The organism is Brevibacillus sp. B_LB10_24, from assembly GCF_046036945.1.
Classification (GTDB): domain Bacteria; phylum Bacillota; class Bacilli; order Brevibacillales; family Brevibacillaceae; genus Brevibacillus_C.
This window is the reverse complement of record NZ_JBJQOQ010000024.1, coordinates 1-57,671: the sequence shown is the minus strand read 5'-3', so window position 1 is coordinate 57,671 and position 57,671 is coordinate 1. Positions and strand designations below refer to the sequence as shown.

Below are 57,671 nucleotides of genomic sequence, written 5' to 3'. Positions count from 1 at the left end.
GAATTGGCCGAAAAGTGGTGACGGGGAAAGTCGTCATCGCCCGTTCAGCCAAAGAGGCGCTGGAGCGTGTCGAAGACGGTGCGATCCTGGTCACGATCGGCACGGATTCCGACATGATCGAGGCGTTTAAACGCGCAGGCGCGGTCATCACCGAGGAAGGCGGTTTGACGTCTCACGCCGCGATCGTCGGCCTCAACCTCAGCGTCCCGGTCATCGTCGGCGTTGAGAATGCTACCGGGCTCTTGCGCGACGGGGCGGTCGTCACGGTTGATTCGGAGCGCGGCCACATCTATACGGGCATGACGCGCGTGCTGTAGGCTCACAGAAAAAAACGGACAGGCAGAGGGTTCCGCTGCCTGTCCGTTTTTATATCCCCCCGTACAAAACAGGAATTTTCATGTAACCTTTTTGACCGTTCGCACGTGGTACAGATGAGAGAGGAGCGGGGCAGAGGTGTGGCTAGATGATGTGTACAGATCGCATATGAAAGATATCCATGCGTATCTGTATCGGTTGACGCGAAATGAAAAGCAGGCAGAAGACTTGACGCAAGAAACCTTTTTCCGCGCCTTCCAGCATCTCGACACCTTTCAGGGAGAGAAGGTGAGGCCGTGGCTGTTCAAGGTGGCCTACCACAGCTTTATCGACTGGTACCGCAAGAGCAATCGAAATGTGCCGATCGACCCCGTGTCGCTGCAGACCATGGCCGAACAGACGGATCCATTCGCAGACCCGGAGCAAAGGGCCCTCGATCAGGAAGCGTGGCAGTCATTTGCCGAAGCGCTCCACATCCTGCCGGACAAACAGAGGCAGGTATTGCTGCTGCGCTTCCGGCACCAGCTCTCCTACGACGAAATTGCGGAAGTGCTGGACATTCCGCTGTCAGATGTCAAAATAGCGCTTTACCGCGGAAGAAAGAGGCTGCAGAGCATTTGGAGGGGGAAATTCTATGGCAAATGACCAGGAACGCAGCTTGGACCAACTGCTGCTGGCGTACCTACAGGGACAATTGTCCGAAGAAGATTCACAGGCGTTGCGGGTCAAGTTAGAAAACGATCAGACATATGCGAAGCGGTTGGAAGACCTCATGTTTGAAAACTGGCTGCACGCCAGCCAAGAGGAGGAGAAGGAATTATCGGAGGCGCAGCAAGCCCGCATTTTGAAGCGAAGCAAATGGCGGAGCCGGCTGGCACAGTCGGTTTTTACGACGGGGGGCATCGTCGCGATCGGGTTCTGCCTGTTCATCGTCAGTCAAGTGTTTAACTATCTGTGGTTTTGGCCTGCATCAGAAGACCTTCACCGGGTGATGAAGGATGTCGTTTCGTTTACCAATCCCGGGATGCGTGCCGGAAGCGGTGGAACAAGCGGCGGGCTGTTTTTTTCCATGGAGATGAAATACACCCTGGAAGAGCAGGTGGGACACGAGTCGAAGGCCGTTGGACTGGCTGAGAACGATGTGCTTTTCACCAGGCCAGATTTGAAGTACAACTGGAATAACGGCTTCTATAAAGAGTCGCTTTACTTCCGCTACCCTTCGCAAGAACATACGGGGCAAGCAGATACGCTTGTCAGCACCGCGGGCTGGCGCACCCTGGAAAAGCTGCCAGAGGGTACAGTTTCCCAGCTGGCTGTCTCCTTCACCCGTCCGCTTACCCATGATGAATACTTCGAGGTAATCGGCAACTACGACGTAGAGACGACTTGGCTCGCGGTGGATACCGGCCAGGAGGCGCACTACGCCGGCTCTACAATCGGAAGAGGCACGGTATGGGGCTACTCGCCGAATGAGCTGGACTACGGCGGATCGATTCAAGTGAACGGCGAAGGGGAGCGCAGGGCAAAAACATTGATCGCCGAACTAGAGTTTTTGCAAAGCCGGCAAAAGTGGGCGGAACCGATGCTGAAGCGGTCTTTGTACGACAGGGAAGCAAAGCTGGACGAGCGGATTGGTTACCTGCAGAAAAACGGTGTTCATCTGTATGGAGCCGTCATCACCGGACCGACAAAGGAACTGCTGAAGCTGCAGAAAGAACCGTTGATCACGGAGCCGTTCGTCGGGCAAACCGACTGGTGGAACTGGGATCAACCAGGCGCAAGCGGGAGAGCGTACAGCTGGTAGGAAGGCTGCCTTTCATCGCTTTTATTGCCGCCGGGGATACGGTACAATAAAGTACAGGAGCAGCCAGCATGGCAAGCATGACATCCGGGAATCCCCGGATTTTTTCGTAATCGCCTATCATTTTGCCAAAAATAAAGGAGTGAAGCTTTTGTGAGCGCAGAGTTTTATCGTTCGACCAGACTGCGGGTACGCTATAAAGAGACGGATCAGATGGGCGTCGTCCACCATGCCAACTACTTGAGCTGGTTCGAAATAGGACGGACGGAGCTGATCAGGGAAGCGGGCTTAAGCTATCGGCAATTGGAAGAAAGAGGAATCCTTTTGCCCCTGACCGATACTTCCCTCTCGTTTAAGTATCCGGCCCGATACGATGATGAGATCGAGGTTCGCACCTGGGTGGAGGAGATTTCTCCGGTGCGGATCGTATTTGCCTATGAAATTCGCCGGGCCGCCGATGAACTGCTGCTGGTAACCGGGAAGACGCATCACGCTTTTACTACCCCGGATTTTCGCCCGGTACGGGTAAACCGCCTGCAGCCGGAAGTATTCGAATGGCTTCAAGAGGAACATCTGAGGGCGTTTCCGCCTGTGATGTAAAACGCCAGATGGTCGCCGGCCGCTGTTCTTGCAATCTCCGCTTTAGGTGGTGTGACAGATGTTCCGCATCCTGATCGTCCTGTTTATTCTCGTGCCGATAATTGAACTGTGGGGCTTGATCGCCGTAGGCAAGGTGATCGGCGGCTGGCAGACCGTAGGCCTGGCCATCCTTATCAGCATTTTTGGGGCCTGGCTGACGAAACAGCAGGGGCTGCAGGTGCTTCGCCTCGTTCAAATGCAGCTTTCCCGCGGCCAGATGCCGACGGACGCCCTGTTGGACGGCTTGTTGGTGCTGTTTGGCGGGCTGCTGCTGTTGGTGCCGGGTTTTTTTACCGACCTGCTCGGCCTTCTCCTGCTGATTCCGTACACGCGGATGTTCGTTCACTTTTTCTTTAAAAAGTGGATTCAGTTCCTCATCGTCTCCGGCAAAATCCGCTTTCTGTTTCGCCGGTAGCCGGGGTCTGAGCCGCATATGGCTTCATCGGGCAGGGGAACCCTTAATGTAGCCCCAGATATCCTGAAACACATTGGCTCTGATGAGCGCGTTGATCACGACCAGGCTGACCGGCCCGATGATCAGGCCGAGAAATCCGAACAGCTTCAACCCGACAAACAAGGCGATCAGCGTCAACAAGGGATCCAGCCCGACGCTGTCGGCGAGCACCTTCGGCTCGATGATCTGCCGGAAGATCACGACGACGGCGTAGATAATCGCCAGCCCGATGACCAGCCCGTACTGGCCCTTGAAGAACAGGTAGATGATCCAGGGGATAAACACGGTCCCTGTACCCAGGTAGGGCAGGAGATCGACCAAACCCGTCAACAGGCCGATCGTAATCGCGTACGGTACCCGCATGATCAAGAGTCCGATGATGACAATCGCGGCGGTCAGCGAGATGATCGTAAGCTGCGCCCGGACAAAGCCGAACAGGGCGTTGCGCAGATCGAGCAGTATCGCGTCCAGCCGGCTGTTGATTCCTCCGGGCAAAAGTCGGCGAAAGCGGTCCTTCCAGCGGTAAAAGTCCTTGCTGATGAAGAACGCTCCCAGCAGGGCGATGACGAGGATCGTCGCCAGGTTCGGCAGGGACATCAGCAGGTTGTACAAACCGCCGAGGAATTGCAGCACCAGATTTTGGCCTGCCTGGGACACACTGCTTACTGCGGCGTTTATTCTGTCGGTTACTGCCTCCTGATAGCTTTGATCCAGCTGAGTGAAGAAAAACTGCAGTCTGTTTTGCAGCCCGACGATGAAGTCGTTGGAGATAATATACTGGATCTGGCTTGTCAGCTCGCCGATAAAGGTCGGCATTTTGCTGATGAGCATGCCAAGCTCGCCCACCGTTTTCGTGATAATGAGCGTCAACAGTCCGCCGAGCACAGCGATCCCGAGCAGCAGCACCAGACAGACCGACAGCCAGCGCGGTATCTTGGCATTTTTGGTCAGATAGGTAACCGGACGGTTCATGATCAGGGCAATGAGTAAGGAGATAATAAATGGGAAAAGTAAAGGTGTTGCATACCGGAGGATAAAAATACCGGCGACAATCAACAGGACAACCCAGTTAAATCGAATGATCTGGAATAATCGAGTAACCCAATTTTCCGGAGTCAGGACAGATCTCCCCTTTGCCAACACGCGGTAAATGCTTATTCATACCCATTATGCCGCAATCGGCGGGCAACGGCAAGCGAGCCGCCGGAGGCAAGTCAGACACAATTTGTACATTTTTCATTCACAAAAAGGCAATTATCAACTATAATTGTTGTCGGATTATGGTTTTCAATCTTTCTTTTCCTGCCATAAATGGAGAAGCTTCAAGCGAACTTCTTCCCTTTTTGAGCGTAAAGGCGTCTCTCACCGTTCATTCAGGCCCTACATACCAACTGATGCAACTTTGACAGGCGCCTTTTACTTGCGACAGCAATACCAATGGCAGTAAAAGGAAGATCGGCCAAATTGAATAGAGAGACCATTATGTTGGAAAAGGAGAGAGTTCGATGACAGCAACAAAAGGTCTGGAAGGAATTATCGCAGCTCAATCTTCCATCTGCTCGATCGTGGATGGCGTACTCTGCTATGGAGGCATCAACGTCGACGAACTCGCTGAGAAGGCGAGTTTCGAGGAAGTTGTTTACCTGCTCTGGAACGGCAAGCTGCCGAACCGCAGCCAGCTGGATGAATTGAACAAGAATCTGGGAGAGAACGCTGCTGTGCCCAAAGAAGTGATCGACAGCATCCGCTCTTATCCACAGGGTGTTCACCCGATGGCGATCCTGCGGACAGCCGTCTCCTTGTTGGGATTGTACGACCAAGAAGCGCAAGATATGTCTGCTGAAGCCAACTTGCGCAAATCGATCCGCCTGATGGCCCAGACACCGACGATCGTCGCGGCTTACGCCCGGATTCGCAAAGGTTTGGAGCCGGTCGACCCGGATCCGAAGATGTCTCTCGCGGAAAACTTTTTATACATGCTGACCGGCGAAAAACCGTCGGAAACCGCCATCAAGGCTTTTAATACGGCGTTGATTCTGCATGCCGACCATGAGTTGAACGCCTCTACGTTTGCCGCTCGCGTCACGGTAGCTACCTTGACAGACATATACTCCGGCATCGTATCGGCGATCGGTACGCTCAAAGGGCCGCTTCACGGGGGCGCCAACGAGGCAGTGGCTGCCATGCTGGCCGAGATCGGCTCGCTGGAAAACGTCGAGCCGTATATCCGCCATGCCCTTGACAACAAGCAAAAAATCATGGGCTTTGGCCACCGCGTATACAAGAACGGCGACCCGCGGGCAAAATGGCTGCGCGAAATGTCAAAAGCACTGACCAAACAGGTGGGCAAAGAAGAGCTGTACCAGATGTCCGTAAAGATAGAGGAAATGGTGACAAGCGAAAAGGGCCTGCTGCCGAACGTCGATTTCTATTCCGCTTCCGTCTACACTGCGCTCGGTTTGGAAAGCGATCTGTTTACTCCGATCTTCGCCATCAGCCGCATGTCCGGTTGGACTGCCCATATCATGGAGCAGTATGAAAACAACCGCCTGATCCGCCCGCGTGCCGAATACACGGGGCCGGTGAACCAGCATTACATTCCGATCGACCAACGCTGACAGGTCGACCGTGAAACCGCTAGCATGACGCAGTAGGACTACCACATGGCTGTGGTAGTTCTCCTACTGTGTTTTACCTTTTGATAAATCAGGTTGGAGGGATATTCGTGTTCAAAAACTTGCAAAAGCCAGCTACAGGAGAAAAAATTACAGTCGATAACGGTAAATTGGTCGTTCCAAACAATCCAATTGTTCCGTTCATTGAGGGAGACGGCACCGGCCCGGACATCTGGAATGCTTCGGTCCGCGTTTTGGATGCAGCCGTTGAGAAAGCTTACAAGGGCGAAAAGAAAATCGCCTGGTTTGAAGTGTTCGCCGGCGAAAAGGCGTTCAATCAATTCGGCGAATGGCTGCCGGAAGATACGCTGACGGCCATCCGTGAATACCTGATCGCGATCAAAGGTCCGCTGACTACTCCGGTCGGAGGCGGTATCCGCTCCATCAACGTAGCGCTGCGCCAGGAACTGGATCTGTACGCTTGCGTGCGGCCTGTTCAGTACTTTGAAGGCGTACCGTCTCCGGTAAAACACCCTGAGTTGACCAACATGGTCATTTTCCGTGAAAACACGGAAGACATCTACGCAGGTGTCGAGTGGGCGGAAGGCACTCCGGAAGTGAAGAAAGTGATCGAGTTCCTGCAAAAAGAAATGGGCGTAAAGAAAATCCGCTTCCCGGAAACCTCCGGTATCGGCATCAAGCCCGTATCCAAAGAGGGAACCGAGCGTCTGGTGCGGGCGGCGATTGACTATGCGCTGGAAAACAACCGCAAATCCGTTACGCTGGTTCACAAGGGCAACATCATGAAATTTACGGAAGGTGCCTTCAAAAACTGGGGATATGCCGTAGCAGAAGCCGAGTACGCTGACAAGGTATTCACCTGGGCACAGTACGACCGCATCAAAGCAGAGGGCGGCGACGCGGACAAAGCACAGAAAGAAGCGGAAGCAGCAGGCAAACTGATCGTGAAAGACGTCATCGCCGACGCTTTCCTGCAGCAAATCCTTACTCGTCCGGCAGAGTACGATGTCGTAGCGACGCTCAACCTGAACGGCGACTACATCTCCGATGCCCTGGCTGCGCAAGTAGGCGGAATCGGTATCGCTCCTGGCGCCAACATCAACTATCTGACCGGCCACGCTGTTTTTGAAGCAACGCACGGTACTGCTCCTAAATACGCCGGTTTGGATAAAGTCAACCCGTCGTCTGTCATTCTTTCCGGGGAAATGCTCCTCCGTCACCTCGGCTGGAATGAAGCAGCAGATCTCTTGATCCGTTCGATGGAAAAAACCATCTCGGCAAAAACGGTCACTTACGACTTTGCCCGCCTGATGGAGGGAGCAACGGAACTCAAATGCTCCGAGTTTGGAGACGCCTTGATCAATAACATGTAAGAGCGCGTAGACAAAAGGAGGAATTACAATGGCATTCCAGCGTAAAAAAATTGCAGTAATCGGCAGCGGCTTTACTGGTGCGACCACTGCGTTTATTCTGGCGCAAAAAGAACTGGGAGACGTTGTCCTCGTCGATATTCCGCAACTGGAAAACCCGACGAAGGGGAAAGCCCTCGATATGCTGGAGTCTTCTCCGGTGCTCGGTTTTGATGCAAATATCACAGGTACTGCCAACTACGCTGACATTAAGGATTCCGATCTTGTCATTATCACAGCCGGGATCGCCCGCAAGCCTGGGATGTCCCGCGACGATTTGGTCAACACCAACGCCGGCATCATGCGTTCGGTAGCAGAACAGGTGAAGACGCATGCGCCCAACTCCATCGTCATCATCCTGTCCAACCCGGTAGATGCGATGACTTACACGTTCTTTAAGACTTCGGGCTTCCCGAAAGAACGCGTCATCGGCCAATCCGGCGTACTGGATACTGCTCGCTTCCGTACGTTCGTAGCCCAAGAGCTGAACGTGTCGGTAGAAGATGTGACCGGCTTCGTTCTGGGCGGACACGGCGACGACATGGTTCCGCTTGTCCGTTACTCCTATGCTGGCGGCATTCCGCTGGAAAAGCTGATTCCGAAAGACCGTCTCGACGCAATCGTCGAGCGTACGCGCAAAGGCGGCGGCGAAATCGTCAACCTGCTCGGCAACGGCTCTGCCTACTACGCTCCAGCCGCTTCGCTGGTGCAGATGGCGGAGGCGATCCTGAAAGACAAAAAGCGCATCCTCCCGGCGATCGCTTACCTGGAGGGCGAATACGGCTACAACAACCTGTACCTGGGCGTTCCGACACTGCTCGGCGGTTCCGGTCTCGAGAAAATCTACGAACTGGAACTGACCGCTGAGGAGAAGTCTGCACTCGACAAGTCGGCTGAATCCGTCCGCAATGTCATGAAGGTATTGGAGTAGTTGCTCGATTAGACAGCAGGATGACACATGTTTGATTTTACATGTGTCATCCTTTTCTTTTTCCCGAAGGCTCTGTTAAAAGTGAATTCTTGATATAATCTAGAATAAAAACTCAGGGGGCAAACAATGTGCCGACTCTAGTAGAACATCCTAAAAAAAGCATGTATCTTTTGCTGCTGCTGGTTCCTCTGTTTTGGGGAGGAGTCTTTGGGGCAGCGAAACATGTCATTACGGAAATACCTCCCGTTACGGCTGCCGCTTTGCGCTTTGGGTTAGCCGGCTTGCTTCTGGCGGCACTGACCCTGATTCGGTCTGAATGGAACTGGGAGGCGTTGAAAAAACGCTGGATGGGTCTGTTGGCAATGTCTTTCATGGGGATATTTGCTTACAACGCGTTCTTTTTTTGGGGGCTTGCCCATACGTCAGCCATTAATGGATCGTTGATCATGGCGACTTCGCCCGTCTTTATTACGCTCGGGGCCGTTCTGTTCTTAAAGGAATCGTGGAACAGATGGCTCGCTGTCAGCTTGCTTTTGTCGCTCATAGGGGTTCTTTTGGTCATCACGCAGGGTTCGCTTGCAACCTTTGCTTCTTTCTCTTTCAATGTAGGAGATTTGCTGTTTATTGGGGCTTTGTGCTGCTGGGTCGGTTATGGACTAATCGGCAAGGTCGTTATGCGAGGGGTCTCTCCGTTATTTACAACGGCCATTACGACAGTGGCTGGTTTCTTTTTTCTGGCGATAGGCTCTTTGTTTGAACACGGCTGGGGCCTGGTGTCCGCCATGTCTGTTCAGTCTTGGCTCGAAATGGTCTACATGACTGTCTTTGCGACAGTGCTTGCCTTTTTTCTGTGGAATCAAGGGGTTTCTCAAATCGGGGCAAGCAATACGAGCATGTACATGAATCTGGTTCCGATCAATGCGGCATGGATCGCTGTGGTGTTTTACGGTTCAAGTATTACCATGCGGCAAGTGTTTGGCATGGTGCTGGTCATTGCCGGCGTGTTTTTGATGACGAGGGGAAATCGTCTGATGGCTGCAAAGCAAAAGCAGCGGGATTTGGACACATTTGGCACCTGAGCAAAGGGTATCAAACAAAAGGGTTCATGCAAGCCGGGACATTCACAGTCCCTAGACGCGAACCAGTTTGCGCAGGATGGTTTCCTGTTCAATGGATCTTGCGGCGAGCGTTTCCCAGATACCCTCTTGCCGCTGTTGTCCTTCTTTAAGGGTACTGACATCCTCCTTTAAGATACGGACGTCTTCTTTCAGGACGCTGACATCCTCCTTCAAGGTAANATGGATCTTGCGGCGAGCGTTTCCCAGATACCCTCTTGCCGCTGTTGTCCTTCTTTAAGGGTACTGACATCCTCCTTTAAGATACGGACGTCTTCTTTCAGGACGCTGACATCCTCCTTCAAGGTAAGGACGTCTTCTTTGAGGACGCTGACATCCTCCTTCAAGATACGGACGTCTTCTTTGAGGACGCTGACATCCTCCTTCAAGATACGGACGTCTTCTTTGAGGACACTGACATCCTCCTTCAAGATACGGACATCTTCTTTGAGGACGCTGACCTCCTCTTTCAAGATACGGACGTCTTCTTTGAGGACACTGACCTCCTCCTTCAAGATACGGACGTCTTCTTTCAGAACGCACACATCCTCTTTCAGCGCAGCAATATCCTCTTTCATGACTGTGATCTCTTCCTGGATGTAGGCGACCGTATTGGTGAGACTGCCCATTTCAGCCTTGAGTTCTTCCAAACCGTCGCGAACCGAGTAAACCACCTGCTTCAATTCGTCAAGGATCCCCAGTTTTTGTAAAATAAGCTCCATGTTGTCGGCCAATTTTTCCTCCCCCTTGCCTATGCATCTTGTCCTAAAATCATCATAGCATGAGACAGAGGAAAGTGCAGGCAATTGCCGGGACAAAAAAGGCTTTACATAAACTTAACTTGCCTGCCTTAGGCGTTTCTGTCAGACTAAGATTGAATGGCGACAACCGGAACAAAGCACCTTTGTTTCGATCACAAGGAGGAAACATCGCTTGACCAAAATACTCGTTGTTGACGACGAACCGTCGATCGCCAAACTGCTTCAGTTTAATTTGGAGAAAGCAGGCTACCAGGTTGTGATCGCTCTCGATGGGAAGCAGGGATTGGAGATGGCCCGTCAGGAGAAGCCAGACTTTATCGTGCTTGACCTGATGCTGCCCAAGATGGACGGCATGGACGTCTGCAAAACACTGCGGCAAGAGCGTATCAACACGCCCATCCTGATGTTGACGGCAAAAGACGACGAATTGGATAAAGTCCTCGGCTTGGAGCTTGGGGCTGACGATTATTTGACCAAGCCGTTTAGCCCAAGGGAAGTAGTCGCACGCGTCAAGGCGATTCTTCGGCGAACCCAGGCGAACCCCGAACCGGAAGAAAACAAGGATGACGCCGTGCTTACGTTTGGTTCCGTTCGAATCTATCCTGAGCGGTACGAAGTGTATCGCGGTGAAGATAAAATAGAGCTGACACCGAAGGAATTTGAGCTGCTGCAGTACATGGCCACCCATAGCGGCCGGGTGTTGACCCGGGATCAGCTGCTTAACGCCGTCTGGAACTACGACTTTATCGGCGATTCACGGATTGTCGATGTACACATCAGCCACCTGCGGGAAAAACTAGAGGAAGACACGAAGAATCCGCGGTTTATCAAGACCGTTCGCGGTCTGGGATACAAATTGGAAGGATGAAGGTGAGGCTGTGAATCGCTTTCGGTTGAAACTCACCTTAACCATATTGGCTCTGATCTCAGTCGTGCTCCTGCTCATGGGAGCCTTCTTTGCCAAGGTCCTGGAAAAATCTTATGTGGAAACCTTAACCGACTTATTGGAAAAAGAGACACTGCTCATCTCGGAGACGGTGCACAGCCCCGAGGTGTTCGGCGACTCCGCCGTACTTGCAGACCGGGTCCAGCAGTTTGTCCAGGCGCTTGACGGACGGATCACGGTTGTCGACAAGCAGGGCAGGCTGCTGTTTGATTCCGAGGCGAATTCGGATGCGGGCGGAGTATTTGCCGATCTGCCGGAGTTTCGTGCTGCCTTGGCCGGACAGCAAGGGATTTCACAAGGGTACAGCGAGTCGACAAAAGAAAAGATGTTGTTCGTAGCCGTTCCGGTAGTGGACGGCGGGCATGTGATGGGAGCCGTTCGTTCTGCGATGTCGATGAAGAGCATCACAGACGTCATTCAAAACATGTGGTTCAGTCTCTTGACCGGACTTTTTATCGCGCTGGTCGGAGGTTCCATCTTAAGTGCACGTCTCTCCTATGGAATCGTTCGTCCGATCGAAGAAATGACGAGGGTGGCGCGCAACATCACGCAGCGGGAATTTGAAGGCCGGGTGCGGATCAAGGCTGAAGACGAAATCGGCCAATTGGCTTCGGCCATTAACTTCATGGCGTCCAGCCTGGAACAGCAGATGTACGAAATTTCCGAGAACCAGCAGCGCCTGACAGGTGTGCTGACCAATATGACCAGCGGCGTGATGTTCGTCACCGAGCATCGGCGGATTATGCTGGTCAACCCGGCAGTGGAAAAGCTGCTTGGCCGGCCCAGCAGCGAGCTGGTTGGGAAGCTTCATATCGAAGCGGGAAACAACTATGGCCTGAGCCGCTACATTGACAAATGCATTACCGTGGGGGAAAAAATCAGGGGAGAAATCCATACCTACGATCCTGTTGAGCGAATCCTCGACATTAACGTGGCGCCTTATATTAACGTCAAAGGAGAGGCCAAAGGGGCGGTCGTGGTGCTGCACGACATCACGGAAATCCGCCGTTTGGAAAAGATGCGCAGTGAGTTTGTCGCCAACGTCTCACACGAGCTGCGCACACCGGTTACGTCGATCAAGGGCTTTACGGAAACACTGCTGGATGGCGCCCTGCAGGATGAGGAAACCTGCCGCCAGTTTTTGCAGATCATCGCGGATGAGAGCGAACGGCTTTTCCGCCTGATTACGGAAATCCTCGACTTGTCCAGGATCGAGCAGAAAAAGATTACGCTGCAGCTGGTCGAGGTTAACGTCTTCAAACTGATACACGAAACGGCCAAGATCGTGCAGGAACAGGTTTCGCGAAAGCATCTGAACCTGATTCTCCCGCCCGAGCAAGCCATTACGCTGACCACGGACAAAGATTGCCTGCGGCAAATTCTGCTCAATCTGATGTCCAACGCCATCGCCTACACCCCTGAAGGCGGCACGATTACCTGGTCTGTCGAGCAAGCCGACAATCAGGTTCAGATTCGTGTGACCGATACGGGGATCGGGATACCGGAAAAAGACCTCGGACGCGTGTTTGAGCGCTTCTACCGGGTGGAGAAGGCACGTTCGCGGGACACCGGGGGAACCGGGTTAGGGCTGGCGATCGTGAAGCATCTGGTAGAAAGCCTGCACGGAACCATCACAGTGGAAAGCAAGGAGGGCGTTGGTTCCACGTTTCGTGTGACTCTTCCGCGCGAGGGGTAAACCATATACGGCGAAAAAAACTTCCTGGAACGGGAATTCGAACACTTGGGTTCGGTCCTGCTGCCGGGAAGTTTTTTCTTTGCAAAAAAACTGTAACCTTTTTTCCCATACTGCCGACTATTAGGGCGAACAAAACAATACAGCTGGAGGGATCAAAAGTGAAACGAGCATACAAGATAGCGACGGCACGAATGGCGGTGAGCTTGTTTACCGCACTGGTCTGGGCGGCACAGGCGGCCGGGAACAATTCAGCCGCTCTGCCGCAGGATAAACAGGCGGAATTGAAGAAAACAGAAAGCCAATGCTGGCCTATACACTGAAAGATTGGGGTTATGCGTCCAACGTTGACGCGCTGAGCGGAGAAGTGATTGAGTAAATCCTTTGGCTTGCGTACGCTTGCAGATCCAGCGGCTCGTTCGTGCAAATTCATATCACAACTCTCATCATTGCTGCCATTTTTATTCAAGTGGGATGGGTACCCTAAGAAGCATGATATTTGATGGAACGGTAAAGAAACTGAAGGTTAGCTTTGGTCCACCCGATATGAATCCATGGTATGAAGTTGATGTTGACGAACCAATCGGGATTAAAGAGATTGTATGCAAATATGATGATGAAAATATAGAGAATCCGGAACAATTTTGACGAGAATTGGATTGATGGAGAACATGTTCTACATCTGAAGCCGAAGTGCGTATTGCGGTATAATCGAGGCAAGCCGCGATGGGCGCGACGAGGCGCCATATCCGGGTTCTCGGTGACCGTCTTGCTTCCGGACTTATCGCAAGACAAATAAAGCGTGCAGACCCGCCCCTTTGGGCACTTGGCCTGCACGCTTTTTTACCCCCGCAGCAGAGTGCTGATCCAGTACACGATCCTGCCGACGATGTATCCGAGGACGATCACCCAGAAGATCTTGCCCCAGACGCTTAGTCCCTTGATGTACTCAGGCAAACTTTTGCGTTGATTCGGTGGTTTGCTCATCGATTGCGTCTCCTTTGCTGATATGGTTGTGGCGCAAGAACAGATAGATTCCAAACAGGATAATGGCTCCTCCGATCACCTGGGGCAAGGTAACGACTTCGCCCAGGATGAAGTACGCGAGAATGCAAGTGCCGATCGGCTCGCCCAGAATGCTCATCGAGATGATCGACGTGCTCAACCACTTGATGACCCAGTTCAGGATGGAATGGCCGAGCAGGGTCGGGAACAGGGCCAGACAGAAAAACCAACCCCAATCAGACAGAGGGTAACCGGTAAGCGGGTACTGCAAGGCGAGGTCGTACCCGATCAAAAAGAGGCTGCTGATCAGGTAGACGACGAACGTATACGCCATAAGCGATAGAGCCTTGCGGGCGTATTGGCCGATCAGCCAGTAAGCGGTGACCGTTCCGGCTCCGAGCAGCGCCAGGATATCTCCCCACAAGGCGACGCCGCCGATGCGAAAATCCCCCCAGCCGATGACGAAACTGCCGAGAACCGCAATAAAGCCGCCAGCCAGAGCCATGCGGCCAAGCCGCTCCGCAAATAAAAAATAGCCCCCGACAAAGGCGAATAAAGGCTGCAGGGTGACGAGCACCGTGGAGCTGGCGACAGAAGTGAATCGAAGCGACTCAAACCAGAGCAGAAAGTGAACCGCCAGAAATGCGCCAGACAGGATGCTGAGCAGCCACTGTTTTCGATTCATCGACAGGATTTCTCTCCATACGCCTTTCGTAAACAGCATCATCGGCAGCGTCAAGAGCGCTGAGAACAGCAGCCGATAGGTAGCGGTGATCGGCGGAGGCGCGGACGAGAGCTTGACGAAAATAGCAGAAGTGGAGACGGCGGCAACGCCGATGACAAGCGCCAGGTAGGGCGGGAATGCAGGTCTGTCCATTTGGTATCCTCCAGCATGACCGATTAACTTATTCTTCCGTCTATTGTACATCTTCACGTCGGGCATGCAATAGATTGCCTGTGATTCTTTTCATTCCAGGCATGTCCCTTTTGCCTCCCCGGACAGGCTTATGGTATCATGAAACATAGTGGAATTCGAGGAGAGGGGTCGGATATATGAGTCATTTAGTGCTCATAGATGGAAACAGTATCGCCAATCGGGCGTTTTACGCTCTGCCGCTGCTGTCTACCTCAAGCGGTCTGCATACCAACGCTTTGCTTGGTTTTACCACGATGCTGCTCAAAGTGCTGGACGAGATGAAGCCGACCCATTTGTTGGTTGCATTTGATGCGGGTAAAGTGGTGTTTCGCCACAGTGAATATACAGAGTACAAGGGCGGACGGGCGAAGACTCCGCCGGAATTGTCCGAGCAGTTTCCGCTGATGCGCGAACTCTTGGATGCGTTTTCGATCAATCGCTTCGAACTGGAAGGGTATGAGGCGGATGACATCATCGGCACGATGACCTTGCGGGCTGATCAAAACGGTTGGAAAACAACGGTGATTACAGGCGACAAAGACATGCTGCAGCTCGTCTCCGACTGCGTTTCGGTCGCTTTGACGAGAAAGGGCGTCAGTGAAATCGAGCTGTACACCGCAAAAGAAATCGAAGAAAAATACGGGCTCTCTCCCGCCCAGATCATCGATTTAAAAGGGCTGATGGGCGATTCCTCCGACAACATCCCGGGAGTGCCGGGCGTCGGCGAAAAGACGGCGCTGAAGCTGCTGCACCAGTACGGCAGCGTGGAAGAAGTGCTTGCCAATATCGACAACATCTCCGGCAAGAAGCTGCAGGAAAATCTGCGAAACAATGTGGAGCAGGCCAAGATGAGCAAGTCGCTCGCAACGATATTGCGTGAAGCGCCTGTCGATTTGCAGCTTGCGGACGTGTCGTTTAACGGTTACGATGCGCCGACTTTGATCGAGTTTTTTAAGCGGATGGAATTCAAATCGCTGATCTCGAAGGTAAAAGAAGCCGGAGACGCCGGTTACGGCGATGCCGAATCCGACGAATCCGCTGCCTCGGGCACCCAGGCGTTCTCCTTTGAAGTAGTGCAGCCAGAAGGGTTCGCCCGGTATTCCTCGCTGCTGACATCGCCGATGGCGCTCTGCGTCGAATTTGACGGCGACAATTACCACTACGCTCCGCTGCTCGGGTTCGGGCTGGCGGCAGAAGGCGTGTCGCTGTTCGTTCCGGCAGACACAGCGATGGAATGGACGGAGTTTCGCCAGTGGCTCGCTGATGAGAGCAAGGAAAAATGGGTGTTTGACGGCAAGCGGGACTTGGCCGGGCTGGCCTGGAACGGACAGGAGCTGAAAGGGGTCGGATTCGACTTGTACCTGGCCGCTTATCTTCTCAATGCATCAGAGAGCAATCCGGTGCTCGCTGACACGGTCAATCAGTATGCGGACGTACAGGTTGCCGACGATGACGACATCTACGGCAAAGGGGCCAAGCGTTCCATCCCCGAACAGCCGATCATCAGCGAACACGTCGCCAGGAAAGCGGCGGCGATCTGGCAGAGCGTTCCCCAGGCCAGAGCGCAGATCGCCGAGCACCAGCTAGACGAGCTGCTCGGCAGCATCGAAAGCCCTTTGAGTATGGTTTTGGCAAAAATGGAGATTACTGGCGTTAAAATTGACAGTGAACGCCTGGTGCAAATGGGACAAGACCTTGACAGGCAGCTGGGCGAGCTGACGGAACAGATCTACGAACTGGCCGGTCAGACGTTCAACATCAACTCGCCGAAGCAATTGGGCGAGATCCTGTACGACAAATTGGATCTGCCCGTACTGAAGAAGACCAAGACGGGCCCGTCGACGAGCGCCGACGTATTAGAGAAGCTGGCGCCGTATCATCCGATTATCGAGACGATTCTGCATTTCCGCCAGCTTGGCAAGCTGCGTTCTACGTACATTGAAGGGCTGCTGAAGGAAATCCATCCGAAGTCGAGCAAGATTCACACCCGCTTCAATCAGGCGACGACAGCGACAGGACGGCTCAGCAGCACGGAGCCCAACCTGCAGAACATCCCGATCCGCCTGGAGGAAGGACGCAAGATCCGGGAGGCGTTCGTCCCTTCGGAGGAAGGCTGGTACATGCTGGCGGCAGACTACTCGCAGATCGAGCTGCGGGTGCTGGCCCACATCGCGAAAGACGCCAGCCTGATCGACGCTTTCCGCCAGGGGATGGACATTCACACCCGCACGGCCATGGACGTGTTCGGCGTGCCTGCGGAAGAAGTGACATCCAACATGCGGCGTCAGGCGAAGGCCGTCAATTTTGGCATCGTATACGGCATCAGCGATTACGGACTGTCGCAAAACCTGAATATCACCCGCAAGGAAGCAGCCGATTTTATTGAACGCTACTTCTCTGTTTTCCCCGGCGTCAAGACGTATATGGAGGAGATCGTCCAGCAGTGCAAGCGGGACGGCTACGTGACCACGCTGCTGCATCGCAGGCGCTATCTGCCTGATATCAAGAGCAGCAATTACAACATCCGGTCCTTTGCCGAGCGGATGGCGATGAACACCCCGATACAGGGAACCGCGGCCGACATCATCAAATTGGCGATGATCCGGATGGAAGAACAGCTGAGAGCGGGCGGCCTCAAGAGCCGGATGCTGCTGCAGGTGCACGACGAATTGGTGTTCGAAGTGCCGGAAGCGGAAATCGACGCCATGCAGAAGCTGGTCCCTGAAGTGATGGAAGGCGCCATCGCGCTGGACGTTCCGCTCAAGGTGGACGTCCATTACGGCCGGACCTGGTATGAAGCGAAATAGGGAGGATGTATAATGCCGGAATTGCCCGAGGTAGAGACTGTCGTCCGTACACTGCGCAAACTGGTGCAAGAAAAGGTGATCGCCAGCGTGTCTGTCACGCTCCCGCGCATTGTCAGAAGGCCTGATGACGTCGAAGCGTTCAAGGCACAGCTATCGGGACAGATGATTCGCCAAATCGACCGGCGGGCCAAATTTATCAAGTTTGTCCTGGACCGCGATGTCCTGATCTCCCATCTGCGCATGGAAGGACGATACGGCCTGTACCAGGCCGACGATCCCGTCGAAAAGCACACCCATGTCATTTTTCACTTTACTGACGGGACCGAACTGCGGTATCGGGACGTGCGCCAGTTTGGCACGATGGACTTGATCCCGCTGGGAATGGAATTGGAAATGGAACCCTTGGCAAAATTGGGGCCGGAGCCGTTGGACGAACAGTTCACGCTGCCGGTCTTTCACACGATGTTAAAAGGTCGAACGACCAAAATCAAACCGCTCTTGTTAAACCAGGAATTTCTCGTCGGTCTCGGGAATATCTATGTGGACGAGGCCTTGTTTCGAGCTGGCATACACCCTGAGCGCCCCGCCGGCAAACTCACCCGGGGGCAAGTTGCAAAACTGTATGACAGCATTATCGCGACGCTCGGCGAAGCTATCGAGCAAGGCGGCAGTTCGATTAAATCATATGTAAACGGACAGGGAGAAATGGGGATGTTTCAGCAGTCCCTTAACGTATACGGCCGGGCAGATGAGCCGTGCAACGTCTGTTCCACACCGATCGTTCGCATGGTCGTAGGCGGACGCGGGACACACATCTGCCCCAAGTGCCAAAAATAGAACCCACCAGACGGAGGTGTGGAGCAGATGATCCTTGGACTAACCGGCGGCATTGCCAGCGGGAAAAGCACGGTGGCGGCTTTGCTGCGGCAGCGGGGAATCCCCGTAGTGGATGCGGACCTGATCGCCCGGCAGGTGGTAGAGCCGGGATTGCCGGCCTACCAAGCTATTGTCAACCACTTTGGACAAGGTGTGCTGTTCCCCGACGGGCAATTGAACCGGAAGGCATTGGGAGAGATCGTCTTTTCCAATGAAGAGCAGCGGCAAGTCTTAAACGGAATCGTACATCCCGAAATTCGCAGGGAGATGCGCCGACAGACGGAAGCGGCACTGAACAGAGGGGAAAATATCGTCTTTCAGGACATTCCCCTGCTGTTTGAGAGCCGCTTGCAGCATATGGTGGATAAGATCGTGGTGGTATACGTACCGGCCTCGCTGCAGTTGTCGCGTTTGATGCAGCGGGATGACATTGACGAGGAGCAGGCGTTGAAACGGCTTCAGACGCAGCTTCCGATCGAGCAAAAGAAGGAACAGGCAGATTTTGTAATCGACAACCAAGGGACGCGAGAAGAGACAGAGCGCCAGGTTGAACATCTGCTTGCCACACTGCATACGGAGTCGAGTCCATGAGAAGAAAGAGGAGGGCTGCCGTACTCCTTCTTTTGTTATTGGGGGTCTTTTTGTTAATCAACACGCCATTTATCTGGAAATGGATGTATCCGGTCAAGTATCAGCCGGAAATTAAGCTGGCAGCAGAGCGTTTTAACGTAGATCCAATGCTCATACTCGCCGTGATCAGGACAGAAAGCGCCTTCGAACCGAAGCGAGTCTCCAAAAAAGGAGCAGTCGGACTGATGCAGCTGATGCCGGATACGGCAAATTGGATCATTAAGCAGGCGAAGTTTCAAGGTCTTGCGATGGAGTACCTCGACGATCCAAAAGTAAACATCGATATCGGAACCTGGTACCTGTCGTATCTGTTAAAGCAGTTCGACGGAGACAAAGTGCTGGCGCTGGCCGCGTATAATGCCGGGCCGGGCAGTGTGAACAAATGGCTCACACAAGAGATTTGGGACGGTTCGCGGGAACGCGTTGAGGATATTCCCTACGGCGAGACGCGGCATTACGTGCAGCGGGTGCTGTACTATCAGGAAAAGTATCAAAAAATATACCACAATGATTTCAAATAGGCCGAATGCGGCCTTATTTGTAGACAGTTTGAGTAAAAGGAATATAGCTTAGTCAGCCAAAAGATGGCTTCCGAATTCATCGGAAGTCATCTTTTTTACACCCGCTGATAGCGCTCCGGGTTTCGATTAATGAGGTATTCCTACATTTCGTTTGTACGAGAAAATCTCATCGACAGCTCGTTGATACCCACCGGCAGCTCGGAACGAATCGCCAATTTCCAGGCATACCTTGCGAATGGACGCATCCCCCAGCAAGCGTTCCGCCGCCTCTTTAAGATCTTCAGCGGTTAAGCCTTCATCATTTAGCTGGATGCCTGCACCGATTTCAGCCACACGTCGTGCCACGATAGGTTGGTCGGAGGTTTGGGGAAGTACGATCAGCGGCACACCATAGTAAAGGCCTTCACTGGCGCTGTTCATGCCGCCGTGTGTGATAAACAATTTGGAGCGCTGCAGGACTTCGAGCTGCGGAACGTAGTTGCGAACGATAAAATTCGCAGGAATGTCTCCCAATTCCGCGATTTGGGTTTGTTTCCCGACAGATAGAATCACGGTGTACTTCGTTTCGGCGAATGCCGCAAAACAGAGCTTGTAAAAATCCACCGCTTGATTCAAAACGGTGCCGAGTGATATGTAAATCAGGTGATTCGTGTCCACATGAGAGAAATCAAATTCACCAGGCGAACGCGGTACGACAGACGGCCCAACAAATTTGTACGTTTCGTCGAAGCTTTCTCCATCAGGTTGGAAGCTTCTCGATGTGTAGACGATGTTCAATGGCGCGGGATTGCAGAAAACCTCGTAGGCGGAGCCAACTTGCACACTGTACTTCGCTTGCACGCTGCGGACCAGCTGTTGGAACTCCCGGTGTGCACGTTCATTCTCGTCTGCTGGAAAACGGCGCGAGAGGTGATCTTGCAGACTTTCAAAGCTGTTTGGTTGGAATGCAAAACTCGTGCACGAGCTGATTGCCGGCAGGTCGAGTATTTGTGCTAGCAACCGTCCACAGCCGAACATCGAGTCGTGAATGATGTAATCAAAACGTTCTCCTTTTGTTTGCGCCAGGATGCTGGGAATGACGATGTCGGCGGTGCGCAATAGTCCTCCCACCCGAGCCCAGGGACTTCTTCCGCCAGCAAGGAACGCCTCCAAAAATTTGCCGATATTGAACGTGATCACCTTTGCGCCCGTTGGCTCGACATAATCACGAAATTGATCCGCAACAAAGGCAACCACCTCTTCGCCTCGGCGGACAAGTTCTTGAACCACACCGAGGGTTGGATTGATATGGCCTTCGGAACCTCCGTTGATTAGCAAAACGCGTGCCATCGCATCCCCTTCCTTCTAAAGTCTAGGTAACGGCAGTGTTTTCCCTACCCATTACTTATGTGTACCACAATCGATGAGACTCGTCCATTTCAGGCACTTCCCATCATTCCATCATATTCTTTGTGTAACCAGGTCCGAAACTGAATATACAATCGGCAATCGCTTTGAAGCGGCAACTATGTTGCTGCGGATGTACGTATTTCGTCGGTTTTATTCTCCGTATTGTTGTGATAATTCATCATTTTGTTGCAGATGGTCGGGGGGCGGCGTTGTTTTCATCCAATCTTTTCAAATATAATAATTCTAAAGAGAGAGATTTAAGGGGGAGAACCGAAAGATTATGACCATCAAAATGAAAAGTTTCATTTCGTTCGCAGCTATTTTTATCGCTTTTATCGTTATGCAGTTGTTTCAATACTTCATATCAGAAGCACAGTGGAAAGAATTGAAAAAAATTGAGGATTATACCCTAAATGCCGCCCTTATGGCTGATGATTTAAAATTATCCGTGGTACAGGTGCAGCAATGGCTCACAGATATCAGTGCAACGAGAGGAACGGACGGACTTGACGACGGATTCGACCAAGCCGCAAAATACGCGGCTGTTTTTCATGAAAACCTGAAACAAATGAAAAGGATGTACCCGCAGGAAGCGCAGATGTTTGACGAAACCGAAGTTTCATTTGCTCGTTACTATGAAATGGGCCAAAAGATGGCAAACGAGTACATCGCAGGCGGAAATGAACGAGGCAACCAGATCATGGGCGAATTCGACAAAAGCGCCGAGGACATCAACAAGCGAATCGATGAACTCCGCAATAGCAAATTAACGGAGATCACGAACGCTGTCTCTCAGATCGAGCAAACGAATAAGAGTAACAATAAAATTTCCGTCATCTACCTTGTTCTGGTGCTTGCGATCGGTCTTGTGGTCGTTTATTTACACAGCCGTTCAGTCATCCGGCCGCTGAAGAGACTCATTCACGGCACAAAGCGGATTGCCGAGGGAGATTTAAGTCAGTCTATCCCGTCAGATTCCAAAGATGAAATTGGACAGCTTGCCCTTTCCTTCGAAGCGATGCGGCAGAATTTGGCGGCGTTAATTGAACGGATCAAAACAGCAGGTGAACAGGTGGCTGCTTCGTCAGAGCAACTGACGAGCAGCGTCGAAGAAACCGTGCTGGCCGCCAACCAGATAGCCGCGGCTACCGAGGAAATCGCAAATGGCTCCGATATGCAGGCAACCGGGGCGGAAGAAAGCAGCAAAGCGATAGAAGAATTAGCGATCGGCGTGCAGCGCATTGCTGAAATTTCCGGGGAGGTGGCGGGACTCTCCGATGAGACGGCAAAAGCAGCCGGCGCCGGTAATGAATCGATCCAACAAGCGATACAGAAAATGGACATGGTTAGCAAAACGGTTCATGAATCATCCGTTTTAGTAAGACAGCTTGGGGAACGATCCAATGAAATCAATCGCATAACCGAGGTTTTGTCAGCAATTACCAGTCAGACAGAATTGTTGGCCTTAAATGCCGCTATTGAAGCCTCGAGAGCCGGGGAACAGGGAAAAGGGTTTGCAGTTGTCGCCGGTGAAGTCAAAAAGCTGGCGGAACAATCCAAACAGTCAGCAGACATGATCGCCGATATGATCCGAAAAGTTCAGGATGATACGTTCAAAGTAATTCGTTCCATCGAAATTGGCACACGAGAGGCGGATGAAGGAAACCAAATCATGCAACGGGCAGGGGCAATGTTTCAAAACATTGTTGCAGATTCCGAGAAGATTGCCGCACAGCTCGAGGAAGTTTCAGTGGCGACGGAACAGATGTCAGCTGGTTCCGAACAAATTACAGCTTCCATTGTGGAACTGAATCACATCGCCAAAGCGTCTTACAACATGAGCAGAGACGCGGCTTCGTTCTCACAGGAACAGTTGGCGTCGATGGAAGGAATATCTGCTTCGGCGCAAACCTTACGTCACATGGCTCAGGAACTGAATAACTCCGTCCACAGGTTCAAAGTTGACCAGTGAAACCGATTCTCCAAACCATATGACTGAACAACGCGAAGTGCCCCAAAAGGGATTCTTCGCGTTGTTTTTTTGACATGCCCACATATGGCAAAGCCTGAAGATCGTACAATCAAATGTACAAATTTTATTTTTTTAGTAAAACACATTGATAAATGTGACATACTGATTATAATAGAGATAGCAGATAAAGTGTAACTCATAAGGTGGAGGGGAGTCCTAATATGACGATTAAAATTGGTATTAACGGATTCGGTCGCATTGGACGCATGGTGTTCCGCCGTGCCATCCAGAATCCTGAAATGGAAGTAGTTGCGATTAACGCAAGCTACCCCCCGGAAACGCTGGCACATCTGTTGAAATACGATTCGATTCACGGACGAATTGACAATAAAATCGAGGTTAAGAATAATCAAATCATTGTCGACGGAAAGCCGACCCTTGTTCTGTCAGACCGCGATCCGCTCAATCTGCCTTGGGGCGAGCTTGGCGTGGAGATCGTCGTGGAGGCGACAGGCAAGTTTAAAGATCGCGAAGGCGCAGGCAAGCACCTGCAGAGCGGAGCAAAAAAAGTGGTGATCACCGCACCGGGTAAAGACGAAGACGCCACGATCGTCATGGGCGTAAATGACCATGTCTACCAACACGATGAACATCACATCGTCTCCAACGCTTCCTGTACGACCAACTGTCTGGCGCCGGTAGCAAAAGTGCTGCATGAAGCGTTTGGCATTGAGAGCGGACTGATGACGACGATACACTCGTACACCAACGACCAGGTAAACCTGGATAATCCCCATAAAGACCTGCGCCGGGCCCGGGCTTGCGGACAGTCGATTATACCGACGAGCACGGGTGCAGCCCGCGCGGTTGGCAAAGTGCTGCCAGAGTTGAACGGCCGCTTGAACGGCTTTTCCCTGCGGGTGCCCACGCCTGACGTCTCCATCGTTGACCTGGTCGTAAACGTCAGCCGCGACGTGACAGTTGACGAGGTGAACCGCGTTCTCAGAAAAGCGAGCCAGGGAGCGATGAAAGGCTACATCGAATTCTGCGAGGAACCACTCGTTTCCGTCGATTTTATCGGCAACGACCATTCTTCGATTGTAGACGGATTGTCAACGATGGTGATGGGCGGACGGCAAGTGAAGGTTATCGCCTGGTACGACAACGAGTGGGGCTACTCCTGCCGCGTCGTCGACCTGGTACGGCACGTCTCCCGGATGTACAACGAGGTGAAAGTGGCCGCGGCAGCGGGAGCTGCGAAATAACAGGCAAGAGGGGCGAATCGCCAATAAGGCGGTTCGCTTTTTTGTTGTACTTTCGGAAAGTTTAATTTCGCTAACGCGTTAAATGATGAAAGGATAAGAAAAACGAAGGCTTTCTTTATTTGACTTGGCGATAAGCCAAGTTTTTCTAAAATAAATTGGAAATTTGCTGACATTTTCTTTCGCATATTTGGTAAGATAGGGAGGATGAGGAAAAGAACTCAAGCGAAAAGGAGGAAGGTCATGTTGAAATGGACAGGCATTTCACGCAGGTCGCGATTGGCCAAACTGGCGGTCTGTGCAGCAGTACTGGCATCTGTGCCTCCGGTGTCGGTACCCGGTTCCATTGCCGGGGGGAGCGTTGCCCATGCTGCTGACAAGGAGGCAGCGATCAGCAAGGAGCAGGCGGTTCAAATCGCGAAATCGCTGATCGACATTCCGGATGGCTTTGTCAACGAATCGGTTCAGTTGCTGTCGGAAGACAGATACCCCCTTAGCTCTAGTCCGGTCTGGTTATTGCGCTGGCAGGAAAAAGGAAAAGACCGGATGATCAGCGCAACTGTCGATGCAGCCACTGGCAAACTGCTGAATATGTTTCGATACGAGGCGGACCAGTGGGACAGTGATAACAAAAAGCCGCTGAACGCAGAGGAAGCGGGGAAAATCGCCGCAGATTACCTGAAAAAGGCAGCGGGCGAAGAAATGCCGAAATTGTCGAAAGCGAATGAATACACGAGCGCGGCCAACTACTACACCGGGACAGATGAGTATTTGTTCTTCTATACGAGAGTGGAAAACGATATTCCCTTTCCGGAAAATGGAATCCAAATTGTGGTAAACCAAAAGGGGCAGATAACCAATTACAACAGAAATTGGTATGAGGGCAGCATTCCGCAAGAGACGGTGAAGGATCTGACAGACAAATTAAAGGACAGCATCAACCCTTCGCTGCAATACGTCAATCTGACTGCCCGCGCCGGCGATTGGGGAGCAAAACCGTCCTACCGGTTAGTCTATCAGTATTCGGAAGACGATCCGGCGATGCTGGACGCGGTGACGGGCGAGGCTTTGACATCTACGGGATTTCCTGCCACCAAAAAGAAGGGAATCACCCCTTTGGGCACCGCGATTCGGCAAAGTGATCCTCCCAAGAAGCTGATCGACGAGCAGGAAGCGGAGAATATCGCCAACCAGTGGATCAAAAAATTTCTCGGGGAATACCAGAAGGGAAACAGCCGCAGCAGCGGTTCTGGCGTGGGACCGGAGGGAATCGTCGAGCGCCACTGGGGCTTTTCCTTCCTTCCGGCGAAAGCGGAAGGAGACACGGAAGAGATCAGGATTGAGATCAACGACCGCGGCGAGTTTACGGGGTATTCCAGCGGCGAAAATTATACACGTTCCGAAAAAAAGACTGACTCGACTGTATCATTGGATAAGGCCGAAGAGAGCGCTGTTAATCTGGTAAAAATCATCTACCAGGATCGCTTGGGTGAAATCTACCTGATCGACGACGAAGCAGCAAAAAACATCCAGACATCATCATCAAGAGATAACAGCAGCTACACTGTTCAATTCGGCTGGTTAAAAGCGGGTGTTCCGGTGGAAAATGCCAGGACCTACGTCGACGTAGATGCGGTAACGGGCAAGGCAGTGCGCTTATGGTCGGGCAATACCTATCTATTGGCAGAGGTTCCGGCACTGACGGCAAAGGTCGATAAGGAAAAAGCGATTCAAGCAGAGGCGGAACATAAGGAGCCGATGCTTACCTACTTTATCCAACCGCAATACCTGGCTCAGCCGGACAAGCAGCCGGCGCCCAAGCTTGTCTATCGCTATCTCGGAGAGCAAGGGTTTGTCGACGCCGTCAGCGGGGAGTGGATCAGTCTTGACCAACTGCGCAAGCAGCGACAGCCGCAGGATCTCGAAGGCCACCCCGCTAAGGAAGCCTTGCAAAGAGCAATGAAAGAGGGTTACTTTGCGGTGCAGGACGGAAAAGTGGAACCGGAGAGGGAAGTGACCCGCGCCGAATACGTATCGATCCTCCTGCGCCTCTCCAGTAAAGTTGATAGGCCCCGGCGCTATTTTGATGAAGAAGTCAAACCGATGCCGTATCATGATGTGAACGCGAATCACCCCAACTATGCAGCGATTCAGCAGGGAGTGAACAGGGGCATCATCTCGGATCAAGGGCAAACCTTTGCACCCGACTCACCCATCACACGAATTGAGGCTTCCGAAATGCTGCTTCGTTTATTTGGCTATGGACCGCTGCTCGGCCAGCCGGAGCTCTTTGCAGCGAAGTTTAGCGACGTACCAAAGCAGAAACTGCCGGCAGCGGTGATAAGTGACGGGCTGGGGCTGTGGGACACCAATGGCAAGGCGGAATTCCAGCCGAATTCAACGTTAAGCCGTGCCGATGTGGCGCTGCTCATCCAAAAAGCGCAGAAGCTTGCGGAGGAGCGCTACTAAGACGCCGATCATGTTCACATAACGAAAATCAAACCCGCTTTGCTGTCTGCAGAAACAACAAAGCGGGTTGCTTTCGTAGAGGGCTTTTCTTACTGCGTTTCTTTATGTTTCGGGGACGACGAACAGGCTTTCATCCTCAAAACCGATGATAAAGTACTTCAGTTCACTCTTCAAATCGATCTCATACGGCATCGAGATGTCGTTTCCCCGACCGTCTTTCAGGACGCGGATAACCGGACGCTGGCTGTAATTGGGATCTACCCTGCAGACAACCCCGGCTTCGCCCGTATTGAGGACGATGCTGCTGCCCAGCGGGAAGATCGCGATGTGCCGGCAGAATGCACTGACCAGATGGTGCTCGAACAGGTGCCCGCCCGATCCCTGCAGGTATTCCAGCGCATCCTGCGGCATGAACCGCCGGCGCCACGGCCTGGGCGTGGTCAGCGAATCGTAGACGTCACAGATGGCTGTAATCTGTGCGTATTCGTGGATTTGATCCCCTTTTAGTCCTTGCGGGTAGCCGCTGCCGTCAAGCCGCTCGTGATGCGACAGAGCGACATGGGCGGACAGCAGGGAGAGATCGTGCTGCTTGCGCAGGATGTCAAATCCGTATCGGGTGTGCTGTTTGCTTATTTCGTACTCTTCAGGCGTCCAGCGCTCCCGTTTGTCCAAAAGTTCCTTAGGCAGGTCGATTTTTCCGATGTCGTGCAGCATGGCGCCGATTCCAAGTTCCGTCAACTGCTTCCGGTTGTACCCGAGCGACATGCCGACTGCCGTTGCCAAAACCGAGACGTTCACGGCATGGTGGTACATCGCGCTCGAGCGGGAGGAGATGTTGGCCAAATGGACGACGATCTCTTCGCTGCCCATCAAATCGTCAAGAATTGCGTGAAACACTTGCTGGAAATGCATCCCCATATCTTTGACAGAAATCCGCCTTGCCAGGCGATTGGTGTTCTGAATTTGCTTGATCGTTTTTTGCACGACCTCAACGGCAGCTTGCCGGGTTTCCGGACGGATGACATCTTCTATTTCGATATCAGCAGTACGGGGATCATCTATGTATATGGAATCGATGCCGGCTTTTTCCAACCCCTGGATCAGCCGCTCGTTTAAGACCATACCTGTTCCGAGCAGGACCTTCCCGTCTTCGGTAAACACGGTCCGGCCCAGCTTCATTCCCGGCGTCGCATTTTTTAAAGAGACCAGGCGCATATGTTCCCCTCCTAATCACGTATATTCCTATTCTAAAATCAGTTGATTAAAATAGGAATAAAAGATTTTCGCTTGACGCAAGAAAAAAGTTGAGGGACACTAAAAAGTATTGAAAGTTCTGGAGATGATCGTATTATGCGTTGTCCTTTTTGTGAAAATAACGGGACGAGAGTGTTGGATTCCCGGCCGTTTAATAACAATAAATCCATTCGCCGCCGCCGAGAGTGCGAAGCCTGCAACAGGCGGTTTACCACGTTTGAGACAGTAGAAGAAACGCCGCTCCTCATCATCAAGAAAGACGGAACCAGGGAGGAGTTCAGCCGGGAGAAGATCCTGCGCGGTCTGATACGCGCCTGTGAAAAGCGGCCTGTTTCGCTGGAAGTGCTGGAAAACGTCGTAAACGAAATCGAAAAAGAGCTGCGCAGTCAGGCTCAGGCGGAAATTCCCAGCAAAGATGTGGGAGAAATGGTAATGGAACGGTTATACTACGTAGATGAAGTAGCGTATGTCCGATTTGCCTCCGTATACCGCCAGTTCAAGGATATCAATGTCTTCATGTGCGAGTTGGAAGAACTGCTGACCCACGCTCGGACACAAAGCAAAAAAAACTCAGACGAGGGAGGAGGAAATACCTCTGAATGACCAAAGCCGGCTTTTCCAAGCGATGGCTGTGGGCGCTTTTAGCCGCAGCGACGGCGATGTGCGGCTGTGCCCCTGGACAGAATCAGGTTTACGATCAGACACCTGCGGCAGCGTCAGTGACAAAAAATCACCAGGCCGCTGCAGCGTCGCATGATGGAAAAGAGTTGGTAATCGGCTCCCCCGGTACACTGCCTGCATTTGACCCGTTTGGCCAGAGCAAGCAAGAGGCCCGGCTCAACCCGCTGGAGTTCCTGGCTTACCGCGGGCTCTTGGCCGCGTCTGAAGAAAAGGGGTACACCGCGGCGCTCGCTGCCGGCTATACGGTGGAGCGCGAGAACGGCAAACCGAGTATCGTCGTGAAGCTGCGGGAAGGCGGGACGTGGCCTGATGGCAGTCCGATCACAGCGGACGATGTTTTGTTCACCCTGGAAACCTACGCACGCCCCGAATACTACGGCGTCTGGCGTCAGGCGATGGGGCAGATTAAAGGCGTCTCGGCTTATCGTTCGGGCCAGGCGGAGCACATCTCGGGCATCACCGTCGATACCGCGAGAAAAGCGGTGCGGATCGCCTTGGAGCGGGATGATATGCGTTTTTTTTCCACATTGACCGCGCCGCTTCTCTGCAGGAACCAGCTGGCCGGCAAAACAGTCAAGGAAATCGGCGAGCTGTCGCAAGCTGGCAGACTGCTCGGAGCGGGACCTTTTCAGCCGATGCAGCTCTCACCGCATGAATGGCGATTTGCTGCCAATCCTGCGTATTGCGAAGGAAAACCTCTCCTGGACGCCATCAGGGTCCGCCCTGTGGAGCCATCGGGGATGGCCGGCGAGCTGGCTGGCGGCACTATCGACTGGTGTCCTGTCTCTCCGGATATGGTAAGTCGGCTGGCCGGCACGGCAGATGCTGCAGGCACCTTAGTGGCAAAGGCTGGCGGGGGAAGCGGGTATCACTTCCTCGGGTTTAACCTGGAGAGCGGCCCGCTTGCCGATCTTGCCGTCCGGCGGGCTTTAGCCCAGGCCATTTCTGCAGGACGGATTAGCGAGGACGTCTTTTACGGATACGCTGAACCGGCTCTTGGCCCGGTATCCCCGCATTCATTTGCCTATGCCCCTGGAGGGCTTCCCCGCTACGATCGCGCAGGTGCGGCCAAGACCCTCGCGGCCAAGGGATTTTCCGCCAAAAATCCGCTCACGCTGACGTTGGTGTATCCGGCTGAGAACGGGGTGCGTGAACGGCTGCTTCGCAGTCTGATCCGGTCATGGGCTGATCTTCCGGTACGCATCGTGACAATACCGCTGCCTCCAAAAGAGTTCGTCTCTTATATTTTCGGCGGAAAACCGTTTGATCTTTACCTTTATGGCTGGCGCTATCCGGAAGATCCGGGAGAGTTGTCCAAGCTTTGGCACAGCAGGGAAAAAGTGGGGGAACTGGGGCTTAATGCATCCCGGTACGTCAACAGCCGCGCAGATCAACTGCTGGAAAGAGGCCGGCTGATCCTGCCGCTATCAGAGCGCAAGAAGCTGTTCGCCGAGTGGCAGCGCTTGTTCGCCGCTGATCTGCCAATTGTTCCCCTGGTGGAAGTCAAGCAGCCATACTTCGTTTCCAGTCGTCTGCACCTGCCGGACGAACAGTGGGGGACGCAGCCGTTTCGGACGGTTCACAATTGGCGGCTTGACTGAGCCCTCCTGATCCTCTCTGCACTCGCTCTACCAAACCCTGCTTGCAGGATGCTATAATAGTATGATGAGAACAGGCAGGAAGGATTTTCGATCATGCGAGTAGTGTGGAACGAACTGACGCCCAAAGACCGCTATCTGGTGAGGATGATTCGGCCGCTTAGCTTTGCCGAGATGGGGTACGTAACCCATCTCTATTTGCCGTTGATCGGACCGGATTCGCATGCCCTCTACCAATTGCTCGCCCACGAATTGGAGGAGCGGAGCGGTGCATCGGCGGAGGGCACGCACCGCAGCCTGATGCTGATCACCTCACTGCCGTTGGACCGACTGCTTGGCGCCAGGGAACGCCTGGAGGCGATGGGCCTCTTGGAGGTGCGCAGGCGGGAGAACCGGGATGGCGACTACTTTTACGAGTATCTGCTCAAGCCTCCTTTGTCCCCAGGGCAGTTTTTTCAGGAAGAGGTCTGGTCGGTCATGCTGCTCAACAAGGTCGAGCGGCCCAGATACGAACAACTGCGGAGCAGATACGCAGACCGGCAAGGGGCAGACCTGGACGAGAAGTATCCGTACGAAGAAAATGTCACCAAGCGGTTTTACGAGGTATACCATACACTCTCCGCGTCCGAATTGGATATTCGCCCCGGTTCGGAGACGGAGAGATTTCTTTCCCAGATGCAGACGAGCTACCCGGCTCCACCGATGCAGACCGAATACCAGGCAGAGGCCAGCTCGGCTCTCGACCTGTCCTTTATCAGGATGCATCTGCCGTCCAATGCGAATGCTCCGGCAGTGCTTGGCGCAGAAAATATCGAGTTTATCTATAAAATCCTGCACTTTTACCAGATGAGCAGTTGGCAGATGGGCCAGGAGCTGCGGGATTGGAAACTGTTTGACGCAGCGGGCCAGCTGGATCGGCAGGCGCTGCGAAAGCGATGCCGGGAAAAATACGTCGATGGCGTCCTGCAGCGGGACTCCGTATCACTGCCGCCCGCGGAAGATCTGTCCCCGGGTACTGTGCCGGAGACGGGCAGCGTCTCCTTTTTCCGCGTCTGCCGCCAGTTTTCGCCTCTGATCGTACTGGAACAGGCGGTCGGCGGCAGGGTGAGCAAGATCTACCTGGAGCGCGCGGAAACGCTCATCTTCCAAGACGGCCTGCCCGCAGAAGTAGCCAATGCCCTGCTGCTGTACACGCTCCGCGAGACGAACATGGAGCTGCCGCAGGCCTTCATTGAAACGATTCGGGACAGCTGGAAGGCCAAACAGGTCAGTACAGTGGAAGAGGCCGTCCGCGTCATCCTCGCCCGCACAGAAGCGAGACAGCAGGCGGCGGCAGCGGCAGACGAGGCGAAGACAAAGAGACAGGAAGCCGCCCATTCGCCTCGGCGCAAGGCAGGCAAAGCGATTCTGCAGGACAAGCTTCCGGCGTCCGTGCAGCGGCAGCTGGAGCGGGAACAAGCACAAGCACAGGAAAAAATGCCGTTGGACAAGCCAAAATCAAAGCGTACCGTAATGGACGATCCGGAATTGAAGGCATTGTTTGAATCTCTGCGCGAGCCAGACAGGGGAGGAGAAGAATAGATGGAACCGATCAACCAATTTATGGAGGAATTAAACAAACGAAGCCCGCGCAACCTCCTGTCCCCTGAGCAGCAGTTGGACAAAATGCTTCGCTCGTCAGACTATTTAAAAGCGTTTCGGCAAAACCACCCCCAGGTGGAGCGGGACGACTTGCTCCGCTCGCTTTCCGCCGTCTACACGGCGGTAAAAGAGCATTACTGGTGCGGAAACTGCCCAGGACTCTCCAAGTGTCCCAATCTGGTGCGCGGTCATTATGCCGAGCTGGACGTGCAGCATGGACAGGTGGTCAGCGCGATGGTCGCCTGCGACAAACAGCGGGCCCATGAAGAGGAGGAGCGCACCCGCAGGCTGGTGCGCAGCTACTACGTGTCTGACGAGACGCTGTCCGCTTCCTTCGAATCGCTGGAAGTAGATGAGTCCAATCAATTGACGGTGGCAGCCGCAATGCGGTTTTGCCGCGAGCTTGCGCCTGGCGAAAAGCAGGGGAAGGGCCTGTATTTACACGGACCGTTCGGCGTGGGCAAAAGCTATTTGATGGGGGCGATCGCCCGGGAATTGTCCCGCCGCGGCATTGCTTCCTTGATGGTGTATGTGCCGGATTTTGTCCGGGAGATCAAGGAGTCGATCGCGGACAACTCTTACGTCGGCAAGCTGGAGCTGCTAAAGGAAATCCCTGTGCTGATCCTCGACGACATCGGTGCGGAAAGCGTCACGCCGTGGATCCGCGACGAAGTGCTGGGCGTGATCCTGCACCAGCGCGTCAACGGCCATCTGCCTACGCTGTACACCTCCAACTACTCCTTTGACGAATTGGAGGAGCATTTGTCGATCAGCAACGGCAACCGGATCGAAAACACCAAGGCGAAACGCATCATGGAACGCATTCGCCACTATACGAACGCCTATGTCATCGAAGGGGAAAACCGGCGGAAAAGTCTGTAAAAAAAGGACGATCACCTTTCGGCGGGATCGTCCATAAACCAAGCGATAAAAGAACAGCGTTGACAGACGAGAATGGCCGCTTCTCGATTCGCCCAATCCAACCCGAAGAAGGTGGCCCCTCTCGTATTGAGCTGGCGGTAATCCTTGTCAAAGGTATCGTTTTGGCAACACGGGCAGGTAAGGGGGACTCCCCCGGCTTGATACTTCACAGGCAACACTCCTTGTTTTTGGTACCTTTGCATACGAATGACTGACAGAAAAAGTTTCCTGCCATCAGGACAGCCATTCGCTCACTTTCCATTTGGTGTAGGCAAACACTTCCCGCGCCTTGTGATACGGGATAAACAGGGACTGAGTAGGAGACGCTACAGGATAGGCGTCCATCTGGAGCGTCCTGGCCATTGCTTCGGCTCGTGCCAAATGAAAACCGTGACTGACGACCAAAGCCGTGTGAAATTGGTGCTGCTCCATCAGCTCTTTGCTGTAGGCCAAATTCTCAAAGGTGCTGGTCGCCTTGCTTTCCGTGATGATCCGCTGCTCAGGTATCCCTTTTGCCAGCAAGTACTCCTTCATCACATCAGCTTCTGCAAGCTGTTTATCCGATCCCAGCCCGCCGCTGACCAGCAGGTAGGGAACGAACCCTTGTTCATACAGCAGGCAAGCCTGATCCAGCCGCTCGCGCAGTGCCGGACTGGGCTTGTCGCCCCAAACCGCGGCGCCCAGGACGATCGCCACGTCAGCCCGCCTGGCGACAGCTGCCGCTTCTATTGCAGCGATGAGATGCAGGACGTACCCGGCCCATATGATAAAAGCGGCAATGACGACTCCCGCGCCCCAGAATAACGTCTTCCAACGAAACAGATGCATACAATTACCCTCCGGTTTATGTAAATTCTCCCTTTTTCAAACAGGATAAGAAAGTATAACTTCTTGAGATAGCTTCCTTATCCTGCATGACAAAGTACCTCAGCGTCTGCATCCAGCATTGACCTCGGTAAAAGCATCCGCTAAAGAAGGACAAACTTCTTCGATAGGGCTTCTTTTAGAAGCTTTTCTCATTGTAACGGAAAGCTCCGCAACAGCCAATTCTCTTTGCATGCCGATGAGGATCAAATTGCTTGACAAACAGCGGTGAACTGGGTAATATACTAACTAAAAGTAAGTATATATACTTTTACAAATTACACGAGGAGATGGAGAAAGAAAATGGCAAAAGTACTGTACATTACCGCAAATCCGAAACCGACGGAGCAGTCCTACGGTTTGACAGTGGGACAAGCTTTTCTGGAGGAATACCGCCGGCTTCATCCAAGTGACGAGATCGTTGAACTGGATCTGTTCAAAGCGGAAGTGCCGCAGATTGACGCAGATGTCTTCAGCGCGTGGGGCAAATTGCAGCAAGGTAAGCCATGGGATGAACTGACCGCTGTCGAACAGTCGAAAGTAGGCCGCATGAACGAACTGCTTGAGCAGTTCATGTCCGCTGATAAATACGTGTTTGTCACTCCGATGTGGAACTTCAGCTTCCCTGCTGTAGTGAAAGCGTACATCGATGCCTTCTGCGTTGCCGGCAAAACGTTCCGATACACCGAAAACGGTCCGATCGGCCTGATGACCAACCGCAAAGCTGTACACATTCAGGCCCGCGGCGGCGTTTATTCGGAAGGTCCTGCCCGGGAGATCGAGTTCGGCGACCGTTTCCTGCGCACTGCGCTTAGCTTTGTGGGAATCAATGATGTCGAATCTGTCTATGTAGAAGGGATGAACCAAATGCCGCAAGAAGCGGAAGCCATCAAAGATAAGGCGATCCAGCAGGCCCGTGAAGCAGCAGCGCGTTTTGCCAAGGAACCGGTTCGCGCATAGTCAACGCCTGAAAACCGTGGATCTTTCATCCACGGTTTCTTTATACTATCGGAAAGTTTCATTTCGCTGACTCTTTCGCTATTTGACTTGGCGATAAGCCAAGTTTTTCTAATCACTTGTATGTGAGAAAATTTTTGCAATCAACATATCAGCAAAGGAGGCATCAAAATGGTACCGTCTCTTTTCATCGCGCATGGCGCGCCGCTGCTCGCTCTCGAGGACAATGGGTACACCCGTTTTCTGGAAGGGATGGCCAAAGATCTGCCGCGCCCGCAGGCAATCGTGATCTTCTCGGCACACTGGGAGCATCCCGTCCAGCAGGTAGGCGGAGCGAAACAGTACGAGATGATTTACGACTTCTATGGCTTCCCTGACGAACTCTACCGCATCAACTACCCGGCAAGCGGGGATGTAAAATTGGCGGAAGAAGTGAGATCGCTTTTGCAAGCCCAGGGGATTTCAAGCGAGCTTGATCCGGTGCGCGGCCTCGATCACGGCGCATGGGTGGTCCTTCGTTTGCTGTACCCGGCTGCAGACATACCTGTGATCGCGATGTCCGTCAATCCAGGCCTTGCTCCCCGCGAGCAGTACGCCGTCGGCAAAGCTCTCGCCGGTCTGAGGGAACGGGGCGTACTGATCATCGGGAGCGGCGGCACTGTTCACAACCTGCGGCGAATCGACTGGGCCAGCACCCAGCCGGCAGCCTGGGCCGCAGCTTTTGACGATTGGCTTTCGCAGCGCCTGCTCGCTTGGGACACCGAAGCCTTGTTTGACTATGAGCAGCAAGCTCCGCACGCAAAGGAAGCTGTGCCCCGCAATGAACACTTCATTCCGATCTTGATCGCCATGGGAGCAGCCGACAACAGCCGTACCGCCCGCATGCTGCACCGCAGCTATGAATATGGTTCGCTCAGCTACATGTGCTGTCAGTTTGGATAAAAAAGAAAAGCTATGCCGACAGCAAAAAAGCCACCGCCAGCGGTGACTTTTTTTGTCTCACATGCTGTTTTTCATCGTTAGCGTGTATCCGAGCGGGAATCAATAGGAGCCGATCCAAAGAGAGCAGCCGGCTGCCGGAGAGACCGAGCAGTGCGGAGATCGTCAAGCGTGACGTCTATCCGGAAACGCCGGTGCGAATTCTGTATTCCTTGACGGATAAAGGCCGTGCGAACGCGAAGAAATGGGCGTACTCTCCCGGGATTTTGGGATTACCTGCCTTCATTTCGTGATGATCTTCATGAAAAGGTCGACTTCCTGCAACAAATCAATTTCATCCATCTGCATGTCCTGCAGCATCAGCCCGGTAATGACGGAGAAGTAGAGGAACAACAGCTTATATGGATCACCTGCAGAAAATTCACCCGCTTGCTGCCCTTTCTGGAAGAGAGGAATCAGCTGCTCAATCGTATCCTTCGGAGAGTACTTTTCGAAAAGCTGCTTCGCCTGTTCCGGTACATCATCAGACGTTTGTGCTTGCTGAAGCAGCAAAAAAACATATTTGTGATCTGGATCAAGCATATTGATCGTCAGGGATCTGATTTGATCCGAGGGTGTACCGGGTAGCTGGTGGGCGTTCTTAATCGCCGTCTGCGCTTCTTCCATCGCTTCCTGTACAAGAATTGTGAAGAGTTCTTCTTTAGAAGAGAAATAGCGGTAGGAAAGGCCTTGGCTAATACCAGCTTCGGCAGCGATCATGCTCATCTTGGTTCCGGTAATTCCCCGTCGCGCAAATACTTTTAATGCAGCCCGCTTGATTTGTTCTCTGCGTTCATCGTGGCTGTGTTCGATTTGATCTTCATGTTTTTGGTTCAAGAATCGCTCACTCCCCATGTATAAGGTTTCTAATCAGCTTTAGGAAACCGGGTTTGTTCCTCGCTTATCTCCCATAAGCGCTTTGCGGCCTCGATACTTTCGGCAGGAACGGACGGTTTCGTCAGTTTCATATCGGTGTAGTACCCGCCGTTTTGACCGGATATCTCCTCTGTGTCCGCCAGCCATACCATTGTTTCTGCCCCTTTTTCAGGGCTTCTGGAGAATAATTTCATCACAGCCATGGTCATACGGACTGACCAGCCTTTATTGTTGCTGTTAAAATTCGTCGCCACCAGACCGGGATCAAAGCAGTGGGCCGTGACTCCGGTTCCCTGTAGCCGCCTGGCTAGTTCAGAGGTAAACAAGATGTTGGCAAGCTTGGTTTCAGCGTAGCGAATGGTAGGGCCGCCCAGGGATTTTTGCGGGAAGCGATAGAGACGTTCTGCGTGCAGATCGTCAAAATGGATTCCCTTCCCAGCCATTTTGTGGCTATGAGAAGCGGTTGTAATGACGCGAGCATGCCCGCTTTCTTTCAACCGATCGAGGAGCAGCGTCGTCAGCAGGAAAGGAGCAAGATGATTTACCGCCCAGGTCATCTCAACGCCATCGTCTGTCAGCTTTCGCGATACGAACATGGCCCCGGCATTGTTGATCAGGACGTCCACTCTTGGACAAACGGCCAGAATATCGGCTGCCGCCTGACGAATCGACTGCTGGGAAGCCATGTCTGCCAGAAATACGTCTACAGTCGTTCGGCCGCCGGTCATGGCTTTGATTTGTGCGGCCACCTCGTTAGCCTTGGCCTCATCGCGAGCGACGATGCCCAAATTTGCCCCCCTGATGGCGAGCTCTCTGGCTGCAGCCAGCCCGATGCCGCTCGTGGCCCCTGTAATGACTACGTATTTTCCTTGTACGGTCCAACTCTTATTGTTCATGAATGTATTCATGATTGCAAATCTCCTTCCGTCACTGGTTTTGAATGAATGGTTCATTCATTTTGTAAAATAACAGTACATCAAGTTCCTGTCTCCGTCAAGAGTCAGTTCATACGATATTTCCTTACAGAATAAACATTCATGTTTTTGTCAGCACATTCTATTTAAAAACCGTGTTAGATTATAATTGTAGACAAACGAAGGCAAGCATGTCGGTGGAAAAAGTCGAGGGCTTTCAGCATGTGAATATGATCTACTGAACCACCAGTTAGCCTGGGGGTTTTTATGTACAACAAAAAAACGGCATCTCTGCCGCTTCTGTTTACAATGTATGGTGGAGCCAAGGGGGATCGAACCCCTGACCTCTTGACTGCCAGTCAAGCACTCTCCCAGCTGAGCTATGGCCCCGTTAACAAAACTTATACTAACATATTGTAGCAATTAAAGTCAACAGGTAAATAGTAAAAATGTAGCTCAGCCCGGGAGATTGCTAGGATTCTTATTTTTTCAACAACAGATACAAAAAATAGGGCGCACCGATAAAGGCAACTACGATTCCAGCCGGGATTCCGTCGGGGTCTACCAGATTCCTTCCGATCGTATCCGAGACCAGCAGCAGCCACCCGCCCATCAGCAGGGCAACGGGAAGAGATAATTGATTACGGGGGCCGACCAAAGCTCGGGCGATGTGCGGCACCATCAGGCCGACAAAGGAAATGCCGCCTGTGACGGACACGGCGGAAGCCGCCAGGGCAACAGCCGTGATCATCAGGGAGATCCGCTCCCTTTGGATCGAAAGGCCGACGCCAATGGCCGCGGGCTCGCTTAAACCGAGGATGTTCAGCTGGGATGCCTTCAAGAAGGCGTAGGGTATCAAGACCATTAACCAGGGCAGCAGAGTCCAAATAAACACCCAATCGGTTCCCCATACATTGCCGACCAGCCATTTTGCGATAAAGTCCACTTTTTCACGTTCGGCAGACGATATCAGTACCACCATGATGCCGGAAAGCGCCATGGAGAAGCCGACCCCTGTCAGCACGAAGCGGATCGGCTGCAGGCCTTCGCTTCTCTTGTACGACAGGACATAGATGACGCAGGCAGTCGTTAAAGCGCCGAGGAAGGCGGCTAGCGGAAGCAGGTAAACAGACGAATCCGGCTTGAGCGGCATCGCCAAAAAGAAGACGGCAACGCCGATGCCAGCCCCTGAGTTAATCCCGATGATGCCGGGATCCGCCAGGTCATTTCGCGTCGTTCTCTGCAGAATCGCCCCCGACAGGGCAAGCGCCATCCCGGCGAGCAAGGTGATGAGCATGCGCGGCAAGCGAATGGAGTACAGCACAAACTCTTCTTTAAACGTGCCGTGACCGAGCAGGATAGGAAGCAGCCGGCCATAGGACAGGGAGGAATAGCCCCAGCCCATCCCGATCACGGCTGTCGCTGCGATGAGAGCCAGCAGGGAGCAGACGACCCATCGCTGTCTTTGGCGCAAAGCGGGATGAATCATCAGACGGCTAGGCCTCCCTTCCGGACGGTCCAGAGGAAAAATGGCAGCCCTATGATCGCCACGATCGCCGCCACAGGGGTTTCATACGGTGCCTGCAGCGTCCGGCCCAATGTATCCGCGACCAGCATCAAGACCGCCCCCGATACGGCGGACATCGGAATGATCAAGCGGTAATCCGTCCCGACGATGGCCCGGGCGACATGGGGAACCAGCAGCCCGATAAACGCCAGGTTGCCGACAATCGCGACTGCCGCTCCGGCGAGGACGATGATGACTGCAAATAAAATCATTTTGATCCGGACGATCTTCTGTCCAAGCCCAACGGCCACTTCTTCGCTCAGACTTAGAATGGTCAGCTGTCTGGACAGCAGGAGGGAGACCAGGATTCCCGCCGCGATAAAAGGAGTGATGGCTTGAAGCTGACTCCAGGTGGTCCCGATCAGCCCTCCGGCCGTCCACATGGAGATTTCCTTCGAGATTTTATAGTAGATGCCGATTCCCTCAGAGATGGCGAGCAGCAGGGCCGAAACCGCAGCACCCGCCAAGACGATGCGGAAAGGAGCGAATCCTCCCTTTCTCAAGGAGCCGATGCCGAAAACCAGCAGGACTCCGGCCGCTGCCCCGGCAAAACAGGCAACCGTCGTGCCAAAGTAGCCAACCGAGGGAATGCATACAGTCGCGACGGCCAAAGCGGCCTTGGCGCCGGCCGTCAGCCCGAGCAATCCGGGGTCGGCGAGCGGGTTTCTCGTGATTCCTTGCATGATCGCTCCGGAAACGGAAAGAGCGGCTCCGACAATGATGGCCGCCATCTCCCGCGGCAGGCGTATTTCCCGGATCATCTCGCCGGCACTGCTGGAAGCCTCGGATGTCAATGCCTGCCACACATCCAGAAACGTAGTATCGGCCGCTCCCAAGATCAGGGCAGCGATACAGGTGCCGATCAGCAGGAGAATTCCGGCTGCAAGCTTATAGACAAATGGGGTGTTACTGCGATTTTCCAGTCTCATCTGTACGGATCCTCCTTTCTAACCGTATACCCAGAGAAATTAGCCGCCAAGGAAATGTTTCACGAAGAAGTCGAGCTGGTAATCCAGTGTCAACGGATCGTTGAAGTAGAATTCCTTGGCATTGGCTTCGTATACGCGGCCGTTTCTTACCGCTGGAATGTTCTTGTACGTGTTGGTTTCCAGAAATGAATTCTCCGTATCCGGGTTTTTGCTCACGATCAGATAGTCTCCTGCGAATTCGGGGAGAACCTCGATGGACAAGGCGTAATAGCCGTTTTTTTGCGCCGTTTCGCGCACCTTTTCAGGCATGTTCAGCTTCATCTCCTGGTACAGCACTTCAGTGCCGCGGCCCCAGTTATCCCCGTAGACATACATCTGCTTGTTGAATTCTTCAATGACAGAGACAGTAGCATCTGGGCCGATTTTGGCTCTGATGTCTTCGCCGGCCTTTTGAGCCCGACGTTTAAAGTCATCGATCCAGGCTTGCGCTTCCTTTTCCTTTTTGAGCAGCTTGCCAATCTCCAGGTGCTGTGTCAGGTAATCCACTTTGCCGTATGTATAGGTGACCGTAGGGGCGATTTCTTTGAGCTTGTCGATATTTTTGGCCGTCGACAGGCCGATGATCAAATCCGGCTCCAATTCGATGATTTTTTCCAGGCTCTCGTCAGAGATTTCTTCTGCGTCTTTCAGTCCGCTCTGAAAGCGGGGATTCATCTTTGACCAGCTGTCCACGCCGACCAGATTGACATGCAAAGCCATGACATTGCCGGCGAAGGAAGATAACACGACGACGCGCTGCGGGTTGGCAGGAACTTCGATCGGCCCGTTTTCCGACTGATACGTGATCGTCGCTGTGGTGCTGTTGGCTGTATCGCCAGGCGAGCTGTTTGTCTTTTCTGACATGCCGCTGCAAGCGCTAGTTGTGAGCAAGAGCATAAGTGCGAGGAGAATCCATCTTTGTTTCACGGTTTGCCTCTCCTTTTACCAGATTATAGGTGATGCACATCGGTTTGTTGGTCCGCGGATCCCGTCCGATTTCGGCGTCGATCTGGAAAACCTGCTTCAACACTTCAGGGTGAATCACTTCTTCACAATGGCCTGCCTTGACGATTTGTCCATCTTTTAAAGCGATGATATAGTCGGCAAAACGGGCAGCCTGGTTAAGATCATGCAGAACCATGACAATCGTGCGGCCTTGTTCGACGTTCAGCTTTTGTAAAAGCTCCAAAACTTCAAGCTGATGGGCCAGATCCAGATAAGTCGTCGGTTCGTCCAGAAAGATCAGCTCTGTTTCCTGGGCCAGCGCCATCGCGATCCAGACACGCTGCCTTTGACCTCCTGACAAGGCGTCGACCGGACGATATTTAAATTCTGCCGTTCCGGTGACTTCCAGCGCCCAATCGATCACCTCAAAATCTTTTATCGTCAAACGTCCGAAGCCCCGCTGATAGGGATGACGGCCGTAAGAGACGAGCTCGCCGACGGTCAGCCCGCTTACGGCCTCCGGCGTTTGCGGCAGGATGGCCATTTTCTTAGCCAGTGTCTTTGTGTTTTCGGTCGTAATATTTTTTCCGTCCAGGATGACTGCCCCGGATTGATGCGGGATGATGCGGGTCATCGCTTTTAACAGGGTGGATTTGCCGCAGCCATTGGCACCGATAATCGTCGTGATTTTTTTGTCCGGAATCTCTACACTGAGCATCTTCACAATAGAGCGGCTGCCATAGCCAATGCACAACTCATTTGTAGACAGGCGAACCACGGTTTTAACCTCCGTTCCTCAACAGGGATGCAAATATATGATAATGATTATCAGTATCACTCATGCACAATATAAGGGGATTTTTTTCCGCTGTCAACCGTTTTTTTGTTGTCAAATGAACAAAATAGAGGTACATTAATTGAGAATGAGAATCATTAATGTTTTTGAGTGGAGTGATCAAAGGTGGAACAGCGGGAAGTCTTTGATGTGACGATTGTAGGGGGAGGGCCTGCGGGACTCTATTCCGCCTTTTACAGCGGCCTTCGCGGACTGAAGACAAAGCTGATCGAGTACCAGCAGCAATTGGGCGGGAAGCTCCATGTGTATCCGGAGAAAATGATTTGGGACGTCGGAGGGCTAACCCCCGTGTCCGGAGCAAAATTGATGGAACAGCTGATCAAGCAGGGACTGACGTTTCACCCGACAGTGGTGTTAAACGAAAAAGTCGTCTCCCTCTCCCGCAATTCGGACGGGCTCTTCGTCCTGCACGCCGCCTCGGGTCAGAGTCACTTGTCGAAAACGGTGATCGTCGCGACAGGCAGCGGCATCCTCAAGCCCAAGAAGCTGGAGATGGAAGGGGCGGAGCGTTTTGAAGCGGCAAATTTGCACTATGCGGTGAAGTCTTTGCAGCATTTCAAAGACAAGACGGTTTTGATCTCCGGCGGGGGGAATGCGGCAATCGACTGGGCTAATGAACTGGAGCCGATCGCCAAAAGAGTGTACCTCTGCTATCGAAAAGAAGCTTTGGCCGGACACGAAGCACAGGTGAGCCAACTCCTGAACAGTTCGGTCGTCTGTCTCTTCCAGACGACGATCACCAAGCTGATCGCTGGTGACAACCACGAAGCTGTTGATCGAGTTGAACTGGCCCACCACGACACAGGAGCGGTATCGCAGCTGGCCATCGACGAGCTCATCGTCAATCATGGTTATGAACGCGATACGGCCTTTCTCGACAACAGCGAGCTGAAGATTGAAACGGCGGACGGCGGTTACATCGCAGGAAATCCGAACAGTGAAACCTCCGTGGAGGGGCTGTACGCCGCAGGGGACATCCTGTCACATGAAGGAAAATTGCATCTGATCGCAGGCGCATTCCAAGACGCGGCAAACGCCGTCAACAAAGCGAAGTTGTATATCCAGCCCGAAGCCGAAAAAACGGCAATGGTCTCTTCTCATCATGAAGCGTTGAAAGAAAGGACGAGAGCCCTGGTAAAGCAGATGATGGGGTAATCCGTTCAAGAATAGACCAGCATCCCGGCAAAGCCGGAGAGCAGGATGACAACGACAGGGTGGATTTTCGTAAATTGCAGAATCGACAAACAGCCTAACACGAGAAAGATGCCGAACAGGTCAATCCAATTGTCCCCGCCGATCAGTTGGTTGCCCAAGGCAAATTGAATCGCGGCGAAGCAAATCAGACTCAGGATAATAGGTCTGAGGCTGTAAAAGACGGACTGAACGAACGGATGATTCTGCACCTTGACAAAAAACAGGGAAATGAGGACAAGGAGAATAAGGGAAGGAAGTAAAGTAGCCGCGATCGAAATAATCGCACCGGGCATGCCTGCCGTTTTATATCCGATAAAAACGGCGGAGTTGGCGGCGATCGGGCCGGGGGACATCCCGGCTATTGCGATGGCGTTGGCAAACTCCCGTGTCGTCAGCCAACCGTGTTTTTCTACCTCGTATTGGATGACCGGAATCATCGTATATCCGCCGCCGAAAGAGACAAGCCCGATTTTGAAAAAGGTGCAAAACAAATCCCATAACATCGATTAACTTCCTTTCTCAATGCGATGTTTAGACAAAGCTGCGCGGTGGCGACTGCCGCGGCCACCCGTTCGCTTTACGGCATATTTTCGCTTTAGGTACAGAAAGCAGCCTGAAGCGATCCCAAACAACAGATTGTCGATGGGATGGAGCGAAAAAAATAAGAGGGTGAGCAAGCTGACAGCGGCAAGCCCAAAGGTCAGTTTGTCTGTGATCGATGTTTTCAGCGTTTTGATCGCCGCAAGCAGAATAAGAGCGACGATAGCGGAATGTATACCCCTTAAAGCGCTTTGAACGTACGGATGATCTTTGAATCCCATGAACAAGGCAGCCAAGGCGATGACAATGCCGGATGAAGGGACCGTAATTCCGGCGGCAGCAACGAGCGCTCCCGGCAATCCGGCGACGCGGTACCCGATGAACGTGGCGGAATTGACGGCCACCGATCCGGGAACAGCTTGAGAAACGGCCAGAACGTCGACGATGTCTTCTTTCTTCAGCCACTTTTGCTCCTCAACCACCGTTTTTTCAAACAAGGGAATCATGGCATACCCTCCTCCAAAGGTGACGGGACTCATTTTGAAGAAGGTCACAAAGATTCTGAGCAGAGTCGTACGGTTCCGAGGTTTTGCCATAAGATCACCTTCTCACTCCAAATAGTAGTCAATCACCATACAACCTGCACCGACAGCGACCGCATTTTCACCAAGACTTCCCCTGCTGAACTTCACTTCGTTAGCCGCAGACAGATTGCAGCGCTGCCTGGCCGTATCGGTTGCCGCTTGGTAAAACATATCCAGTTCGGTAAACAGCGCGCCGCCCAGGATCACCATGTTCGGATGGATGAGGTGAATCATGTTGGACAGCCCGATCCCGTAATGAAAGCCCGCGTCCATCACGACTTGGCTGGATAATTCGTCGCCCTCTCCGATGGCTTGGCAGATGTGTTGGAATTGCATCTCTTCAAAGTCGGGAGCGATATCGCTCAGCAGTGAACGTGCTCCTCGCTTTAACTGACGAATGATTTCATTCCGGATGGCAGGAATCGTCCCATACGCCTCCAGACAGCCGTAATGACCGCATGTGCATTTTCGTCCATGTACATCCACGACCATGTGGCCAAATGCTCCTTCTCTGTTCGCGGAACCGCGAACCACTTGGCCGTGAGTCATGACCCCGCACCGAATGCCGACGCCGGCAATGCTGTATACCACATTGGCTGCTTCTTTCCACAGCCCGTCTCGATACTCTCCAAGAACGGCGGTATTCGCGCCGTTATCCAGGAACACTTTTGTCTGAAACGCTTCGCCGAGCTGTTGGCTGATCGGGATGTTTTCCCATCCGGCAGCAGGAAAATTGTGGGGGTTGAGAATCATCCCTTCCTCCCGTTTGAGCGGACCTACTGCACCAATGCCGATTCCGAGAAGCTGTAACGTGGACAGCCCGTGTTTGGTCAGCATGGCACGTATGCTCTTTTCCAAAAATTGCAGCGTGAATAGAGGGGTGCTTTCGCGGCTTACCTGAATACGGGTTTCCTCGACGGGGCGCAAATGGAGGTCCATTAACATAATTTTCATGTGGGTACGAGAGAGATCGATCCCGATCACGTAATACAAACCCGGAGAGATCTCGTACATAAAAGGCTTGCGGCCCCCGCTGGATTCACCCAATCCGCTCTCGAAGATACAACCCAGATGTAGCAATTCCTCCAGCAGCCTTGTACAGGTCGACTGTCTCAAGCCAGTCATTTCAATCAAGGTTGCCTTAGAGACAGGTCCATGCTTTCGGATTAAACTATATAGCTTCTTTAAACTGTGATTTTTGGGTAACAGTGTTTCTGAAAATAAATGAACCATAGTTTCTCCTTTACACAGGTAAGCTGTATATACAGCGAACTTAATTCAAAAAATGAAAAAAGTCAATGGTCAACATTATCATTTTGTATAAAAATATAAAAAACATGTAAATTCACCAGATTATAAAGATGGTTTTTGGTAATATTCGTCTTATTAATCTCAAAATATAATTTTTGTTAAAATGTTTTTTCAAAAAATGATATAAGTGGTATTTACAACAGAAGATAACTTCAGTATGATGTACGTATCAAATCACGAATAAAGGAGGGGGATAATTTTGAATTGACAGATTTGGAAACGTTTTAAATTAAATGAGGGGGGAGCCGGAATTCAACGATGCTTGACTCGCCCTAAACCCTTCCTAAGGTAAAGTGCTGCATATGGCTAGACAACACGCAGTTACCGCAAAAAAAATAGACCACCTACCCGTATAATGGATACGGCATCGTTCTGCGGGGCGAAGGCTAAAATGATCTCATTGCTCAAGGATAAACTTACAGAAAATAAGGAAGGATGCGCAAAAACATGAGAAATCAAGGGGCAGGGAAAGCAGGACAAGCAACACCACCTCTGAAGGTGGCAATTGCCAGTGTTATTGGAAACACAATTGAGTATTATGACTTTTTAATTTATGGGACGCTTACCGCTCTGGTCTTCAATCAATTATTCTTTCCTGGCTTCAATTCGCAAACAGGCACTCTGCTTGCGTTTGCTACATTTGCAATTGGATTTTTTTCCCGGCCGTTAGGGGGAGTCATCTTTGGTCACTTTGGTGACAGGCTTGGGCGAAAAAAAATGCTGGTTTTAACGTTATTAATAATGGGTACTTCGACATTCCTGATCGGTCTCTTGCCGACGTATTCTTCCATTGGTATTTGGGCTCCACTCTTGCTTGTCATCCTACGATTTACTCAGGGGCTTTCGGCAGGCGGCGAATGGGGAGGTGCTGTTCTTATGGCAGTTGAGCATGCTCCAGAGAACAGGCGGGGATTCTTTGGGAGTTTGGTCCAGATGGGGAGTCCGCTGGGAATTATTCTTTCATCGGGAGTGACATCTGTTTTACTGGCTCTGTTAACCAAAGAACAATTTCTCTCTTGGGGTTGGAGAATACCATTCCTAGTAAGTGTCGCTCTGTTATTAGTTGGGTTGTTCATCCGGCTCAAGGTTTTGGAATCACCCGCTTTTGCTCAAATAAAAGCAGAAAACACCGAAGCCAGGCTTCCTATTTTAGAAGTGTTGCGCAACTACCCAAAAAACTTGTTAATCGCTGTTGGACTGCACATCGGGAGTGCAGCGTTTGGTTTCCTGGTAGGTGTATTTATTATATCCTATGCTACTAATCAATTAGGATTATCAAGCACTTTTGTCTTAAATAGCACATTGATCTCCGGTTTTGCTTATCTTTTTATAACTCCTGTTTCTGGATGGCTCTCGGACCGTTTTGGACGTAGACCAGTATATATTGCCGGTGCCATTTCAATGTTGTTGTTTGCGTTCCCCTTTTTTTGGTTGATTGATACTGGAATGCCGTCCTTGTTTATTCTGGCTCTCTTACTCTCACAAATCATTATAGGTCTAATGTTTGGTGTTCAGGCTGCTTTCTATTCCGAACTCTTTGGTGCACGTGTCCGCTATAGCGGGGTCTCGCTCGGTTTCCAGGCAGCGACAGTATTAGGTGGAGGGTTGATGCCAAACATTGCCAGTTTGCTGCTTGGATGGTCAAACGGCGGGACATGGGTCATTTCTGCTTATATTTTCTTATTGGCTGCCATAACCGTGGTAGCAGCCTTTTCTGCTAAGAAAACTCACGGATAGAACAAAGCAAAGGCTGCCAACCGTAAATGCGACAGATTACATTTTGGAGGGAATCAACTTGGCTAATTCACAACAAACCAGCAACGGCAACGAGAAACCGAATGTTATCCTTTTTATGGTGGACCAACTTGCAGCGAAGTGGTTGGAAGCAGCATCTTCTGGAACGTCTCATACTCCGAATATTTGCAGGCTGCAACAACGCGGTGTGACGTTTACAAACGCTTTTACAAGCAATCCGGTCTGCTCTCCATCTCGGTCTACAATCGCTACCGGGCTCACTTCCCGAGGACACGGACTCATCGAGAACGGATATTATCTTGATCCCTCGATCCCTACATTTATGCAGGTTCTTCAGGAAAATGGATGGCGAACCGGGGGGATTGGAAAGATGCATTTTCAACCACTTTCACAGAGCCGTTATCCAGATTACCGGGCTTATGGATTCGACGTTACACATGTTACGGAGGATTGCCGCAGCGGGGAATGGCTCGATTGGGTTGAACAAGAACACCCGGAATATTATGAGAAGGCATTGGCAACGGTTTGGGCGTGTGACGATATGCCGGTGTTTGCAGAATACGGTCCGAACCGGGTAAATCTTCGGGAAAAGATTAAGCAAATCAGAGAAGGATTTGAGTGGAGTACACCGGAGTTTCCGAACAATACCCGCGATGCCTATACCCTGCCGTTTCCGGAAGAGATATCCCAAAGCTCGTGGATAACGAAAAACACCTTATCGTTTATACGTGAGATGAGCAGGAGCAATCAACCGTTCTTTGCCCAGGTTAGCTATGTTGGCCCCCACTATCCTTACGCTCCGCCGGCAGAGTATATGAATTACGTCGACGTGGATAAGATTCCGGCTCCGGTACCGGCAGAGTGGGCTATGGACCCGCATGCACCGCACTACTTCAAGGAAAAAGAACCGGTGACTGGAGATTGGCGTCACGTCAGGCACTGCTACTTTGCCGATATCTCATACCTGGATTATCAAATTGGTCTAGTGATGGACGCTTTGGAGGAAACTGGTCAACTTGCGAACACCTATATTATTTTTGTATCTGATCACGGTGATCTTCTTTATGATCATGGCTTGTTGAACAAAGAAGAAAAGCACTATGACGCATGTATCCGTGTACCGCTCATTATTGCCGGGCCGCAAGTACAAGCAGGTAAAGTTTGTGATGAACTTGTTCAACTCGAGGATATTTGCCCGACCATTTTAGAGATGGCATCATTACCGGCTCCTTCCTTGCCAAGTGGGTACAATAATATTTCAGAATCGGATATCCAGTCCTTGCCTGGAAGCTCTCTATTAGGATGGTGTCGTGGAGAGAAACCTTCGGCCTGGCGGGATGCGGCCTATATTGAAAGTTACAATTCAATATGGAATATCTCGCCGAATAGCTGGGCACGAACGATTCGAACAAAAGAGTTCCGCTACACATTCTATCCGAATGGCAATGGAGAGCAGATGTTCCACTTGGGGAAAGATGTGAATGAACAGAATAACATCGTTTCAAATCCAGAGTTCGCCGATGTTCGCCAGAAGCTTAGAGATCGATTAATGGATCTAATCGTTTTGCAGGACTACCCGAAGACACCTCGAAACCTGGTAAAACTTGGTGTATATTGATTTCCTGCTTCTCATAAGCTTAGGAGGGATGACTTGTTCAACACATGATACGCGGGAGGAGACACTATTGGAATACGTAATTATGGATGTAGATACCGGGATTGACGACGCATTGGCGATCGCATACGCCGTACATTGCCCCGAATTGCACATAATGGGATTCACTACTTGCTTCGGAAATGCAACTGTTGAGGAAACGACACGAAATACCTTACAAGTGTTAGAACTGCTTGAAGCTGAAAGGATACCCGTTGCTCCTGGTGTTAATCAAACATTTGCCGGAGCCGACCCCCGCGAAAAATCGTCTGGGGTACACGGGGAAAATGGAATTGGAAATGTGGAATTGCCGGTACCAGCAAAACAGCCTCTGAATCAGCCGGCCCACGATTTTATTGTGGAAAAGGTACGGGAGCATCCTCAAAAGGTGACGCTTATCACTACGGGAAGTCTAACAAATGTAGCATATGCCATCCAAAAGGATCCGGAAATTGTTCATCTAATAAAGCGCGTCGTTGTAATGGGCGGAGCGGTAACGGTCCCAGGTAATATTACACCTTATGCAGAAGCGAATATCTATACGGATCCGGAGGCGGCTCAATTTGTTTTCCAATCAGGGGTTCCTGTTACCCTGGTTGGTTTGGATGTCACAATGAAAACGCTGCTGAAAAAAGAATGTTTAACGGATTGGAGAAATAAAAATACGAAATTATCTCGTTTTTTGGCTGAGGCCTGTGAATTTTATATGAGTTTTTACTGTAGATGGGATCCCGATTTAGGCGGGTGTGCGCTTCACGACCCGTTAACTGTTGCTATCGTTGTAGATCCCACGCTCGTAAAGGCTGTTCCGACAATGATTCAAGTTGTAACAGAAGGAGAACAGAGGGGGCGTACTGTTAAAGCAGAAGGTGAAGCAGGAGCGGAAATTCAAGTTTGTCTGGAAGTCGACAGCAATCGATTTGTGTCGAATTTTCTGCAGCGAGTTCACTCGTGAAAGAGTACCGCCTGATATAAGAGGGCGGCCGGGGGTTAGCCCGGCAATTATTCAACAAAGTAATCCAATATCATACAGCCTGCTCCGACGGCAACAGCATGGTGGCCAGACACTGACTGCAGTATCTTCACGTTGCTGTCGGGGTAATGGCCTGTGCGTTTATGAACTGTTTCGGACACGATTTCACGAAAAACCAAATTAGACGAAAACGGTCCGCCAAAAATGACGATGTCTGGACTGATTAAATAGAGCACATTCGACAAGCCGATGCCGAAATAATATGCAGCTTCCCGTATCACCTCATAAGTAAGAGGGTCATTCTGTTCCAAGGCGTTTAAAATATGGTGAAACTCAACATCTTCAATGTTTGGTACCATTTCTTCCAGCAGGGACGGATATCCCCGTTTTATGCGACGGATCACTTCGTCACGGATAGCTGGAAGACTGCTGTACGTTTGAAGGCATCCATACGAACCGCACGAACATTTTCGGCCATGTACATCTACTGTAATGTGACCGAATGAATCTTCCATTTTGTTTTTGCTGCTGACGATTTGCCCTTGAGAAACAATACCACAGCGAATTTCCAAGCCGGCAGACGTAAATACCAATGTTTCGATGTCTTCCTGGCGGTTTTTCCGGAATTCTCCCAATGCGGCCAGACTGATGCCGCTTCCCATCAAAACAAGCGTGTTGAAGCGATGCTGGATGTATTGGCTGATATTCGTATCAGCCCAACCTTGTGAGGAAGGCAAATGACGATGGATGATACTCCCATGTTCGGGGTTAATCAATCCGATTGCGCCAACGCCGATTCCCAACAGCTTCTCATTCGTTATCTGATAGGTTTCCAACATACGCTGGATATGTTCGCAGATAAATTCGAGAGTGGCTTCTGCCGTACTATGTGAATTCATCCTCAATGTTTTGACTTCCAATAGATTTAGATTCAGATCAAGCAACGTGACTGTGGTAAATAAACTGGAGATTTCGACTCCAATGAGATAATAGGCATCCTGCTTGATAACGTACATCAGCGGTTTGCGCCCGCCGCTGGACTCGCCCAAGCCACTGTCGCAAATTATCCCGGCTTGTACCAGTTCATCGAGTAAACGAGCGCAAGTCGTATGCTTGTATCCGGTTATCTCGACCAGTTTGTTGATTCTCACCGGACCAAGTTTGCGAATCAAGCTATACAGGAGCTTTAAGCTTTTCAGTTTAGGTGACATAACGCCAATAAATTGCCTTAGCATACATTTCCTCCGAAACGAACAGATCATTTCTTATCATGCTTACCGAGAGGATACCCACTTCAAGAAACGTTTCAAATCCCATTAAGAAAGGGCATCGCTTATTTCCTTATTGTAAACTTATAGGTTAAAACACCATGCATCAATATAACACCATCAATTTTTATATCCGTCAAGATATGCCGCGTTCCAATAACAAAAGAAGGATTGTTCCTTTCCAACACACAGCAGTCAATGGAGCAAAGAAAGCACGATAAAACACTTATTCAGGAGGTGTCAGGATGACGGAGAAGAACGCATCGCCATGTTGTTCTGTCAGCAGGGGAAATACCTGCAAACTGCTGCATGACATGCCTGTTGCAGACAAAAATACCCATGCACCTGACCGGGAAGGCATGGTGTATCTTCCCGGCGGCGAATTTCTCATGGGAACAGACAGCAAGGAAGGGTTTGCGGCTGATGGTGAGGGACCGGTGCGTCAAATTGTCCTGTCGCCGTTTTATCTTGATACTTGTGCCGTTACCAACAGGCAATTTCGGCGATTTGTAGAGGCAACCGGATACAAGACGGAGGCGGAACGTTACGGATGGTCGTTTGTGTTCCACCATTTTGTCTCGGAGAAGGCGAAGCAGGACGTCATGCAGTCGGTGCAAAGCGCCCCGTGGTGGTGGGCGGTGAAAGGCGCCTATTGGCAGCGGCCGGAGGGAGCCGATTCCAGCGTGGAAGACAGGCTGGACCATCCGGTTGTTCACGTCTCCTGGAATGACGCGATGGCGTACTGCAAATGGGCGGGAAAACGGATGCCAACAGAAGCGGAGTGGGAGTTCGCCGCCCGAGGCGGACTCGTGCAGAAGCGATATCCCTGGGGTGACGAGTTGAAGCCGGGCGGGGAGCATTACTGCAATATCTGGCAGGGAAAATTTCCGGTAAAAAATCACGCTTCCGACGGGTATTTAGGAACTGCTCCGGCTAAGTCATTCCCAGAAAATGGATATGGATTATACAACATGGCGGGAAATGTCTGGGAGTGGTGCTCCGATTGGTTCAGTCCCACTTATCATCTCAATGGTCCGCGCGAAAATCCGCAGGGACCGCCTCGCGGGCAAGCCAAGGTGATCCGGGGGGGCTCTTATCTTTGCCACAAGTCCTACTGCAATCGGTACCGGGTAGCTGCTCGCAGCTCCAACACGCCGGACAGTTCGACAGGTCACATGGGATTTCGCTGTGCGGCTGACATTCAGTAGACGCGAAGGCGGGCCGAAATAACCATTGTTGGTTCGAACAGTAAGCATCGAGGGGTTGTCCCAAAAGCCATTAAAAATGGCTGAGGGACAGCCCCCTTTCTGTTTGGATTGCCGGAAGTGAGCATCCCCGCGATAAGGATACAAGATACGACGGACAGCAAGTTTATCCTGTTGAACCCCAGGAGGATGCAACGATTTGATGCTCCATGTCGTCTTGAGATTAAGGAGCGCAGCCGTTGCGAAATCTGATGGAATGGAGGGGGCCTGTTATGAAAAAGTTTTTGGCAGTGTTCTTGATAACCCTCTTTATCTTCTCCTCTTATGAAGCTGTTTTTGCTTTCAAAGGAGGAGAAGTGAACCGAGAAAAATGGAAAGACTCAAAAGACAATGAGCAGATCGCAAATCTTGCAGATGACATTGTAAAGTATGTGAACTCCGTGGTACCTGATAGCCATGTTAAACGTGAAATTGCACAAACGGATATTCATTTTGACGATGCAGTAAAAATATATGTGGATGTAGACGTGTTTCGCTTGGAGAAAAATACAAAAGAGGAACTAAAGCGCCATTTAGACAGGGCTGAATGTATGTGGGAACTTCCCATCTATGTAGACTCGTCCACTGTAATCGTTACGATAAGCAAGGTGAAAAAAGCCGCAGACGATGCAAAAACGTTATTAACGCCGGAACAAAAGGAGTATGCGGAAAAAAACGAGGGAAAATGGGAAGTTTCGGGGGTGAAGACCTATCCGGGTCATGTAAACGATTTGGTATCGAACATCGATCATATGAATAAGATTCCGTCTGCCGATACTCAGAGCATGGAGGCATATGTGATCGGCGGAATCCCCAATGTCAGAATTCCCGTTATTCTGCTTGTCGACGAAGCGATCGAAAAAGTTATATTTACCGGCAAACCAGTGATTTCAGCAAATATAGACGACAAACTAAAATCCAATACCGCATACAACTTTGATGAAGTGGCAAGCATCATGAAACAGATCCCGGTTGATACTGGCCATGATGTGGCAACAGGGATGCATGTTCAGGAAAGTACTCCCGGGAAAGAAACCTGGTTTATTTTTATAGGAATTGGTTTAGTAGGAATCTTGATGATTGCAATTGTTTTATACCAAAACCAGAAGTCCAAGTGAAAAATAGGTTTCCAAAAAAAATTCCAACAACACCTTGACGCCAAAAAATGTATATGGTATCTAAGAAATGATTAGCACTCTATTTGTTTGAGTGCTAAATGCTTTCTGCGTGCCATCTCATACTGAAGGGGGAGTCTTTCATGGAAAAGCAGCAATTTCAAGCCGAGTCCAAGCGGCTGTTGGAGTTGATGATTCATTCCATCTATTCGCACAAGGAAATATTTTTACGAGAATTGATTTCCAATGCCAGCGATGCCATCGACAAGATATACTACAAGGCCTTGACGGATGAATCCTTGCGGTTTGATCAGGACAACTACTACATCAAGATCATCCCCGACAGGGAAAACAGGACCTTGCGAATCCTCGATACCGGCATCGGAATGACCAGGGAGGAGCTAGAGAACAACCTTGGCGTCATCGCCAAAAGCGGTTCCTTGGCCTTTAAAAGCGAACATGAATTGAAGGACGGACATGATATCATCGGCCAGTTCGGTGTCGGCTTTTACTCCGCTTTTATGGTGGCCGATGTAGTTACGGTCATCAGCAGAGCGTTGGGCAGCGAGCAGGCCTTCAAGTGGGAGTCTTCCGGCGCTGACGGATACGTGATCGTCCCGGCCGAGAAGGATGAGGTAGGCACCGAGATCATTCTGAAAATCAAAGAGAATACGGAAGACGAAAACTTTGATGAGTTTTTGGAAGAGTACCGGCTGCAGTCGATCATTAAGAAGTACTCCGATTTTATCCGCTACCCGATTAAAATGGACGTCACCAGGCAAAGACCCAAGGAAGGCAGCGAAAGTGAATTTGAGGAATACCGTGAAGAGCAGACCATCAACAGTATGGTGCCGATCTGGAGAAAGAATAAATCAGAGCTCACACCCGAGGATTACGAAAATTTTTATCGGGAAAAACGCTACGGCTTTGACAAGCCCGTCAAACATATCCACATCCATGCCGACGGTGTGGTCAGGTACAACGCCATTTTGTTTATCCCGGAGCACATGCCTTTTGACTTTTACACGAAGGAATACGAGAAAGGGCTGGAGCTGTATTCCAATGGCGTGTTGATCATGAGCAAGTGTCCCGATCTGCTGCCAGATTACTACAGCTTTGTAAAGGGAATGGTCGATTCGGAAGATCTCTCGCTCAATATCTCCCGAGAGATTCTCCAGCATGACAAGCAGTTGAAGCTGATCGCAAAAAACATCAAGAGCAAAATCACCAGCCAGCTGCAAAGCTTGTTGAAGGATGAACGGGAGAAGTACGAGCAGTTTTACAACACCTTTGGCAGACAGCTGAAGTACGGAGTGTACAGCGATTTCGGCAGCAACAAGGAGACCCTGCAGGACCTCTTGATGTTCTACTCATCCAAGGAGAAGAAGCTGGTCACCCTGACCGAGTACGTCGAGAGAATGCCAGAGGAGCAAAAGTACATCTACTATGCCACTGGGGAGACGATCGAGCGCATCGAGAAATTGCCGCAGATCGAGCTCGTCTCAGACAAGGGCTACGAAATCTTGTACTTCACAGAGGATATCGATGAATTCGCCGTAAAAATGCTGATGACGTATAAAGAGAAGGAATTCAAGGCGGTATCGAGCGGCGATTTGGGGATTGAGTCTGAAGAGACGGCGGACAGCGAGTCTCAAGTGAGTGAAAACAAGGATCTGTTCGCCTTCATGAAAGAGGTATTGGGGGATAAAGTCAAGGATGTACGGGTGTCGAAGAGACTCAAAACCCACCCGGTATGCCTTTCAACCGACGGCGAAGTGACCATCGAAATGGAAAAAGTGCTGAAGTCCATGCCGAACAACCCCAACATCAAAGCGGAAAAGGTACTGGAGCTGAACCCGCATCACGAGGTGTTCCAAGCGGTCAAAGCGGCGTTTGCAAGCGACAAGGAAAAACTGCGCGTCTATACGAACGTCCTGTACAACCAGGCGCTGCTGATCGAAGGGCTGCCCGTGAATGACCCTGTGGCGTATGCCAATGACGTCTGCAAATTAATGGTATAGGGCCCTGTCCTGCCTGTCGCCCAGCCAGCTGTTCAGTAGGCGACGGTGACCCCGCACGCGCTGACAAAAAAAGGCCTCGCCAACATGCTGCATCAGTTGGCGAGGCCCTTCTCTGTTAATGGCCGGCTCCGGCGTGATCGACATGCATCACGTGCCTCCGGTTGAGGAAGATGAACAGCACCGATACCATGACAAACCCTGCGCCGACGATGAACGGTACGTGGGGGTTGAACCATTCCGCCAATTTCCCCGCAAAAAACGGAGCGACAGCCCCGCCGAGAAAACGCAGGAAGCTGTATGCCGCAGATGCTGTCGAGCGCTCGACGGGAGCGGCGTTCATGACGGCGGTGGTAATCAAGGTGTTGTTATTCCCCAGCAGGGCCCCGGCAAAAATCACTGCGGCGATGACGACCCACTGAGTCGAGGTCCAGATCCCCATGGCCAGCAGGACGAGCCCGAACAGGAACAGCATGGCGCACATGGATGAGACGGTTCCGAACTTTTGCTGCAGCTTCGGCGCCATGAAGACGGAGGTGAGGGCCAGCAGGATGCCCCAGCCCAAAAAGACGTAGCCCAGTCCATGCTCATCCAGCTCCATGACGAACGGCGCGTATGCCAGCAGGGTGAAGAAGCCGAAATTGTAGAGACAAGCGGTCAGCCCGAAAACCACCAGCGAACGGTACCTCATGGCCCGGAATGGGTCCAGCAAGGAGGTTTTTGCCTTGGCAGCCTGGGAGGCTTTCGCTTTTGGCATCATCCAAATCAGGCAGATAAAAGCGATCACCATCAGCGCCGCGACCCCCAGGAATGGGCCTCTCCAGGAGATGGCACCCAGTTCGCCGCCGAGCAGCGGCCCGATGGAGATGCCAAGGCCGATCGCCGCTTCATACAGGATGATAGCCTTGGCCGTACCCGAGGTGGACAGGGTTACGATGGCGGTCAGGGCCGTAGCGACGAACAGCGCGTTACCCAGCCCCCAGCCGCCGCGCAGCCCGACCAGTTCCCAAATGCCGTTGGAAAACCCGCCAAGCGCGGAAAAGACGGCAATGATCACAATCCCGGCAAGCAGTGTGCGCTTGATCCCGAGTCTGGACGAGATGGCGCCGGTGATCAGCATCGCTACTGCCATGACAGCATTGTAGCTGGTAAAGAGCAAGGTGACTTGGCTTTGGGAGGCATGCAGCTGCTTGGCGATCGCGGGCAGTATCGGATCGACCAGCCCCAGCCCCATAAAAGCGATGATGCAGGCGAAGAAGACAGCCCATACGCCCCGCGGTTGTTTTAGCAGGCTTTCCTTTTCCCGCGGGGATGAATCTGCTTGCAAGACAGGTGTTGCGTGGTTTTGCATTGTGGACGACATGCTTGTGTACTCCTCTTTTCCTTACATAGTTTTTCTGCATGATGCATGTTGGCAGGGGACGGCAGACGGCTTATCCGGATGAGATTTTGCATGTATTTTGGGAATAATGGCGCATATGGGCCTGTTCTGACATCGCCTGCCCTTGTCTTGACATCTCTCCAAACAAATTGTATGACGAAACTACATACGTGTATTATACAACTATATCGAGTGTTGTCAATTTGACAGTTTGCCGACACCTGGGCGATTTGAAAAGCGGCGGCGGTATGTTACGATGGTTGCAATGAAATAAAGACAGTAGTGTGGTGGTAAAGTAATGGATGAACAATCACTGAAGGACATCGAGCTTGAACTGGCGATCCTGATTCGCCACATCACGTCCATCTCATCCGACAAAAGAGTCGGCACTCTCGACCGTTCGGCATACTTGCTGCTGCAGCGACTATTCACTCATGGTTCTGCCGGAGTAAAAGCGCTGGCAGACGAATTTCACCTGGATATTTCCACCGTCAGCCGCCAAGCTGCCGCCTTGGAGCAAAAAGGGTATGTGTATAAAATTCCCGATCCGGTGGATGGCAGGGCTTTTTCCTTTCAGATCACCGAGTTGGGAGCCAAGGAATTGGCGGAGCACAGGCAGGCGCGGTTGAACCGGATGAAGTACTTGTTGAGAGACTGGACCGAAGAGGAATGCCAAAGGTTCGGACAACTGTTATACAAGTTTAACAAACTTGCGTCAGAAGTCTCCTTCCTCAGCGAAGCAGGTGGGAGATGAATGACGACATTCCCGAACCTATTCACTGGAGATAGGCAAGGAAGCATGTGTTTGTTCTCGGCATTCTGATGCGGAAATATTCCCCAAACAGGAACGTATGTGTGGTATAATCGGGGTATAGAACAAATGTTCTTGATTAGGGGTGTTTCCATGATTCGTGCTCAAATCGTACGGTTTCATGCCTCAAAACGAGATATCGAGCGACTCTATGCCTGTAATCGCGAATCTGCCCAGGTTTGGAATAGGTGCTTGCAGCTCGCAAAGAACGACTATTTGGAGCATCGGAAATGGATTTCGCAGTCAGCGCTTCAGA

At 51.8% G+C, this 57,671-nt stretch carries 52 protein-coding genes, 1 tRNA gene and 1 pseudogene (1 of these 54 running past the window's edge); 34 read left to right on the top strand and 20 right to left on the bottom strand.

Annotated elements, in window-relative coordinates:
- The 5 genes from pyk to ACI7RC_RS19460 form a co-directional block, all read left to right on the top strand.
- Nucleotides 1-317 carry the final stretch of a pyruvate kinase gene (gene pyk / locus ACI7RC_RS19480; RefSeq protein WP_408109900.1) on the top strand. It extends 1,438 nt beyond the left edge of the window, so only the last 317 of its 1,755 coding nucleotides appear in the window; its start codon lies off the left edge, out of view; the stop codon is at nucleotides 315-317.
- Nucleotides 318-453: 136 nt separating this feature from the next.
- Nucleotides 454-960, top strand: coding sequence for a sigma-70 family RNA polymerase sigma factor (locus ACI7RC_RS19475; RefSeq protein WP_408109874.1), 507 nt, complete (start codon nucleotides 454-456; stop codon nucleotides 958-960).
- A complete protein-coding gene (locus ACI7RC_RS19470) occupies nucleotides 950-2,119 on the top strand; it encodes an anti sigma factor C-terminal domain-containing protein (RefSeq protein WP_408109873.1) in 1,170 nt (389 codons plus the stop codon). Before ACI7RC_RS19475 ends, ACI7RC_RS19470 begins: the two co-directional genes overlap by 11 nt.
- 210 nt (nucleotides 2,120-2,329) lie before the next feature.
- Complete coding sequence (locus ACI7RC_RS19465; RefSeq protein ID WP_408109899.1) at nucleotides 2,330-2,716, top strand: acyl-CoA thioesterase; 387 nt, start codon at nucleotides 2,330-2,332, stop codon at nucleotides 2,714-2,716.
- Between the two features lie 58 nt (nucleotides 2,717-2,774).
- On the top strand, nucleotides 2,775-3,170 hold the full coding sequence (locus tag ACI7RC_RS19460) for an FxsA family protein (RefSeq protein ID WP_408109872.1): 396 nt from the start codon (nucleotides 2,775-2,777) through the stop codon (nucleotides 3,168-3,170).
- Between the two features lie 24 nt (nucleotides 3,171-3,194).
- On the opposite strand, the gene ytvI is transcribed toward ACI7RC_RS19460, so the two are convergent.
- Nucleotides 3,195-4,328 (bottom strand): sporulation integral membrane protein YtvI, encoded by a 1,134-nt coding sequence (ytvI, locus tag ACI7RC_RS19455; protein WP_408109898.1) that lies wholly within the window; start codon nucleotides 4,326-4,328, stop codon nucleotides 3,195-3,197.
- 386 nt (nucleotides 4,329-4,714) lie between these two features.
- Between ytvI and citZ the strand changes: the two genes are divergently transcribed.
- The 7 genes from citZ to ACI7RC_RS19420 all read left to right on the top strand — a co-directional run bounded on the left by citZ (nucleotide 4,715) and on the right by ACI7RC_RS19420 (nucleotide 13,023).
- Entirely contained in the window at nucleotides 4,715-5,827 is a 1,113-nt protein-coding gene (gene citZ, locus ACI7RC_RS19450) for a citrate synthase (protein WP_408109871.1), read from the top strand.
- A 107-nt stretch (nucleotides 5,828-5,934) separates the two neighbouring features.
- Nucleotides 5,935-7,218 (top strand): NADP-dependent isocitrate dehydrogenase, encoded by a 1,284-nt coding sequence (icd, locus tag ACI7RC_RS19445; RefSeq protein WP_408109870.1) that lies wholly within the window; start codon nucleotides 5,935-5,937, stop codon nucleotides 7,216-7,218.
- 28 nt (nucleotides 7,219-7,246) lie between these two features.
- Complete coding sequence (mdh, locus tag ACI7RC_RS19440) at nucleotides 7,247-8,185, top strand: malate dehydrogenase (protein ID WP_408109869.1); 939 nt, start codon at nucleotides 7,247-7,249, stop codon at nucleotides 8,183-8,185.
- Between the two features lie 161 nt (nucleotides 8,186-8,346).
- A complete protein-coding gene (locus ACI7RC_RS19435; protein ID WP_408109897.1) occupies nucleotides 8,347-9,264 on the top strand; it encodes a DMT family transporter in 918 nt (305 codons plus the stop codon).
- A 969-nt stretch (nucleotides 9,265-10,233) separates the two neighbouring features.
- On the top strand, nucleotides 10,234-10,929 hold the full coding sequence (locus tag ACI7RC_RS19430; protein ID WP_408109868.1) for a response regulator: 696 nt from the start codon (nucleotides 10,234-10,236) through the stop codon (nucleotides 10,927-10,929).
- Between the two features lie 10 nt (nucleotides 10,930-10,939).
- Nucleotides 10,940-12,703, top strand: a complete 1,764-nt coding sequence (gene pnpS, locus ACI7RC_RS19425) for a two-component system histidine kinase PnpS (RefSeq protein WP_408109867.1) — start codon at nucleotides 10,940-10,942, stop codon at nucleotides 12,701-12,703.
- A 158-nt stretch (nucleotides 12,704-12,861) separates the two neighbouring features.
- Nucleotides 12,862-13,023 carry a hypothetical protein gene (locus tag ACI7RC_RS19420; RefSeq protein ID WP_408109866.1) on the top strand — a complete coding sequence of 54 codons (162 nt, stop codon included), beginning with the start codon at nucleotides 12,862-12,864 and terminating at the stop codon, nucleotides 13,021-13,023.
- Between the two features lie 520 nt (nucleotides 13,024-13,543).
- Here ACI7RC_RS19420 and ACI7RC_RS19415 read toward each other — a convergent pair.
- Nucleotides 13,544-13,687, bottom strand: coding sequence for a hypothetical protein (locus ACI7RC_RS19415; RefSeq protein ID WP_408109865.1), 144 nt, complete (start codon nucleotides 13,685-13,687; stop codon nucleotides 13,544-13,546).
- Nucleotides 13,650-14,582, bottom strand: a complete 933-nt coding sequence (locus tag ACI7RC_RS19410; RefSeq protein WP_408109864.1) for a DMT family transporter — start codon at nucleotides 14,580-14,582, stop codon at nucleotides 13,650-13,652. Before ACI7RC_RS19410 ends, ACI7RC_RS19415 begins: the two co-directional genes overlap by 38 nt.
- 176 nt (nucleotides 14,583-14,758) lie before the next feature.
- On the opposite strand from ACI7RC_RS19410, the gene polA reads away from it, so the two are divergent.
- Genes polA through ACI7RC_RS19390 form a run of 4 tightly spaced genes read left to right on the top strand, consistent with a single transcriptional unit; the run spans nucleotide 14,759 to nucleotide 19,455 of the window.
- Entirely contained in the window at nucleotides 14,759-17,428 is a 2,670-nt protein-coding gene (gene polA / locus ACI7RC_RS19405; RefSeq protein ID WP_408109863.1) for a DNA polymerase I, read from the top strand.
- Between the two features lie 12 nt (nucleotides 17,429-17,440).
- Complete coding sequence (gene mutM / locus ACI7RC_RS19400) at nucleotides 17,441-18,265, top strand: DNA-formamidopyrimidine glycosylase (RefSeq protein WP_408109862.1); 825 nt, start codon at nucleotides 17,441-17,443, stop codon at nucleotides 18,263-18,265.
- A gap of 27 nt (nucleotides 18,266-18,292) precedes the next feature.
- Nucleotides 18,293-18,895 (top strand): dephospho-CoA kinase, encoded by a 603-nt coding sequence (coaE, locus tag ACI7RC_RS19395; protein WP_408109896.1) that lies wholly within the window; start codon nucleotides 18,293-18,295, stop codon nucleotides 18,893-18,895.
- A complete protein-coding gene (locus ACI7RC_RS19390) occupies nucleotides 18,892-19,455 on the top strand; it encodes a lytic transglycosylase domain-containing protein (protein WP_408109861.1) in 564 nt (187 codons plus the stop codon). The genes coaE and ACI7RC_RS19390 overlap by 4 nt, the downstream gene beginning before the upstream one ends.
- Before the next feature lie 126 nt (nucleotides 19,456-19,581).
- Here the strand turns inward: ACI7RC_RS19390 and ACI7RC_RS19385 are convergent, their stop codons facing one another.
- The gene (locus tag ACI7RC_RS19385) at nucleotides 19,582-20,784 is read right to left on the bottom strand and encodes a macrolide family glycosyltransferase (RefSeq protein WP_408109860.1); all 1,203 of its coding nucleotides are present in this window, start codon (nucleotides 20,782-20,784) and stop codon (nucleotides 19,582-19,584) included.
- Between the two features lie 340 nt (nucleotides 20,785-21,124).
- Between ACI7RC_RS19385 and ACI7RC_RS19380 the strand changes: the two genes are divergently transcribed.
- The 3 genes from ACI7RC_RS19380 (at nucleotide 21,125) to ACI7RC_RS19370 (ending at nucleotide 26,547) form a co-directional block, all read left to right on the top strand.
- On the top strand, nucleotides 21,125-22,816 hold the full coding sequence (locus ACI7RC_RS19380; protein ID WP_408109859.1) for a methyl-accepting chemotaxis protein: 1,692 nt from the start codon (nucleotides 21,125-21,127) through the stop codon (nucleotides 22,814-22,816).
- A gap of 221 nt (nucleotides 22,817-23,037) precedes the next feature.
- Nucleotides 23,038-24,081, top strand: coding sequence for a glyceraldehyde-3-phosphate dehydrogenase (locus ACI7RC_RS19375; RefSeq protein WP_408109858.1), 1,044 nt, complete (start codon nucleotides 23,038-23,040; stop codon nucleotides 24,079-24,081).
- Between the two features lie 240 nt (nucleotides 24,082-24,321).
- Nucleotides 24,322-26,547 (top strand): S-layer homology domain-containing protein, encoded by a 2,226-nt coding sequence (locus ACI7RC_RS19370; protein WP_408109857.1) that lies wholly within the window; start codon nucleotides 24,322-24,324, stop codon nucleotides 26,545-26,547.
- Between the two features lie 102 nt (nucleotides 26,548-26,649).
- Here ACI7RC_RS19370 and ACI7RC_RS19365 read toward each other — a convergent pair whose 3' ends face one another.
- Nucleotides 26,650-27,762: an HD-GYP domain-containing protein gene (locus ACI7RC_RS19365; protein ID WP_408109856.1), complete on the bottom strand. Its 1,113-nt coding sequence runs from the start codon at nucleotides 27,760-27,762 to the stop codon at nucleotides 26,650-26,652.
- Nucleotides 27,763-27,897: 135 nt separating this feature from the next.
- Between ACI7RC_RS19365 and nrdR the strand changes: the two genes are divergently transcribed.
- The 4 genes from nrdR (at nucleotide 27,898) to dnaI (ending at nucleotide 32,603) form a co-directional block, all read left to right on the top strand.
- Nucleotides 27,898-28,404 (top strand): transcriptional regulator NrdR, encoded by a 507-nt coding sequence (gene nrdR / locus ACI7RC_RS19360; RefSeq protein WP_408109855.1) that lies wholly within the window; start codon nucleotides 27,898-27,900, stop codon nucleotides 28,402-28,404.
- Entirely contained in the window at nucleotides 28,401-30,083 is a 1,683-nt protein-coding gene (locus tag ACI7RC_RS19355) for an ABC transporter substrate-binding protein (protein WP_408109854.1), read from the top strand. The genes nrdR and ACI7RC_RS19355 overlap by 4 nt, the downstream gene beginning before the upstream one ends.
- A 93-nt stretch (nucleotides 30,084-30,176) precedes the next feature.
- A complete protein-coding gene (locus ACI7RC_RS19350) occupies nucleotides 30,177-31,661 on the top strand; it encodes a DnaD domain protein (RefSeq protein WP_408109853.1) in 1,485 nt (494 codons plus the stop codon).
- Nucleotides 31,662-32,603: a primosomal protein DnaI gene (dnaI, locus tag ACI7RC_RS19345; protein ID WP_408109852.1), complete on the top strand. Its 942-nt coding sequence runs from the start codon at nucleotides 31,662-31,664 to the stop codon at nucleotides 32,601-32,603.
- Nucleotides 32,604-32,614: 11 nt separating this feature from the next.
- Here the strand turns inward: dnaI and ACI7RC_RS19340 are convergent, their stop codons facing one another.
- Both ACI7RC_RS19340 and ACI7RC_RS19335 read right to left on the bottom strand, forming a co-directional pair.
- Entirely contained in the window at nucleotides 32,615-32,812 is a 198-nt protein-coding gene (locus tag ACI7RC_RS19340) for a hypothetical protein (RefSeq protein WP_408109851.1), read from the bottom strand.
- Nucleotides 32,813-32,876: 64 nt separating this feature from the next.
- Nucleotides 32,877-33,470, bottom strand: coding sequence for a YdcF family protein (locus ACI7RC_RS19335; RefSeq protein ID WP_408109850.1), 594 nt, complete (start codon nucleotides 33,468-33,470; stop codon nucleotides 32,877-32,879).
- A 339-nt stretch (nucleotides 33,471-33,809) separates the two neighbouring features.
- On the opposite strand from ACI7RC_RS19335, the gene ACI7RC_RS19330 reads away from it, so the two are divergent.
- Both ACI7RC_RS19330 and ACI7RC_RS19325 read left to right on the top strand, forming a co-directional pair.
- Entirely contained in the window at nucleotides 33,810-34,466 is a 657-nt protein-coding gene (locus ACI7RC_RS19330) for an FMN-dependent NADH-azoreductase (RefSeq protein WP_408109849.1), read from the top strand.
- Nucleotides 34,467-34,634: 168 nt separating this feature from the next.
- Nucleotides 34,635-35,405, top strand: a complete 771-nt coding sequence (locus ACI7RC_RS19325) for a DODA-type extradiol aromatic ring-opening family dioxygenase (RefSeq protein ID WP_408109848.1) — start codon at nucleotides 34,635-34,637, stop codon at nucleotides 35,403-35,405.
- A gap of 10 nt (nucleotides 35,406-35,415) precedes the next feature.
- Here the strand turns inward: ACI7RC_RS19325 and ACI7RC_RS19320 are convergent, their stop codons facing one another.
- Nucleotides 35,416-35,571 (bottom strand): hypothetical protein, encoded by a 156-nt coding sequence (locus ACI7RC_RS19320; RefSeq protein WP_408109902.1) that lies wholly within the window; start codon nucleotides 35,569-35,571, stop codon nucleotides 35,416-35,418.
- Here ACI7RC_RS19320 and ACI7RC_RS19315 point away from each other — a divergent pair.
- A pseudogene (locus ACI7RC_RS19315) lies at nucleotides 35,564-35,695 on the top strand (winged helix-turn-helix transcriptional regulator); the annotation flags it as partial. The gene ACI7RC_RS19320 and the pseudogene ACI7RC_RS19315 overlap by 8 nt on opposite strands.
- Here the strand turns inward: ACI7RC_RS19315 and ACI7RC_RS19310 are convergent.
- The 7 genes from ACI7RC_RS19310 to ACI7RC_RS19280 form a co-directional block, all read right to left on the bottom strand.
- Complete coding sequence (locus ACI7RC_RS19310) at nucleotides 35,685-36,278, bottom strand: TetR/AcrR family transcriptional regulator (RefSeq protein ID WP_408109847.1); 594 nt, start codon at nucleotides 36,276-36,278, stop codon at nucleotides 35,685-35,687. The pseudogene ACI7RC_RS19315 and the gene ACI7RC_RS19310 sit on opposite strands and share 11 nt — an antisense overlap.
- A 29-nt stretch (nucleotides 36,279-36,307) precedes the next feature.
- Complete coding sequence (locus ACI7RC_RS19305; RefSeq protein ID WP_408109846.1) at nucleotides 36,308-37,225, bottom strand: SDR family oxidoreductase; 918 nt, start codon at nucleotides 37,223-37,225, stop codon at nucleotides 36,308-36,310.
- A gap of 320 nt (nucleotides 37,226-37,545) precedes the next feature.
- Nucleotides 37,546-37,621 (bottom strand) — tRNA-Ala (locus tag ACI7RC_RS19300).
- Between the two features lie 91 nt (nucleotides 37,622-37,712).
- Nucleotides 37,713-38,720, bottom strand: coding sequence for a FecCD family ABC transporter permease (locus ACI7RC_RS19295; protein WP_408109845.1), 1,008 nt, complete (start codon nucleotides 38,718-38,720; stop codon nucleotides 37,713-37,715).
- The gene (locus ACI7RC_RS19290) at nucleotides 38,720-39,727 is read right to left on the bottom strand and encodes a FecCD family ABC transporter permease (RefSeq protein ID WP_408109844.1); all 1,008 of its coding nucleotides are present in this window, start codon (nucleotides 39,725-39,727) and stop codon (nucleotides 38,720-38,722) included. The genes ACI7RC_RS19295 and ACI7RC_RS19290 overlap by 1 nt, the downstream gene beginning before the upstream one ends.
- Before the next feature lie 39 nt (nucleotides 39,728-39,766).
- Nucleotides 39,767-40,663, bottom strand: coding sequence for an iron-hydroxamate ABC transporter substrate-binding protein (locus ACI7RC_RS19285; RefSeq protein ID WP_408109895.1), 897 nt, complete (start codon nucleotides 40,661-40,663; stop codon nucleotides 39,767-39,769).
- Nucleotides 40,644-41,489 (bottom strand): ABC transporter ATP-binding protein, encoded by an 846-nt coding sequence (locus tag ACI7RC_RS19280; protein WP_408109843.1) that lies wholly within the window; start codon nucleotides 41,487-41,489, stop codon nucleotides 40,644-40,646. The genes ACI7RC_RS19285 and ACI7RC_RS19280 overlap by 20 nt, the downstream gene beginning before the upstream one ends.
- A gap of 183 nt (nucleotides 41,490-41,672) precedes the next feature.
- Here ACI7RC_RS19280 and ACI7RC_RS19275 point away from each other — a divergent pair, with 183 nt between their 5' ends.
- Nucleotides 41,673-42,722: an NAD(P)/FAD-dependent oxidoreductase gene (locus ACI7RC_RS19275; RefSeq protein ID WP_408109842.1), complete on the top strand. Its 1,050-nt coding sequence runs from the start codon at nucleotides 41,673-41,675 to the stop codon at nucleotides 42,720-42,722.
- 5 nt (nucleotides 42,723-42,727) lie between these two features.
- On the opposite strand, the gene ACI7RC_RS19270 is transcribed toward ACI7RC_RS19275, so the two are convergent.
- From ACI7RC_RS19270 to ACI7RC_RS19260, 3 genes are read right to left on the bottom strand one after another with little or no spacing between them, the layout of a single operon-like run.
- Nucleotides 42,728-43,264 (bottom strand): chromate transporter, encoded by a 537-nt coding sequence (locus ACI7RC_RS19270; protein ID WP_408109841.1) that lies wholly within the window; start codon nucleotides 43,262-43,264, stop codon nucleotides 42,728-42,730.
- 3 nt (nucleotides 43,265-43,267) lie between these two features.
- Entirely contained in the window at nucleotides 43,268-43,897 is a 630-nt protein-coding gene (locus ACI7RC_RS19265) for a chromate transporter (protein WP_408109840.1), read from the bottom strand.
- A 12-nt stretch (nucleotides 43,898-43,909) separates the two neighbouring features.
- Nucleotides 43,910-44,899 (bottom strand): ROK family protein, encoded by a 990-nt coding sequence (locus tag ACI7RC_RS19260; RefSeq protein ID WP_408109839.1) that lies wholly within the window; start codon nucleotides 44,897-44,899, stop codon nucleotides 43,910-43,912.
- Nucleotides 44,900-45,643: 744 nt separating this feature from the next.
- On the opposite strand from ACI7RC_RS19260, the gene ACI7RC_RS19255 reads away from it, so the two are divergent.
- The 3 genes from ACI7RC_RS19255 to ACI7RC_RS19245 all read left to right on the top strand — a co-directional run bounded on the left by ACI7RC_RS19255 (nucleotide 45,644) and on the right by ACI7RC_RS19245 (nucleotide 49,560).
- Nucleotides 45,644-46,933 carry an MFS transporter gene (locus ACI7RC_RS19255; protein ID WP_408109838.1) on the top strand — a complete coding sequence of 430 codons (1,290 nt, stop codon included), beginning with the start codon at nucleotides 45,644-45,646 and terminating at the stop codon, nucleotides 46,931-46,933.
- A gap of 58 nt (nucleotides 46,934-46,991) precedes the next feature.
- Nucleotides 46,992-48,569 carry a sulfatase family protein gene (locus ACI7RC_RS19250; protein ID WP_408109837.1) on the top strand — a complete coding sequence of 526 codons (1,578 nt, stop codon included), beginning with the start codon at nucleotides 46,992-46,994 and terminating at the stop codon, nucleotides 48,567-48,569.
- A gap of 67 nt (nucleotides 48,570-48,636) precedes the next feature.
- On the top strand, nucleotides 48,637-49,560 hold the full coding sequence (locus ACI7RC_RS19245; RefSeq protein ID WP_408109836.1) for a nucleoside hydrolase: 924 nt from the start codon (nucleotides 48,637-48,639) through the stop codon (nucleotides 49,558-49,560).
- A 47-nt stretch (nucleotides 49,561-49,607) separates the two neighbouring features.
- Here the strand turns inward: ACI7RC_RS19245 and ACI7RC_RS19240 are convergent, their stop codons facing one another.
- On the bottom strand, nucleotides 49,608-50,813 hold the full coding sequence (locus tag ACI7RC_RS19240; protein ID WP_408109835.1) for an ROK family protein: 1,206 nt from the start codon (nucleotides 50,811-50,813) through the stop codon (nucleotides 49,608-49,610).
- A gap of 278 nt (nucleotides 50,814-51,091) precedes the next feature.
- Here ACI7RC_RS19240 and ACI7RC_RS19235 point away from each other — a divergent pair, with 278 nt between their 5' ends.
- From ACI7RC_RS19235 to htpG, 3 genes are all read left to right on the top strand, one after another.
- Nucleotides 51,092-52,054 (top strand): formylglycine-generating enzyme family protein, encoded by a 963-nt coding sequence (locus ACI7RC_RS19235; RefSeq protein WP_408109834.1) that lies wholly within the window; start codon nucleotides 51,092-51,094, stop codon nucleotides 52,052-52,054.
- A 269-nt stretch (nucleotides 52,055-52,323) separates the two neighbouring features.
- Nucleotides 52,324-53,208 (top strand): hypothetical protein, encoded by an 885-nt coding sequence (locus ACI7RC_RS19230; RefSeq protein ID WP_408109833.1) that lies wholly within the window; start codon nucleotides 52,324-52,326, stop codon nucleotides 53,206-53,208.
- Between the two features lie 140 nt (nucleotides 53,209-53,348).
- Entirely contained in the window at nucleotides 53,349-55,226 is a 1,878-nt protein-coding gene (htpG, locus tag ACI7RC_RS19225) for a molecular chaperone HtpG (protein ID WP_408109832.1), read from the top strand.
- A 115-nt stretch (nucleotides 55,227-55,341) separates the two neighbouring features.
- Here the strand turns inward: htpG and ACI7RC_RS19220 are convergent, their stop codons facing one another.
- A complete protein-coding gene (locus tag ACI7RC_RS19220; protein ID WP_408109831.1) occupies nucleotides 55,342-56,586 on the bottom strand; it encodes an MFS transporter in 1,245 nt (414 codons plus the stop codon).
- A 316-nt stretch (nucleotides 56,587-56,902) separates the two neighbouring features.
- Here ACI7RC_RS19220 and ACI7RC_RS19215 point away from each other — a divergent pair, with 316 nt between their 5' ends.
- Entirely contained in the window at nucleotides 56,903-57,358 is a 456-nt protein-coding gene (locus ACI7RC_RS19215) for a MarR family winged helix-turn-helix transcriptional regulator (protein ID WP_408109830.1), read from the top strand.
- Nucleotides 57,359-57,671 lie beyond the last annotated feature (313 nt).

Coding starts and splice junctions, on each gene's coding strand:
- ACI7RC_RS19305 (WP_408109846.1), bottom strand. CDS start 37,225: ATGAATACATTCATGAACAATAAGAGTTGGACCGTACAAGGAAAATAC.
- ACI7RC_RS19390 (WP_408109861.1), top strand. CDS start 18,892: ATGAGAAGAAAGAGGAGGGCTGCCGTACTCCTTCTTTTGTTATTGGGG.
- ACI7RC_RS19255 (WP_408109838.1), top strand. CDS start 45,644: ATGAGAAATCAAGGGGCAGGGAAAGCAGGACAAGCAACACCACCTCTG.
- nrdR (WP_408109855.1), top strand. CDS start 27,898: ATGCGTTGTCCTTTTTGTGAAAATAACGGGACGAGAGTGTTGGATTCC.
- ACI7RC_RS19285 (WP_408109895.1), bottom strand. CDS start 40,663: ATGCTCTTGCTCACAACTAGCGCTTGCAGCGGCATGTCAGAAAAGACA.
- ACI7RC_RS19365 (WP_408109856.1), bottom strand. CDS start 27,762: ATGCGCCTGGTCTCTTTAAAAAATGCGACGCCGGGAATGAAGCTGGGC.
- citZ (WP_408109871.1), top strand. CDS start 4,715: ATGACAGCAACAAAAGGTCTGGAAGGAATTATCGCAGCTCAATCTTCC.
- ACI7RC_RS19240 (WP_408109835.1), bottom strand. CDS start 50,813: ATGCTAAGGCAATTTATTGGCGTTATGTCACCTAAACTGAAAAGCTTA.
- ACI7RC_RS19335 (WP_408109850.1), bottom strand. CDS start 33,470: ATGCATCTGTTTCGTTGGAAGACGTTATTCTGGGGCGCGGGAGTCGTC.
- ACI7RC_RS19415 (WP_408109865.1), bottom strand. CDS start 13,687: ATGAGCAAACCACCGAATCAACGCAAAAGTTTGCCTGAGTACATCAAG.
- ACI7RC_RS19470 (WP_408109873.1), top strand. CDS start 950: ATGGCAAATGACCAGGAACGCAGCTTGGACCAACTGCTGCTGGCGTAC.
- ACI7RC_RS19215 (WP_408109830.1), top strand. CDS start 56,903: ATGGATGAACAATCACTGAAGGACATCGAGCTTGAACTGGCGATCCTG.
- ACI7RC_RS19370 (WP_408109857.1), top strand. CDS start 24,322: ATGTTGAAATGGACAGGCATTTCACGCAGGTCGCGATTGGCCAAACTG.
- ACI7RC_RS19410 (WP_408109864.1), bottom strand. CDS start 14,582: ATGGACAGACCTGCATTCCCGCCCTACCTGGCGCTTGTCATCGGCGTT.
- ACI7RC_RS19350 (WP_408109853.1), top strand. CDS start 30,177: ATGCGAGTAGTGTGGAACGAACTGACGCCCAAAGACCGCTATCTGGTG.
- coaE (WP_408109896.1), top strand. CDS start 18,293: ATGATCCTTGGACTAACCGGCGGCATTGCCAGCGGGAAAAGCACGGTG.
- ACI7RC_RS19260 (WP_408109839.1), bottom strand. CDS start 44,899: ATGTACGAGATCTCTCCGGGTTTGTATTACGTGATCGGGATCGATCTC.
- ACI7RC_RS19295 (WP_408109845.1), bottom strand. CDS start 38,720: ATGATTCATCCCGCTTTGCGCCAAAGACAGCGATGGGTCGTCTGCTCC.
- polA (WP_408109863.1), top strand. CDS start 14,759: ATGAGTCATTTAGTGCTCATAGATGGAAACAGTATCGCCAATCGGGCG.
- ACI7RC_RS19380 (WP_408109859.1), top strand. CDS start 21,125: ATGACCATCAAAATGAAAAGTTTCATTTCGTTCGCAGCTATTTTTATC.
- dnaI (WP_408109852.1), top strand. CDS start 31,662: ATGGAACCGATCAACCAATTTATGGAGGAATTAAACAAACGAAGCCCG.
- mutM (WP_408109862.1), top strand. CDS start 17,441: ATGCCGGAATTGCCCGAGGTAGAGACTGTCGTCCGTACACTGCGCAAA.
- ACI7RC_RS19325 (WP_408109848.1), top strand. CDS start 34,635: ATGGTACCGTCTCTTTTCATCGCGCATGGCGCGCCGCTGCTCGCTCTC.
- ACI7RC_RS19235 (WP_408109834.1), top strand. CDS start 51,092: ATGACGGAGAAGAACGCATCGCCATGTTGTTCTGTCAGCAGGGGAAAT.
- ACI7RC_RS19230 (WP_408109833.1), top strand. CDS start 52,324: ATGAAAAAGTTTTTGGCAGTGTTCTTGATAACCCTCTTTATCTTCTCC.
- ACI7RC_RS19465 (WP_408109899.1), top strand. CDS start 2,330: ATGGGCGTCGTCCACCATGCCAACTACTTGAGCTGGTTCGAAATAGGA.
- ACI7RC_RS19385 (WP_408109860.1), bottom strand. CDS start 20,784: ATGGCACGCGTTTTGCTAATCAACGGAGGTTCCGAAGGCCATATCAAT.
- ACI7RC_RS19290 (WP_408109844.1), bottom strand. CDS start 39,727: ATGAGACTGGAAAATCGCAGTAACACCCCATTTGTCTATAAGCTTGCA.
- ACI7RC_RS19265 (WP_408109840.1), bottom strand. CDS start 43,897: ATGGCAAAACCTCGGAACCGTACGACTCTGCTCAGAATCTTTGTGACC.
- ACI7RC_RS19330 (WP_408109849.1), top strand. CDS start 33,810: ATGGCAAAAGTACTGTACATTACCGCAAATCCGAAACCGACGGAGCAG.
- ACI7RC_RS19270 (WP_408109841.1), bottom strand. CDS start 43,264: ATGTTATGGGATTTGTTTTGCACCTTTTTCAAAATCGGGCTTGTCTCT.
- mdh (WP_408109869.1), top strand. CDS start 7,247: ATGGCATTCCAGCGTAAAAAAATTGCAGTAATCGGCAGCGGCTTTACT.
- htpG (WP_408109832.1), top strand. CDS start 53,349: ATGGAAAAGCAGCAATTTCAAGCCGAGTCCAAGCGGCTGTTGGAGTTG.
- ACI7RC_RS19435 (WP_408109897.1), top strand. CDS start 8,347: ATGTATCTTTTGCTGCTGCTGGTTCCTCTGTTTTGGGGAGGAGTCTTT.
- ACI7RC_RS19355 (WP_408109854.1), top strand. CDS start 28,401: ATGACCAAAGCCGGCTTTTCCAAGCGATGGCTGTGGGCGCTTTTAGCC.
- ACI7RC_RS19220 (WP_408109831.1), bottom strand. CDS start 56,586: ATGTCGTCCACAATGCAAAACCACGCAACACCTGTCTTGCAAGCAGAT.
- ACI7RC_RS19460 (WP_408109872.1), top strand. CDS start 2,775: ATGTTCCGCATCCTGATCGTCCTGTTTATTCTCGTGCCGATAATTGAA.
- ACI7RC_RS19375 (WP_408109858.1), top strand. CDS start 23,038: ATGACGATTAAAATTGGTATTAACGGATTCGGTCGCATTGGACGCATG.